51 protein-coding genes (2 of these 51 only partly in view) are annotated in these 57,145 nt (G+C 64.8%); 32 read left to right on the top strand and 19 right to left on the bottom strand.

Annotated elements, in window-relative coordinates:
• The 3 genes from mnmG to BMW75_RS04740 all read right to left on the bottom strand — a co-directional run.
• A protein-coding gene (gene mnmG / locus BMW75_RS04750; protein ID WP_092577230.1) for a tRNA uridine-5-carboxymethylaminomethyl(34) synthesis enzyme MnmG crosses the window boundary here: on the bottom strand, nucleotides 1–789 show its start. 1,131 nt of this gene lie to the left of the window's left edge; only the first 789 of its 1,920 coding nucleotides appear in the window; it begins with the start codon at nucleotides 787–789; its stop codon lies off the left edge, out of view.
• 2,420 nt (nucleotides 790–3,209) lie between these two features.
• Nucleotides 3,210–3,416: a cold-shock protein gene (locus tag BMW75_RS04745; RefSeq protein ID WP_056566091.1), complete on the bottom strand. Its 207-nt coding sequence runs from the start codon at nucleotides 3,414–3,416 to the stop codon at nucleotides 3,210–3,212.
• A gap of 222 nt (nucleotides 3,417–3,638) precedes the next feature.
• Nucleotides 3,639–4,709 carry an AbrB family transcriptional regulator gene (locus tag BMW75_RS04740; protein ID WP_076518301.1) on the bottom strand — a complete coding sequence of 357 codons (1,071 nt, stop codon included), beginning with the start codon at nucleotides 4,707–4,709 and terminating at the stop codon, nucleotides 3,639–3,641.
• 74 nt (nucleotides 4,710–4,783) lie between these two features.
• Between BMW75_RS04740 and BMW75_RS04735 the strand changes: the two genes are divergently transcribed.
• A complete protein-coding gene (locus tag BMW75_RS04735; protein ID WP_092577227.1) occupies nucleotides 4,784–5,950 on the top strand; it encodes a pyridoxal phosphate-dependent aminotransferase in 1,167 nt (388 codons plus the stop codon).
• 160 nt (nucleotides 5,951–6,110) lie between these two features.
• Here the strand turns inward: BMW75_RS04735 and BMW75_RS04730 are convergent, their stop codons facing one another.
• The 5 genes from BMW75_RS04730 to BMW75_RS04710 form a co-directional block, all read right to left on the bottom strand.
• The gene (locus tag BMW75_RS04730) at nucleotides 6,111–7,637 is read right to left on the bottom strand and encodes a tripartite tricarboxylate transporter permease (RefSeq protein ID WP_092577225.1); all 1,527 of its coding nucleotides are present in this window, start codon (nucleotides 7,635–7,637) and stop codon (nucleotides 6,111–6,113) included.
• Complete coding sequence (locus BMW75_RS04725) at nucleotides 7,634–8,071, bottom strand: tripartite tricarboxylate transporter TctB family protein (RefSeq protein WP_076518298.1); 438 nt, start codon at nucleotides 8,069–8,071, stop codon at nucleotides 7,634–7,636. The genes BMW75_RS04730 and BMW75_RS04725 overlap by 4 nt, the downstream gene beginning before the upstream one ends.
• A 122-nt stretch (nucleotides 8,072–8,193) precedes the next feature.
• Nucleotides 8,194–9,159: a Bug family tripartite tricarboxylate transporter substrate binding protein gene (locus BMW75_RS04720; RefSeq protein ID WP_254791940.1), complete on the bottom strand. Its 966-nt coding sequence runs from the start codon at nucleotides 9,157–9,159 to the stop codon at nucleotides 8,194–8,196.
• A gap of 151 nt (nucleotides 9,160–9,310) precedes the next feature.
• Nucleotides 9,311–10,795 (bottom strand): sensor histidine kinase, encoded by a 1,485-nt coding sequence (locus BMW75_RS04715; RefSeq protein ID WP_371466654.1) that lies wholly within the window; start codon nucleotides 10,793–10,795, stop codon nucleotides 9,311–9,313.
• The gene (locus tag BMW75_RS04710; protein ID WP_092577220.1) at nucleotides 10,785–11,462 is read right to left on the bottom strand and encodes a response regulator; all 678 of its coding nucleotides are present in this window, start codon (nucleotides 11,460–11,462) and stop codon (nucleotides 10,785–10,787) included. The genes BMW75_RS04715 and BMW75_RS04710 overlap by 11 nt, the downstream gene beginning before the upstream one ends.
• 489 nt (nucleotides 11,463–11,951) lie before the next feature.
• Between BMW75_RS04710 and BMW75_RS04705 the strand changes: the two genes are divergently transcribed.
• Entirely contained in the window at nucleotides 11,952–13,331 is a 1,380-nt protein-coding gene (locus tag BMW75_RS04705; protein ID WP_092577217.1) for a ClcB-like voltage-gated chloride channel protein, read from the top strand.
• A 58-nt stretch (nucleotides 13,332–13,389) separates the two neighbouring features.
• On the opposite strand, the gene BMW75_RS04700 is transcribed toward BMW75_RS04705, so the two are convergent.
• Nucleotides 13,390–13,809: a GNAT family N-acetyltransferase gene (locus BMW75_RS04700; protein WP_092577375.1), complete on the bottom strand. Its 420-nt coding sequence runs from the start codon at nucleotides 13,807–13,809 to the stop codon at nucleotides 13,390–13,392.
• Between the two features lie 298 nt (nucleotides 13,810–14,107).
• Here BMW75_RS04700 and BMW75_RS04695 point away from each other — a divergent pair, with 298 nt between their 5' ends.
• Nucleotides 14,108–15,070 (top strand): Fic family protein, encoded by a 963-nt coding sequence (locus BMW75_RS04695; protein WP_254791938.1) that lies wholly within the window; start codon nucleotides 14,108–14,110, stop codon nucleotides 15,068–15,070.
• A gap of 37 nt (nucleotides 15,071–15,107) precedes the next feature.
• Here the strand turns inward: BMW75_RS04695 and mnmE are convergent, their stop codons facing one another.
• Complete coding sequence (gene mnmE, locus BMW75_RS04690; protein ID WP_092577214.1) at nucleotides 15,108–16,460, bottom strand: tRNA uridine-5-carboxymethylaminomethyl(34) synthesis GTPase MnmE; 1,353 nt, start codon at nucleotides 16,458–16,460, stop codon at nucleotides 15,108–15,110.
• Between the two features lie 116 nt (nucleotides 16,461–16,576).
• Between mnmE and BMW75_RS04685 the strand changes: the two genes are divergently transcribed.
• The 7 genes from BMW75_RS04685 (at nucleotide 16,577) to BMW75_RS29675 (ending at nucleotide 24,003) form a co-directional block, all read left to right on the top strand.
• Nucleotides 16,577–18,163: an ABC transporter substrate-binding protein gene (locus tag BMW75_RS04685; protein ID WP_076518272.1), complete on the top strand. Its 1,587-nt coding sequence runs from the start codon at nucleotides 16,577–16,579 to the stop codon at nucleotides 18,161–18,163.
• Nucleotides 18,164–18,184: 21 nt separating this feature from the next.
• Entirely contained in the window at nucleotides 18,185–19,159 is a 975-nt protein-coding gene (locus BMW75_RS04680) for an ABC transporter permease (protein ID WP_076518271.1), read from the top strand.
• Entirely contained in the window at nucleotides 19,156–20,082 is a 927-nt protein-coding gene (locus BMW75_RS04675; protein ID WP_076518269.1) for an ABC transporter permease, read from the top strand. Before BMW75_RS04680 ends, BMW75_RS04675 begins: the two co-directional genes overlap by 4 nt.
• 22 nt (nucleotides 20,083–20,104) lie before the next feature.
• Entirely contained in the window at nucleotides 20,105–21,100 is a 996-nt protein-coding gene (locus BMW75_RS04670) for an ABC transporter ATP-binding protein (protein ID WP_371466651.1), read from the top strand.
• Entirely contained in the window at nucleotides 21,097–22,113 is a 1,017-nt protein-coding gene (locus BMW75_RS04665; RefSeq protein WP_092577210.1) for an ABC transporter ATP-binding protein, read from the top strand. Before BMW75_RS04670 ends, BMW75_RS04665 begins: the two co-directional genes overlap by 4 nt.
• A 111-nt stretch (nucleotides 22,114–22,224) precedes the next feature.
• Nucleotides 22,225–23,424 (top strand): M20 aminoacylase family protein, encoded by a 1,200-nt coding sequence (locus tag BMW75_RS04660; RefSeq protein WP_092577208.1) that lies wholly within the window; start codon nucleotides 22,225–22,227, stop codon nucleotides 23,422–23,424.
• A 327-nt stretch (nucleotides 23,425–23,751) separates the two neighbouring features.
• Entirely contained in the window at nucleotides 23,752–24,003 is a 252-nt protein-coding gene (locus BMW75_RS29675; protein WP_092577206.1) for a hypothetical protein, read from the top strand.
• A gap of 172 nt (nucleotides 24,004–24,175) precedes the next feature.
• Here BMW75_RS29675 and BMW75_RS04650 read toward each other — a convergent pair whose 3' ends face one another.
• The 5 genes from BMW75_RS04650 to rpmH all read right to left on the bottom strand — a co-directional run bounded on the left by BMW75_RS04650 (nucleotide 24,176) and on the right by rpmH (nucleotide 28,518).
• Nucleotides 24,176–25,621, bottom strand: coding sequence for a catalase (locus BMW75_RS04650; protein ID WP_092577204.1), 1,446 nt, complete (start codon nucleotides 25,619–25,621; stop codon nucleotides 24,176–24,178).
• Nucleotides 25,622–25,903: 282 nt separating this feature from the next.
• Nucleotides 25,904–27,586 carry a membrane protein insertase YidC gene (gene yidC, locus BMW75_RS04645; protein WP_092577202.1) on the bottom strand — a complete coding sequence of 561 codons (1,683 nt, stop codon included), beginning with the start codon at nucleotides 27,584–27,586 and terminating at the stop codon, nucleotides 25,904–25,906.
• A 48-nt stretch (nucleotides 27,587–27,634) separates the two neighbouring features.
• The gene (yidD, locus tag BMW75_RS04640) at nucleotides 27,635–27,907 is read right to left on the bottom strand and encodes a membrane protein insertion efficiency factor YidD (RefSeq protein ID WP_076518257.1); all 273 of its coding nucleotides are present in this window, start codon (nucleotides 27,905–27,907) and stop codon (nucleotides 27,635–27,637) included.
• Complete coding sequence (locus BMW75_RS04635; RefSeq protein WP_076518254.1) at nucleotides 27,904–28,275, bottom strand: ribonuclease P protein component; 372 nt, start codon at nucleotides 28,273–28,275, stop codon at nucleotides 27,904–27,906. Before BMW75_RS04635 ends, yidD begins: the two co-directional genes overlap by 4 nt.
• Before the next feature lie 108 nt (nucleotides 28,276–28,383).
• The gene (gene rpmH, locus BMW75_RS04630; protein WP_006228069.1) at nucleotides 28,384–28,518 is read right to left on the bottom strand and encodes a 50S ribosomal protein L34; all 135 of its coding nucleotides are present in this window, start codon (nucleotides 28,516–28,518) and stop codon (nucleotides 28,384–28,386) included.
• A gap of 393 nt (nucleotides 28,519–28,911) precedes the next feature.
• On the opposite strand from rpmH, the gene dnaA reads away from it, so the two are divergent.
• From dnaA to gyrB, 3 genes are all read left to right on the top strand, one after another.
• Entirely contained in the window at nucleotides 28,912–30,369 is a 1,458-nt protein-coding gene (dnaA, locus tag BMW75_RS04625; protein WP_076518251.1) for a chromosomal replication initiator protein DnaA, read from the top strand.
• Between the two features lie 2 nt (nucleotides 30,370–30,371).
• Nucleotides 30,372–31,481, top strand: coding sequence for a DNA polymerase III subunit beta (gene dnaN / locus BMW75_RS04620; RefSeq protein WP_056327779.1), 1,110 nt, complete (start codon nucleotides 30,372–30,374; stop codon nucleotides 31,479–31,481).
• Between the two features lie 97 nt (nucleotides 31,482–31,578).
• A complete protein-coding gene (gene gyrB / locus BMW75_RS04615) occupies nucleotides 31,579–34,026 on the top strand; it encodes a DNA topoisomerase (ATP-hydrolyzing) subunit B (RefSeq protein WP_092577198.1) in 2,448 nt (815 codons plus the stop codon).
• Between the two features lie 73 nt (nucleotides 34,027–34,099).
• Here the strand turns inward: gyrB and BMW75_RS04610 are convergent, their stop codons facing one another.
• Nucleotides 34,100–35,032 carry a LysR substrate-binding domain-containing protein gene (locus tag BMW75_RS04610; RefSeq protein WP_092577197.1) on the bottom strand — a complete coding sequence of 311 codons (933 nt, stop codon included), beginning with the start codon at nucleotides 35,030–35,032 and terminating at the stop codon, nucleotides 34,100–34,102.
• A 171-nt stretch (nucleotides 35,033–35,203) separates the two neighbouring features.
• Between BMW75_RS04610 and BMW75_RS04605 the strand changes: the two genes are divergently transcribed.
• The 6 genes from BMW75_RS04605 (at nucleotide 35,204) to BMW75_RS04580 (ending at nucleotide 40,476) form a co-directional block, all read left to right on the top strand.
• Complete coding sequence (locus BMW75_RS04605) at nucleotides 35,204–36,115, top strand: amino acid ABC transporter substrate-binding protein (RefSeq protein WP_076518243.1); 912 nt, start codon at nucleotides 35,204–35,206, stop codon at nucleotides 36,113–36,115.
• Between the two features lie 90 nt (nucleotides 36,116–36,205).
• Nucleotides 36,206–36,973, top strand: coding sequence for an amino acid ABC transporter permease (locus BMW75_RS04600; RefSeq protein ID WP_092577195.1), 768 nt, complete (start codon nucleotides 36,206–36,208; stop codon nucleotides 36,971–36,973).
• A gap of 1 nt (nucleotide 36,974) precedes the next feature.
• Nucleotides 36,975–37,664, top strand: coding sequence for an amino acid ABC transporter permease (locus tag BMW75_RS04595; protein WP_076518237.1), 690 nt, complete (start codon nucleotides 36,975–36,977; stop codon nucleotides 37,662–37,664).
• A 64-nt stretch (nucleotides 37,665–37,728) separates the two neighbouring features.
• On the top strand, nucleotides 37,729–38,463 hold the full coding sequence (locus BMW75_RS04590) for an amino acid ABC transporter ATP-binding protein (protein WP_076518234.1): 735 nt from the start codon (nucleotides 37,729–37,731) through the stop codon (nucleotides 38,461–38,463).
• A gap of 5 nt (nucleotides 38,464–38,468) precedes the next feature.
• Nucleotides 38,469–39,530: a threonine aldolase family protein gene (locus BMW75_RS04585; protein WP_092577193.1), complete on the top strand. Its 1,062-nt coding sequence runs from the start codon at nucleotides 38,469–38,471 to the stop codon at nucleotides 39,528–39,530.
• A 40-nt stretch (nucleotides 39,531–39,570) separates the two neighbouring features.
• Complete coding sequence (locus tag BMW75_RS04580) at nucleotides 39,571–40,476, top strand: EamA family transporter (protein ID WP_092577191.1); 906 nt, start codon at nucleotides 39,571–39,573, stop codon at nucleotides 40,474–40,476.
• Between the two features lie 71 nt (nucleotides 40,477–40,547).
• Here the strand turns inward: BMW75_RS04580 and BMW75_RS04575 are convergent, their stop codons facing one another.
• Complete coding sequence (locus BMW75_RS04575) at nucleotides 40,548–40,844, bottom strand: acylphosphatase (protein ID WP_076518226.1); 297 nt, start codon at nucleotides 40,842–40,844, stop codon at nucleotides 40,548–40,550.
• A 165-nt stretch (nucleotides 40,845–41,009) separates the two neighbouring features.
• Here BMW75_RS04575 and BMW75_RS04570 point away from each other — a divergent pair, with 165 nt between their 5' ends.
• Entirely contained in the window at nucleotides 41,010–41,906 is an 897-nt protein-coding gene (locus tag BMW75_RS04570; protein WP_076518224.1) for a phytanoyl-CoA dioxygenase family protein, read from the top strand.
• 204 nt (nucleotides 41,907–42,110) lie between these two features.
• A complete protein-coding gene (locus tag BMW75_RS04565) occupies nucleotides 42,111–43,274 on the top strand; it encodes an alpha-hydroxy acid oxidase (RefSeq protein WP_076521877.1) in 1,164 nt (387 codons plus the stop codon).
• Between the two features lie 74 nt (nucleotides 43,275–43,348).
• On the opposite strand, the gene BMW75_RS04560 is transcribed toward BMW75_RS04565, so the two are convergent.
• On the bottom strand, nucleotides 43,349–44,191 hold the full coding sequence (locus tag BMW75_RS04560) for an IclR family transcriptional regulator (protein ID WP_092577190.1): 843 nt from the start codon (nucleotides 44,189–44,191) through the stop codon (nucleotides 43,349–43,351).
• Nucleotides 44,192–44,402: 211 nt separating this feature from the next.
• On the opposite strand from BMW75_RS04560, the gene BMW75_RS04555 reads away from it, so the two are divergent.
• From BMW75_RS04555 to BMW75_RS04515, 9 genes are all read left to right on the top strand, one after another.
• On the top strand, nucleotides 44,403–45,473 hold the full coding sequence (locus tag BMW75_RS04555; protein ID WP_092577188.1) for an ABC transporter ATP-binding protein: 1,071 nt from the start codon (nucleotides 44,403–44,405) through the stop codon (nucleotides 45,471–45,473).
• Nucleotide 45,474: 1 nt separating this feature from the next.
• Entirely contained in the window at nucleotides 45,475–46,365 is an 891-nt protein-coding gene (locus BMW75_RS04550; protein ID WP_076518219.1) for an ABC transporter permease, read from the top strand.
• 18 nt (nucleotides 46,366–46,383) lie between these two features.
• A complete protein-coding gene (locus BMW75_RS04545; protein ID WP_092577186.1) occupies nucleotides 46,384–47,178 on the top strand; it encodes an ABC transporter permease in 795 nt (264 codons plus the stop codon).
• A 37-nt stretch (nucleotides 47,179–47,215) separates the two neighbouring features.
• Complete coding sequence (locus BMW75_RS04540; RefSeq protein WP_092577184.1) at nucleotides 47,216–47,557, top strand: (2Fe-2S)-binding protein; 342 nt, start codon at nucleotides 47,216–47,218, stop codon at nucleotides 47,555–47,557.
• Complete coding sequence (locus tag BMW75_RS04535) at nucleotides 47,554–48,939, top strand: FAD/NAD(P)-dependent oxidoreductase (protein WP_092577182.1); 1,386 nt, start codon at nucleotides 47,554–47,556, stop codon at nucleotides 48,937–48,939. The genes BMW75_RS04540 and BMW75_RS04535 overlap by 4 nt, the downstream gene beginning before the upstream one ends.
• Nucleotides 48,936–50,108 (top strand): NAD(P)/FAD-dependent oxidoreductase, encoded by a 1,173-nt coding sequence (locus tag BMW75_RS04530; RefSeq protein WP_092577180.1) that lies wholly within the window; start codon nucleotides 48,936–48,938, stop codon nucleotides 50,106–50,108. The genes BMW75_RS04535 and BMW75_RS04530 overlap by 4 nt, the downstream gene beginning before the upstream one ends.
• A complete protein-coding gene (locus BMW75_RS04525; RefSeq protein ID WP_175493095.1) occupies nucleotides 50,105–51,175 on the top strand; it encodes an ABC transporter substrate-binding protein in 1,071 nt (356 codons plus the stop codon). The genes BMW75_RS04530 and BMW75_RS04525 overlap by 4 nt, the downstream gene beginning before the upstream one ends.
• Before the next feature lie 94 nt (nucleotides 51,176–51,269).
• Nucleotides 51,270–52,205 (top strand): 2-hydroxyacid dehydrogenase, encoded by a 936-nt coding sequence (locus tag BMW75_RS04520; RefSeq protein ID WP_092577178.1) that lies wholly within the window; start codon nucleotides 51,270–51,272, stop codon nucleotides 52,203–52,205.
• 444 nt (nucleotides 52,206–52,649) lie between these two features.
• The gene (locus BMW75_RS04515; RefSeq protein ID WP_092577176.1) at nucleotides 52,650–53,483 is read left to right on the top strand and encodes an AraC family transcriptional regulator; all 834 of its coding nucleotides are present in this window, start codon (nucleotides 52,650–52,652) and stop codon (nucleotides 53,481–53,483) included.
• Nucleotides 53,484–53,523: 40 nt separating this feature from the next.
• Here BMW75_RS04515 and BMW75_RS04510 read toward each other — a convergent pair whose 3' ends face one another.
• Complete coding sequence (locus BMW75_RS04510) at nucleotides 53,524–54,420, bottom strand: LysR family transcriptional regulator (RefSeq protein ID WP_175493094.1); 897 nt, start codon at nucleotides 54,418–54,420, stop codon at nucleotides 53,524–53,526.
• A 159-nt stretch (nucleotides 54,421–54,579) separates the two neighbouring features.
• Between BMW75_RS04510 and BMW75_RS04505 the strand changes: the two genes are divergently transcribed.
• Nucleotides 54,580–55,560, top strand: a complete 981-nt coding sequence (locus BMW75_RS04505; protein ID WP_092577174.1) for a Bug family tripartite tricarboxylate transporter substrate binding protein — start codon at nucleotides 54,580–54,582, stop codon at nucleotides 55,558–55,560.
• 138 nt (nucleotides 55,561–55,698) lie between these two features.
• On the top strand, nucleotides 55,699–57,145 hold the 5' portion of the coding sequence (locus tag BMW75_RS04500) for a hydantoinase/oxoprolinase family protein (protein WP_092577173.1). Its footprint extends 617 nt past the window's final position; only the first 1,447 of its 2,064 coding nucleotides appear in the window; its start codon is at nucleotides 55,699–55,701; its stop codon lies beyond the right edge, outside the window.

The raw sequence follows: 57,145 nt of genomic DNA, 5'->3' as shown, positions 1-57,145 counted from the left end.
CGAGCGGTCAAGACCGCCGCGGATGATGTCGTGCGTGCGGGCGTTGGTGTGGGTGATCCAGCAGGGAAGCTGCTTCGGGTGCATGGACACATTGCCCATGTACGAGAACACGGGAATCGGATCCAGGTCGCCGGGCTGCTCCTCGAGCACTGAGTAGTTGATCGTGCGACCGTCGATGCGCGGCGGCGTGCCGGTCTTCAGGCGCCCTTGGGGAAGCTGCAGTTCCTTCAGGCGTTGACCCAGCGAGATGGCTGGCGGATCGCCGGCGCGGCCGCCCGAGTAGTTCTGCAGCCCGACGTGGATCAGGCCATTGAGGAAAGTACCTGCCGTCAGCACTACGGTCTTGGCGCGAAACTTCAGGCCGACTTGCGTCACCGCGCCCACGACACGATCGCCCTCCACCATCAGGTCCTCGACGGCCTGCTGGAACAGCCAGAGATTCGGCTGGTTCTCCAGGCGTCCGCGGATCGCCTTCCGGTACAGGACGCGGTCCGCCTGGGCGCGCGTGGCGCGCACGGCCGGGCCCTTCGATCCATTCAGGATGCGGAACTGAATGCCGGATTCATCTGTGGCCAAAGCCATGGCCCCACCCAAGGCATCCACCTCTTTGACAAGATGGCCCTTGCCAATTCCGCCGATGGACGGATTGCACGACATTTGGCCAAGGGTTTCGATGTTGTGCGTAAGCAGCAGCGTCTGCGCGCCCGACCGAGCAGCGGCCAAGGCCGCCTCAGTACCGGCGTGGCCGCCACCGACGACGATGACATCGAATTCGCGGGGATAGTCCATGATGGGGGAGATGTAGGAGAGAGCGTTCGGCGCTCATTATAGAGGCAGGGGTGGCATGTTTCACGTGAAACATGTTGCGCACAGTCTGCACGCGGCGAAATTGAAATCGGTGTCGGAGCGAAAGCCTGTTCGTGGGGAGAAAGTGTTGGCACCTGCCGGCGTATAGCTGTGATGTTCCACGTGAAACAGGACTGTGCATTGTCGCGCGCGCGGCGGGCGCTCGTTGGTGGTCGATGTTTCACGTGGAACATCCCTGGCCTGTATTCCTGCCTTGGCCCCTGGGAAACATCGCGGCGGCCTGCGGTGATGCGTGATCTTAGTCGCTTAGTTTGATCCCACTTCTCGGTTAGACCATTGGACGGTGGCGGGTTCAGGTGCGAACCACACCACCCCTATGCCCCAGTCAGTCCGATTGGGGAGAGACGGCGTCTCGCGCCTGGGCCGGTCCGGGTTCGATGGAACAGCGAAACAAGAGGATCCGGTGCGTGAATGTTCCACGTGGAACATGGACGAGATGCGGGTCGGGTACCTTCGCGCACTGCTCTTCCCTATGTTTCACGTGGAACATTCTGCGTAAACACCGGCACGGGTCGAGGCGACGTTGCCCTGGCTGGACTACAAGAGCAGTGACTGTGACTCAACAGAAGCCTAGGCTGCCAAAGAAGCAGCGAGCCGAGACAGACATCAAGATCATCACGCATGGTCATGTTTCACGTGGAACAACAGGGTCCTTTCGCGGAAGCAGGCGCGCCACCCGCCTCGACTGTTTCACGTGAAACACACGCGGTCGCGTAGATTCGACGTCAGATGGCGAAAACACTAAAGAGACCCAGACGGAAAGCACGCACACCAAACTACGGCTAGCCGCAGCCGACAAAGGTAAGAAATATGAAAAAAAACGATTTATTCCACCCTACCCTACCCCTTAGCCGAAAAAAGGGAATTTTTGGCATTTACCAAACTCAGAAGATCCCGAAAATCGCACGGGGAGATTTTCGACGACAGCACCAACAATGAGTAAGGGAAGCATGCGATGCGGAAACTTACCGACGGTCCGGGCTGGAACAGCGCCGAATACCAGCACAAAGAAGAGGTGCATTTTTCGAAGCTGTGGCTAGCCGTACCTGATTCATTAGCCTCCCACTTCGAGGCGGAATCCACGACTCAATCGACCCAGCTCATTTATCCACAGATCTAATAAAGTCGCGACCCTCTATGGAAAACACGTTGCCGCGCAAAGCAACAGCAGGGTTACGCACATTCTTATCAACAGGCAAACAGCGGGCAGTACTTATAAAGTCAGCTATCCACGTGAAATCGAAACGACCCGCAAGGTCCGACTTAACACCCGTCGCCGAATCACTGGCAAGGCGGCGCGTGGACCCACTCCGTCAGCACGGATTACTCACCCGCCCTGTACTTATCCACATCTCGCCACCCCGGTCTCTTTGTGTATGCCGATGAGACGTCGTCCACGGGAAACCCATCCGTACACGGTCCCGCTCCCATTACCGCAGCGGGCACCAGCACAGAATGAACTCCAACTCCGAACCGCTGTCAAAACGCGCTGCGCAAATCGGGGTGATTTATTCACAAAATTATCCCCACCCCTGATTCGCATGTGTGCTTCCCACACAGAAAGCCGCCGGCTTCATTGACCCGACAATTATCTTGCTCGTACTCAATGAACCGCGCCATCATCCATATGGCCGATGTGTGGAAGGTTCACGCGAAACGCTGTGGAAAAGTCGCTGGCGCGATCTTGCGGAGGATTTGTCCGTCACGCTGACCGCCAAATTGGAAGCATCCACCGAAGCACCCGCGCCGCGAAAACGCCCGCACACGCGGCGCCCTCCTCTCACTCTTTCGGCAATATCCCCATTTCTATCCACAGGCTGACACCCCCAATTTGGCGTATCAGGGAAGTAATTCTGTGCATAACCGGGATGGGGATATCTTTGTGAACAACCGCCCATAAAGCACCACAAATGCGTGCCGCAGCACGCGTTAATTGCCGTGGAGCTCGGCTTCAAGCCAGACCGGCCAGCCAATGGAAAGGGACTGTTTCCCTATGAAAACCGAGTGTTAGGCGCCGGATTCCAGGGAGATTGAACGGCTGGAGGGCGTATCGGAGAAGCCCGGTAATCCCGTTGCGATTAATACGGATAACTGTGCAAAACCGGGCGGCTGTGCGCGCGTTGCTTCATTACTGAGCATCAAAATGCTCATATACGGAAATAATTATCCACAGAGTTATCCAGTGCTCGAGGATATGTTAGTGAATACTAACTTATGCGTGCCGGCACCGCGCAAGCGCCCCTTCACGCCGACGCCCAAATGAAACAACGCCCCAGACCATGAGGTCTTGGGGCGTTGTAGCCAGGCCGAGCCTGGCGGACGGGAAATTGGGATTTCCCGATTTAGAGCGGGCGAATTTCGGCCGCTTGAGGTCCTTTCGGACCATCCTTGACTTCGTATTCGACTTCCTGGCCTTCGTTCAGGCTGCGATAGCCGCGACCCTGGATGGCGGAAAAGTGTGCGAACACATCGGTGCCGCCCACGTCCGGCGTGATGAAACCGAAACCCTTGTCAGCGTTGAACCACTTGACTTTGCCCTTCTGAGCCATTTTTTCTAGCGTCCTGTAATTAAATCGAAATGCAATGAATCAAGGACGCCGTGCGAACTGAACGATCGGTGCAAAACCTGAGTTCCCGCTTGTCGCCTGTGCCACAGAACGAGTCTGCGCGCTGCTTGAATCAACTGCGGAATCAGCATACTCATCCCGCATTACAGAGTCATATAGTTGTTTACCCGAATGTCGTATTTTTTGCACTGGGAGGCCATACCGCTACGCGGAATTATCCCGGCGCCGCGCCAGAAATGCGTAAACCGGACCCGTCACGATCACGACGAAAACCATGCGTGTGACGTGAAACGCCGTCACGACCGGCACACCCAGCTGCAGCACCTTCGCAGTGATGGCCATCTCCGCGATGCCGCCCGGCGTCGTGCCCAAGATCAATGTCGGAATGGGCGCCGCGGACCACAATGAAAGCAATGCGCCGACGCCGAACGCAAGCGCCAAGGCCAATACCGTAAAGCCCGCCACCGCGGCAATGAAGCGCGGCGCGGCACGAAAAAAATCCGGCCGGTAACGGTCGCCAAGCGACCAGCCGATAAGCAGCTGTCCGGCCTTGGGCACATAATCCGGCAGCGCGGACAATTCAATGCTGCAAGCCGTCAGCACCATCGCGGCAAGCATGGGCCCCAGGACCCAGGGATTGGGCAGCCGCAGCTTGATAAACGCCGCGCCGCCCACCATGGTCAGCGCGACCAGCGCAATCAAGCCCACACCGTGCACCTCGGTGGGTCCGGGCACCGTCGGATCCAGGCCCGCCACGCCCCACCATTGAAAAATGAACGGCACCGCGACCACCACGAGCAACACGCGGACGCTGTGCGCGGTGGCCACGCGATCGATCCGGGCGCCATGGCGTTCAGCCAGATTGGCCATTTCGCTCGCGCCACCGATCGCCGATGAAAACCATGCCGTCTTGAAATCCACATCGGTGTAGCGACGAAGGATGGCCGTGCCCAGAAACGCAAGCGCCAGCGCAAACAGCATCCCAACCAGAATGGGCCCGGCATTGTTCCCGATATGGCCGATCACCTGCGGCGTGAAGTACAGCCCCAGCGACGTTCCGATGACCCATTGGCCCGCATTGCGCGCCGGGCGTGGACACGCCGTTCCCAATCCGGCGATCCTGGTCGCCGCGGTCAACAGCAACGCGCCCAGCATCCAGGGCAGCGGCATGTGCGCCCATACCGCCAGCAGCGCGCCGACCAGCGCGACGCAAAATCCCCCCAGCACCCGCACCCACTTGTTGTGAACCACAATCCCGTCCGCGTAAATGCCCATGAAAAATGAATTATGAGTTAGTGGGATACTTACGAAAACTTTCCTTGGCTACCCGTGTTCACTTCGCGTCCAACATGATCCGATCCAAACTCCCCGACGTCGGCACTACCATCTTTACCGTGATGAGCCGCCTTGCCATCGAGCACAAGGCCATCAACCTGGGCCAGGGCTTCCCTGACTTCGACCCGGACCCCGCGCTGTGCGCGCTGGTCACCAAGGCCATGGCTGACGGCCACAACCAGTATCCCTACATGCCCGGCGTCGCGCCATTGCGCGACGCCATCGCCTCCAAGACGCGCGAGCTCTACGGACACGCCTACGACCCCGAGACCGAGATCACGGTGACCAGCGGCGCCACCGAGGCCCTCATGGCGACGGTGCTGGCCGCCGTGGGCAGCGGCGACGAAGTGGTCGTGATCGAACCCTGCTACGACTCGTACCTGCCCGCGATACGCCTGGCGGGCGGCACCGCGGTGCCTGTGCCGCTGCGCGCGCCCACCGAAGCCGACCCGTACTACCGCATCGACTGGCAGCGCGTGCGCGACGCCATTACGTCCAAGACGCGCTTGCTGATGCTGAACTTTCCGCACAACCCGACAGGCGCCGTGCTCGACGACAGCGACCTGGATGCGCTTGAAGCCATTGTCCGCGACACGGGCGTGCTGCTGGTGTCGGACGAGGTCTACGAACATATCGTCTTCGATGGCAAGCCGCACGCCAGCGTGGCCCGCCGTCCCCTGCTGGCCGAGCATGCCTTTGTGATTTCGTCGTTTGGCAAGACGTATCACACCACCGGCTGGAAGATCGGCTACTGCTGCGCCCCGCGTCACCTGAGCGCAGAGCTGCGCAAGGTGCATCAATTCATGGTGTTCACGGTCCCGTCTCCGATGCAGTTCGCGCTGGCCGAATTCATGCGTGATCCCGCACCCTACCTGAATCTGCCGGCCTTCTACCAGGCCAAGCGCGACCGCCTGTCGCAAGGCCTGGCGCAGACACGCTTTCGGCCCTTGCCCAGTCCCGGCACCTTCTTCCTGCTGGCCGACTACAGCCAGATTTCGAAGCAGAACGAAGCCGACTTCGCGCGTGACCTGACCGTCAAGCATGGTGTGACGGTGATACCGGTGTCCGCGTTCTATTGTCAGCCCGATGCGCCCGAATCCAATCACCGCATCGTGCGCTTCTGCTTTGCCAAGAAGGATGCGACGCTGGACGCCGCGCTGGAAAGGCTGAAGCAAGTTTGATCGCTTCGTATGTGAGTAAAAGCTCATATACGGAAACAGAAGCTTCCACGGCAAACGCCGCATGAAAAACGGGGCGCCCAAAAGGCGCCCCGCGTGCGTTATCGGGACTGCGGCCAACGCCGGATTCAGCACCGACCAGCCCCAGCCCTGGCTCCAGCAATCAGACCTGACCGGTGGCCGCCCGTCTCGCCTTGCGCAGACGACGCAGGGCCTGAGGCACGATGACAACCGCCAATGCCGCCACCCACAGCGAAATCGACACGGGGCTGGAAAACAGCACTCGCACGTCGCCGTCCGTGATCGACAGCGCGCGGCGCAGGTTCTGTTCCATCATGTTGCCCAGCACCACGCCCAGCACCAGCGGCGCCATTGGCACGCCGAATTTGCGCAGGAAATAACCCAGCGTTCCGATGCCCGCCACCAGCAGCAGATCGAACGTTCCCGCATTGATCGCATAGACGCCGATATAGCTGATGCACAGAATGCCCGGCACCATCAACCAACCCGGCACCGACAGCACCTTCGAGAACAGCCGGACCAGAGGCACGTTCATCACGAAGAGCAGCACGTTCGCCACGAACAGCGACGCGATCAAGCCCCAGACAAGCTCCGGCTTCGTGTCGAACAGGACCGGCCCCGGGGTGATGTTGTAGAGCGTCAGCGCCCCCATCATCACCGCGGTAGTGCCCGATCCGGGCACGCCCAGGGTCAACATCGGGACGAACGAACCGATCGCGGAGGATGTCGCGGCGGCTTCCGGGGCGACCAGCCCGCGCAAGTCGCCCTTTCCGAACTTGGCCTCGGGATCCTTGGCTTCGATGATGCGCTTTTCCTGCGAGTAGGCCACGGCCGCCGCCACGCTGGCGCCCGCTCCCGGCAGCACGCCGACACCAAAGCCCACCAGCGCGCTGCGAACCACGCTCCACCACGTGAGCGCCAGCTCCTTCAGATTGAAAAGCTTGCGGCCGCTGGGCGTGACCTCGACGCTGTGGCCGGCGGCCACCTTCTCGAGCATTTCCAGCATCTCGCTGACTGCAAAAAGCGCAATCACCACCACCACGAAGTCGATGCCGTCGGCCAGGTGCACGGATTCGAAGGTGTAGCGATAGACGCCCGAGTTCGCGTCCACGCCCACCACCGAGATGGACAACCCGATCATCGCGGCCAGCACGCCTTTGACGGGCTGCTTGCCCAGCAGGCTGGTCAGGCAGCAGAACGCGAAGATCATCAGGACAAAATACTCCGCAGGACCGAAGGCCAGCGCCCATTTGGCCAGCAGCGGCGCGAGCAGGATGATGCCCACCACCGACACGATGGCGCCAAAGAACGCGGACCACGCCGACAGCGACAGAGCCACGTTCGCCAGGCCCTGGCGCGCCAGCGGATAGCCGTCCAGCGTCGTCATGATGGCGCTGGCCTCGCCCGGCACGTTCAGCAGAATCGCGGTGATGCGCCCGCCGTATTCCGCCCCCACGTAGACCGCCGCAAGCAGGATCAGCGCGGTTTCGGGAGGCAGGTTCATCGCGAATGCGATGGGGATCAGCATTGCGACGCCGTTGACCGGCCCCAGGCCGGGCAGCACGCCCACCATGGTTCCGATGAACGAACCAATCGCCGCGACCAGAAGATTCGTCAGCGAAAAGGCGACCCCAAAGCCGATCGACAGATGATCGAGAATGCCGCTCATATCAGGTTCTCCAGCAGTCCGCCGGGCAGGACGACGTCCAGCACCTTGTCGAACAACACGAAAAAGAAAAGGCTCATGACGACGCCGCCGATGGCGCACTTGATCCAGCTGCCGCCGAACAGCCGGCCCACGAAAACCGACATGAGCGAAGTCGCGATGACGAAGCCCAGCCACTGGAACAGAAATGCATACGCGGTCGCGCACACCACCATCAGAGCGATGCGCGCATTGGCGCCCGCCGGGTTGGATTCGACGGCGCGTCCGCCCTTGTAGACGAGCCACAGTCCGCAAAGGCCGATGATCAAGGCCAGCAGCAGGGGAAAGGCGCGCGGGCCGACAGGCTCGTAGGCGAACGGCGCCTCGATGCTCCAGCCGGCTGCCGTCATGAAGACGGCCAGCGCCAGGGCGGCAATGCCCAGGATTCGATCATTCATGATCCAAGTTTCCGTGTTGGTCGGATCGCGCGGCGCAGGGGTCCCCGCAGGAGTCCCCTTGCACCGGCAGAGCCGGCGGGAGACCCCCTGCGCGCGATCGGAAAATCAGCCGGACGGCTGGATTACTTTTTGATCAGGCCGAACGTATCGGCCAGTTCGCCGTACTGCTTGACCTGGTTCTTCACGTAAGCGTCCAGCTCGGGTCCCGTCTTGTTGAACGGAAACAGGCCTTGTTGCTGGCGCAGCTTTTCGAACTCGGGCGTGGCCATGGTTTTGTTGAACGCGTCCACCCAGAACTGGTAATCGCTGTCCGACACCTTGGGACCGACGTAGAACCCGCGGATGATCGGCCAGACGATGTCATAGCCCTGTTCCTTGGCGGTGGGCACCGAGCCCAGCTTGCCCGGCAGCCGCTGGTCGTTGAAGACGGCCAGCACGCGGATGGGCGCGCCGCCTTCCAGCATCGTGAACGCTTCGGCCGCGTCGCCCATGTAGGCCTGGATGTGGCCGCCACGCAGCGCCGTCACGGCCTCGCCGCCCCCTTCAAAGGCGACGAAGCGCATTTTCTTGAAGTCGACGCCAGCCGCCTTGGCGGTCAGGGCTGCCTTCATCCAGTCCTGGCTGCCCACCGTGCCGCCCGCGCCCAGCACGATCTTGGTCGGATCCTGCTTGAAAGCATCCATCAGGCTCTTCAGGTCCGTGTACGGCGAGTCGTTGCGCACGACGGCCACGCCATAGTCGGTGCCGATGCCCGCCAGCCAGCGCACGTCATCGACGTTGTACTTGCCGAACTTGCCCTGGGCCAGGTTGAGCAGCGATCCGCCCGAGAACGCGACGATGGTGCCGGGTTCGTTGGGATGCTGGGCCACGATGTTGTTGTACGCCACCGCGCCAATGCCGCCGGGCATGTAGACGATACGCATGGCGCTCTTGAGGGCGCCGCTCTGCTTCAGGCCTTCGGTCGCCAGGCGGCAGGTCAGGTCGAAGCCGCCTCCCGGCTGGGCCGGTGCGATGCACTCCGGACGGCGGGGTTCATCGGCGGCATGCGCCGCGCCCAGGGACAGGGTGATGGCGCCAAGCGCCGCCATGGCTGCGATGCGCAGCTTCAGACTCGTCTGCATTGTTGCGTCTCCAGAATTTATAGGTCTAGGTATCGCTGGTAGCGGCGCTGCGGTGCGTAATTGCGTCGAGCGGCTCCAGTGGACGCAACCGTACAAAACCGAAGCTTTCCGCAAGCTTTCAATTCCGGCCGTTTTCGTGCCGCGACGCAGCATCCGCACCCGGTTCCAGGGAAAACACCAATGCCGCGCGCAACCCCGGGTGCCCGGTCCGGTTCTCGAGCACCAGGCGCGCGCCCAGGATTTCAGCAATCGTACCCACGATGGCCAGCCCCAAGCCGGCGCCCGATGTGTTTTTGCCCGCCGCTCCCCGCCGGAACCGGACGCAGGCCCGGGCGATATCCTCGTCCGACATGCCCGGGCCATCGTCTTCGACCGCCAGCCGGGCTTCGCCGGGGACCGATTCGATCCGGACGGTGACCACGCCCCCGGCGGCTGCGTAGCGGATGGCGTTGTCCACCAGGTTGCTGACCGCCTCCCGCAACAGCCATTCCGCGCCATGGACCACTATCGGCCCGCCGGCCGCTTCCAGGCCGATGTCCAGTTGCCGGGCGCGGGCATTGGGTAATTGGGTACGGATAACCCCGTCAGCCAGCTCGACGAGGTCGACCGGTTCTGGGCTGGATCCGCCTTCGGCCAGGGAGGCGTCCTTGGCGCGCGCCAGGGCGAGCATCTGGTTGGTGGTGCGTACGGCCCTGTCCAACCCCTCCTGCATCGCCAGAAGGGCTGTACGGACCTCCTGGGGGTCTTCTTCCCGCAAGGCGTACGCCATCTGGGTCCGCAACACCGACAAAGGCGTGCGCAACTGGTGCGACGCGTCGTCCAGGAACTGGGCCTGGACCCTCCCCAACGCCGCAAAACGGGCCATGTGGAGGTTTATTGCCGCGACTAGGGGTAGGACCTCACCTGGCATGTCGGACGCGCTGACGGGGCTTAAATCGTCTGCAGAACGGCCTTTGACTTCCTGGCGCAGCCGCTCCAGGGGGCGCAGGGCCATGAAAACCCCCAGGATGATCACCAGGACGCTGATCAGGACCACGGCCAGGTCTCGCTCTACCGACCTCACCAGCACCTTGTGGAGGAACGCCTGACGGCTTTCCAGGCCTTCGGCCACCTGGACTACGACCCGGCCCCCTTTGTTTGCGTACAAGGGGGGATCCATGGGCCGCGCCAGCGCCGCCACCCGTACAGGCTGCCCCTGGTAAGTCGCATAAAAAAACCTGGGCTCCCCGGAAACCAGGGGCTGCGCCGGCAGGGGCAGGTCGGGATGGCCGATTTCGGCCAGCCCGTCCTCGGTCGCTACCCGGTAGAAGACGTTGCCATTGGCCGTCAGCTCGAAAAATTCGAGCATCAGGTAGGGCTGCTCCATGGCTAATCCACCGCTGGCTGTGGATATGTTGTGGTCGATCGCGCGCAGCGCGCCGGCGAGGGATCGGTCATAGGCCATGTCGACCTGGTTGCGCAACTGGTGGTTGGACAGCCACAAGGCGCCCATCATCACGAAGACCAGCGTCGGAATGAGCCACCAGAGCAACTGGGTCTTCAGCGTTCGCGGACGCTTTTTCGCTGCGAAATCAACGGTTTTTTGCGGACTTCTAGTTGTCAACAAGGTTCTCCAGGCTGTACCCCATGCCTCGCATGGTCACGATCTGGACGCCAGTGTCTGCCAATTTTTTGCGCAGCCGGTGAACCAGGACCTCGATCGCCTCCAGGTTGATGTCGGCATCGTCGGTCAGGATGCGGTCCAGGATCTGCTGCTTGTTGATGGGTTCGCCGCTTTTCTGGATCAGTACCCGAAGTACCGCGTGTTCACGTGGGGATAACTGCAAAGGTTGTCCATTGACCGTGAATTTTTGCGCCGATGTATCAAAAACCAGGTTTCCCAGGGCCAACCGTGGATGGTCACGGCCGCGGCTGCGGCGAATGAGCGCAATCAGGCGCGCTTCCAACTCTTCCACAACAAAGGGTTTCGGCAGGAAATCGTCCGCTCCCTCGTGAAGGGTTCCGATTCTCTCGGCCAGGGAATCGCGCGCGGTCAAGACCAGCACCGGCGTACGGTCGTCACGCGCGCGAATCTTCGCCAGCAACGTGTGCCCATCCATGCCGGGAAGTCCGAGATCCAGGATGACCGCGTCGAATTCTTCAATCGCGAGCCGCCGTTCGGCGACCAATCCGTCATCAGCCCACTCCACGACAAAGCCGGCATGTCTGGCCAGGCTTCTGGAAAGCCAACGGGCAAGTTCAGCTTCATCTTCGATCAAGAGGATACGCATGGACGCAGTCCGGGGGGCGGTGGATGGGCGGAATGGGAAAGCATGTTTGGCTTTTCCTTTATTTCTCTTTATATAAAGACTAATGATTAATAAGGGCTGTGGATAACTACCTTAACCTTGAAAACCTCTTTTTTTTCATCGCCTTGCGGCCGTTTTTGCCTGTGCAAGAACTCTGTGTGGGAAAAAAGCTGAAGTTGGACAAGATTTTGGACCCGGCCAGAAACCCCTGCTTGTTCAACTTGCCTCCACAACATGTGCACAAGCAGCCGCCTTAGGAGTTATCCACAGGGCCATTCTGCCAAACCGGAGACCAAAACGGCCCTTTTACCTTGGAAAACAGCCTGTAGCCCACCTCGATTTTTGCCTCGGCAAGGGGTCAAAACGGGCCGCTGGGGCGCTCTGGAAACTGGGGATTCGAGGGGAGACGTGCGCGGTTCCATGACAGGCGGCTGAACAAAAAGTGAGCAGAATCCGCCGTAGAATTCGGCCATGGAAAGAGCGTTGAAAATCCGCAAGCCGGCCTGGGCGCGGCGATTGAGAAGCGGCCTGTTGGCCGAGAATTTGACGGTCACGCTGTGCGCGGCCGGGTTGATGGGCCTGCTGGGCGCCCTGGCGACCGTAGTGTTTCGCGAGGTATTGGGCTGGGCCCAATTGCTGCTCGGCGGGGGGGAGATTCCACACGGGATGGTGTCGTTGGCCCGCGGACTGGATCCCTGGCAGCGGTTTCTGATGCCGGCAGTCGGGGGCGCAATCGCGGGCATCGTCCTGCAGTCGGCCGCCCGATGGTTGCCCAGGCGCGGCGCGGCCGACTACATGGAAGCGATTTCGATCGGCCGGGGCGTGATCGGCTTTCGCCAGACCGTTGCGCGCAGCCTGTCGTCGATTTTTTCGATTGGTTCCGGCGCGTCTATCGGCCGCGAGGGCCCGATGGTGCAGTTGGCCGCCATGTGTTCGTCGCTGACGGGACGCTACCTGGTGCTGCCGCCCCGCCACCTGCGCCTGCTGGTCGCCTGCGGCGCGACCGCCGGCATCACCGCCGCCTATAACGCACCGATCGCAGGCGCGATCTTCATTTCGGAGATCGTCTATGGCGTCATTTCATCGGCCACCCTGGTTCCACTGGCCGTGGCGTCGGTGGTCGCCAACATCGTGACCCGCCAGGTGCTGCACTATGACGCCGTCTTCCACATGCCCCATTTTGAATTCGTGTCGGGCTGGGAAGTATTCAACTATCTGGGGCTCGGCGTGATTGCGGGTCTGGCGGCCCCGCAGTTTCTGCGTTTCCTGGACGTGTCGCGGGCAGCGTTCCGCCGCCTGCCGTTTCCGCTCTGGGGGCGGATGGCCGCGGGCGGACTGGTCGTCGGGGCCCTATCCGTGCTGAACCCGGCGGTCTGGGGCAATGGCTACAGCGTCGTGAACAGCATGCTGCATACGCAATGGGCCTGGCAGGCGGTGGCCGCCATCCTGTTGCTCAAGACGCTCGCCACCGCGGCGAGTGTGGGCTCGGGGGCGCTGGGCGGGGTTTTCACGCCGACGCTGTTTGTGGGCGCCGCGCTGGGCGCCTTGTACGGGACGGCGCTGCATGGCGTGTTTCCGGCAGGCAGCCTGTCGGCGGAGTCCAGTTATGCCATCGTCGGGATGGGGGCGCTGCTGGCTGCCACCACGCATGCGCCGTTGATGTCGGTCCTGATGATTTTCGAGATGACGCTGAGCTACGAGGTCATGCTGCCCCTGATGCTTGCGTGCATGACCGGCTTTGTCATCGCGCAGCGGATACGGCCGGAGTCGGTCTATGCGAAGTCTTTGGCGCGCAATCGGATTGCGTCGTACGCCATTGCAAAACATCGTGGCAGGGAAAAACACGAGTAAAAGCTCGTATTTTTATCTGCGCTTGATGTCTGGTTTGAATTGATGAAAAAGCCATTTCTTATAGGGGTTTTTGCATGAAAATTCGATTCAATCCGATCTGCGTGGCACGGTGGGTTTCTACATAACCGCGCCGGGTGTAGATAGCGATGTTTTCTGTCATCACTTCCTGCGTATACAAACGGATGCGCGAAAAGCCACCATCCCGCGCGGCCGCTTCAGCCCATTCCAGCAGCGCGCGGCCATAGCCCATGCCTTGCGCACAGGGTGACACGGCGATGTTGTCCAGCAGCAGGCTGCCGGCATCCGGTTCCGGTATCAGCACGATCAGGCCTTGTACGCGGCCGGCCGCTACCAGCACATGGACCACGCCCTGCGCCACGCGCGCCGGATAATCGTCCAGCATGGGGCCAGGCGTGGCGCCATTGCGGGCGATGTAATGGGTGTATGCCGCCTGGACGATGCGTTCGATGGCGGGCACGTCGTCGGACGTCGCCGGGCGGATGCGACAGGGATTGGAATTTGTGGGCACGGCGATGCGCCTGGGTTGATTTCCGATGCAGCAGGGTTGAGTGAATTCACCGGCTCGTTCCTGTCATTGGCTTAGCGGAAATGGGTGTAAATGGGTCTGCAAATGGAAGAAGGACTAGAAGAACGCCTTATTGGGTGTAAATGGGCGTATTGTTGGTTGCATGATTCGCTCTGACGCTCTCCAGATTACCCCCGAAATCCTCTGACTGGTCGCAGGGATCGACGAGTTCAAAGGCGCTTGGCGCGCCTTGGGAACACTCGCGCCTGACCGGCTGTCGGCATTGCGGCGGGTTGCCACCATCGAGAGCATCGGGTCTTCGACACGGATCGAGGGCAGCAAATTGTCGGACCGTGAAGTCGAACGACTACTTTCCAACTTGCAGATTGGGTCGTTCGAGACCCGCGACGAACAGGAAGTGGCTGGCTATGCCGACGTCATGGAATTGGTGTTCTCGTCTTGGCAAGACATCACACTGACCGAGAACCACATCCGGCAACTCCATCGCGATCTGCTGACCCACAGCGACAAGGACGCCTGGCATCGCGGCAATTACAAAACCACGACTAACAGCGTCGCGGCATTCGATCAGGATGGCAAGCCATTGGGCGTGGTGTTTGAGACTGCGACGCCTTTTGATACACCGCGGCTGATGGCTGAGCTCGTGGCTTGGTTCGACGAGGAGCGCAGCGCTGGGCGTCTGCATCCCCTGCTGTTGATCGGCATCTGGGTGGTGGTCTTCCTGGAAATCCATCCCCTTCAGGACGGTAACGGCCGCCTGCGTCGGGTGTTGACCACGTTGTTGCTGCTGCAGGCCGGTTATGCCTACGTGCCCTATAGCTCACTGGAAAGTGTGATCGAGCAGAACAAGGAGGCTTACTATCTGGCGCTGCGCCAGACACAAGGCAGCATCCGCACCGAAGCGCCGAACTCGCAGCCTTGGCTGGTGTTCTTCCTGCGTGCCCTATCCCAGCAAGTCCGTCGGCTGGAACGCAAAGTCGAGCGCGAGAAACTCGTGCTGGGCAAGCTTCCCGATTTGGCATTGCAGATCGTGGATTTCACGCGCGAGCATGGCAGGATCACGATGGCGCAAGCCATGCGCCTGACGGGCAGCAATCGCAACACGCTCAAACAGCACTTCCGTGCGCTGGTGGAACGGGGACACCTGGCGCAGCAGGGCGGCGGGCGTGGTACCTGGTACGAATTGAGCTAGTGGTGGGAAACAGGGGGGAGTGGCGTCGGCACCGCCTTCACTTCCCAATACAAAAACTAGAAAAAATCTCCCCCAGCAAATCATCGCTGGTGAACTTGCCCGTGATGCTGGACAGGCTGTCATGCGCCAGCCGCAGTTCTTCCGCGAACAGGTCCAGCACCCGGTCGTCCTGGCTGGCGTGCGCCGCGGCCAGTTCCAGGTGTTCGGCGGCATCCTGCAGCGCATGAAGATGACGCTCGCGCGCGAGCCACGGGGATTCGGCCCCGGGATTCCAGCCCGCGATCTGCAGGAGTTCGGCGCGCAGCAGGTCCAGACCGGCGCCGCGCTTGGCGGAGATGCCCAGTTCGCCGGGGCCGGCGGCAAAGGGCTCGGGCAGCAGGTCCACCTTGTTGAATACCTTCAATACCGGCGTGCGTGCCGGCAGGCGCGCCGTGATCTGGGCGTCGAGCTCGTCGCCCGGCTGGGTGGCATCCTGCAAATGGAGGATGACGTCGGCGCGTTCGATCTCCTGCCAGGTGCGGGCGATGCCGATGCTCTCGACGGTGTCTTCGGTTTCGCGCAGGCCGGCCGTGTCGACAATATGCAGGGGAACGCCGTCGATATGGATTTCCTGCACCACTTTGTCGCGCGTCGTGCCGGCGATGGGCGTGACGATGGCGATGTCGTCGCCCGCCAGGGCGTTGAGCAGGCTGGACTTGCCGACGTTGGGCTGGCCGGCCAGCACGACGTGCAGTCCCTCGCGCAGGATGACGCCCTGGCGTGCCTGGGCGATGAGCGCGGACAGGTCTGCCGCGAGCGCATCGAGGGTGGGACGAGCCTGATACTTTTCCAGGAAGTCGATTTCTTCTTCGGGAAAATCCAGCGTCGCCTCGACCAGCATGCGCAGATGGATGATGCGATCCGACAGGTCGTTCACGCGCGCCGAGAATTCGCCTGACAGCGAGGCCATGGCGCCGCGCGCGGCCGCCACGGACGAGGCTTCGATCAGGTCGGCCACCGCTTCGGCCTGCGCCAGGTCCATGCGGTCGTTCAGGAAGGCGCGGCGCGTGAATTCGCCGGGCTCGGCCAATCGCAGGCCCTGATCGCGACCGGCGGCAAGGCAACTGTCCAGCACGCGGCGCAGCACGGCGGGACCGCCGTGGCCCTGCAGTTCCAGCACGTCTTCGCCGGTGTAGGAATGCGGCGCGCGAAAGTAGATGGCGATGCCTTCGTCGAGCAGTTCGCCTTCCATGGTTTTGAAGGGCAGATAGTGCGCGTGGCGCGGCGTGAGGTCGCGCTGGAATAGCCGACGCACCAATCCGGACAGGTCCGCACCAGAAATGCGCACGACGCCGATGCCGCCTCTTCCGGGAGCGGTGGCGATGGCGGCGATGGGGGCGTAGGCGGACATATCTGAAGGGATGGCGGTGCTAGGACAATAGGGGAATATAACTGTTGCGCGGCGCGTTGTTTGCTGGTTACTGTGGCCCCGAGGTTCAAAACCCGAAACAACTCTGGGAGATCACGATGGCATCTCGGTTTTCGCGTGTATTGGCCTGCGGCGCAGCCGCGGTAGCGTTGGCCTTTGGCACTTTCAGTTCGGCCATGGCGCGCGATCTGGTGATCGGTTTGAAGACCGAGCCCTCATCGATGGATCCGCAGTATCACGCCCTGACGCCCAACACGCAGATTTCCCAGACCATCTTCGACACGCTGGTCGCCACGGATGCGCAGCTCAAGCCGCAGCCGTCGCTGGCGGAGTCCTGGACCGTGGACGGCAACGTATGGACCTTCAAGCTGCGGCCGAACGTCAAGTTCTCGGATGGCACGCCGTTCACCGCCGAAGACGTGGTGTTCACCTATGACCGCGTGCCGAAGGTGCCCAATAGCCCATCGCCATTCACGCTCTACCTGGGCGCCGTCGCCAAGACCGAGGCGGTCGATCCGATGACCGTGCGCATCACGACCAAGAGCGTCGCGCCCAATCTGCTCGTCAACCTGGCGCAGTTGCCCATCATGTCCAAGAAAGCGGCGTCCGGACCCGCCGCCGAGGGCAAGACGACGACCGAACTCAACAGCGGCGACGGTCTCATCGGCACCGGTCCCTACAAGTTCGTGTCCTGGAAGCGCGGCGCCGAATTCGTGCTGGCGCGCAACGACAACTATTGGGGCAAGAAGCCCGTATGGGACCGCGTGGTCTACCGCCCCATCAGCAATGCGGCCGCGCGCGTGGCCGCGCTGCTCGCGGGCGACGTGGACATGATCGAGGATCCCCCCACCGACGACCTGCCCAAGCTCAAGTCCGACAAGAAGCTCTTTGTCGAGGAAACGCCGTCCGTCCGCGTGGTCTACGTGGCGCTGGACCAGTACGCGGAGCCTTCGCCCGGCGTGCAGGGCACCGACAAGAATCCGATGAAGGACAAGCGCGTGCGCGAGGCCCTGTCGCTGGCGATCAATCGCGATGCGCTGGTCGAGCGCGTGATGGGCGGCGTCGCGCTGCCCGCGGGCAACCTGCTGCCCTACCCCATGTTCGGGTCCAGCAAGGAACATTCGAAGGCGCCCAAGGCTGACGTCGAAAAGGCCAAGGCGCTGCTCAAGGAAGCCGGTTATCCCAACGGGTTCTCGATCACACTGGGCTCGCCTTCCGGCCGTTATGTGAATGATTCGAAGGTGGCGCAGGCCATCGCTTCGATGTGGACGCGCATCGGCGTGAAGACCAGCGTGGACGCGATGGCGCCCCCGGTGTTCTTCAAGAACCGCGACAGTTACGCGTTCTCGGCGTATCTGGCGGGCTGGTCGGTGACCAGCGGCGAAATGTCCAATGCGCTGACGTCGTTGCTGATGACCCGCAATCCCGAAGCCGGCCAGGGCACCACCAACCGCAGCCGCTATTCCAATCCCAAGATGGACGAACTGGTGAAGCAGGCCTCGTCCACGATGGACGACGCCAAGCGCGCCGAGCTGCTGGCGACGGCCAGCAATATCGCCATGGACGACTTTGCGATGCTGCCGGTGCATTTCGAACTGTCGGTGTGGGCCATGAAGAACGACATCCGTTACCAGGGCCGTCCGGACCAGGTCACGCTGGCGCAGAACGCAACGCTGAAAAAGTAAGCGCGCAGCGGGCGATATCTCGTGCTTGCAACTATCGTCAGAAGGCTGCTGCAGACCATCGTCGTCATGCTCGTCATGTCGGCGCTGGTCTTTGCCGGCATCTACATGGTGGGCGATCCGGTCTCGATGCTGGCCAGCCCGGAAGCCACCGAGGCGCAGCGCGCCGCGATCAGCGCGTCGCTGGGGCTGGACCAGCCCTTGTGGCGGCAATACCTGATCTTCATGAGCCAGGCGGTGCGCGGCGATTTCGGCAACAGCTTTCTCACCGGCGAGCCGGCCATGCACCTCATCCTGGAGCGCATGCCGGCCACGGTGGAGCTGGCCTGCGTGGCGATGCTGCTGTCGGTGCTGATCGGCGTGCCGCTGGGCATCCTGGCGGGCCTCAAGCCCGCGGCGGTGGGGTCGCGCGCGATCATGACCGGTTCCGTACTGGGGTTCTCGCTGCCCAATTTCTGGGTCGGCCTGATGCTCATCATGGTGTTTGCGGTCATGCTGGGCTGGGTGCCGGCGGGGGGGCGCGGCGACACCGTCAGCATCGGCTCGCTGCAGCTGAGCGTGCTGACGTTCGACGGCTGGCTGAGCCTGGCCCTGCCTGCCGCCACCATCGCCTTCGCCAAGTGCGCGATGATCATCCGGGTGACGCGCGCGGCCACGCGCGAAGCCCTGCCCATGGACTACATCAAGTTCGCGCGGGCCAAGGGCCTGTCCGAAAAGCGGGTGCTGGGCGTGCACCTGCTCAAGAACATCCTGATTCCGGTGGTGACGGTGGCGGGCCTGGAATTCGGCCAGGTGATGGCGTTCGCCGTCGTGACGGAAACCGTGTTTTCGTGGCCGGGCATGGGCAAGCTGCTGATCGATTCCATCATCAACCTGGATCGCCCGGTGGTGGTGGCGTACCTGCTGCTGATTGTTTTCTTCCTGGTCATGTTGAATCTGGTGGTGGACATCATCTACACGGTGCTGGACCCCCGCGTACGCCTGGATAGCCGCCGATGAATACGCCCGCCGCCGTCGCCCCGACGCCCTCCCCGACCCCCACCAAGGAGCAATCGCCCTGGCGGCGGTTTGTCGCGGATTTCTTTGCCAGCAAACTGGCCACGCTGGGCCTGGTGATGCTGGTCGTGATCGTGGGGGCGGCGGTGCTGGCGCCCTGGATCGCGCCGCAGAATCCCTATGACCTGGCCAGCCTGGACATCATGGATTCGAAGCTCAAGCCGGGCAGCGAAAGCGGCGACGGTTCGATGCGCTACTTGCTGGGGACCGACGGGCAGGCGCGCGACCTCTTTTCCGCGATTCTCTACGGCATGCGCACCAGCCTCATGGTGGCGACCGTGTCGGTGCTGGCGGCCTTCGGCATCGGCGCCACCGTCGGGCTGATCGCCGCGTATTTCGGCGGGCGGATCGACGCCCTGCTGATGCGGGTTGTGGATATCCAGTTGTCGTTCCCGGCGATCCTGGTGGCGCTGATGCTGCTGGCCATCCTGGGCAAGGGTGTGGATAAGGTGATCATCGCGCTCATCGTCGTGCAGTGGGCCTATTTCGCGCGCGCGGCGCGGGGCGCCGCGCTGGTCGAGCGCGGCAAGGAATATGTCGAGGCGGCACGCTGCATGTCGCTGTCGTGGTCGCGCGTGCTGTTTCGCCATGTGCTGCCCAACTGCATGCCGCCGCTCATCGTGATCGCCACCATCGACCTGGCGCACGCGATCGCGCTGGAAGCGACCCTGTCGTTTCTGGGCGTCGGCGTGCCGGTGACCGAGCCGTCCTTGGGCATGCTGATCTATAACGGCTTCGAGTATCTGTTGTCCGGCCAGTACTGGATTTCGTTCTTTCCCGGCATCGCGCTGGCGCTGGCGATCGTGGCCATCAACCTGGTGGGCGATCACCTGCGCGATGTGCTCAATCCGCGGCACGCGAACTGAGGACGGGGCGATGCAGGCACAGATGGCACAACAACCCCAGACGGCTGCCCGGCCCATCCTCGAGGTGCATGGGCTGAAGACGCATTTCTTCACGCGCAACGGCGTGGTGAAGGCCGTCGATGGCGTGGACCTGACGCTGGCCGAAGGCGAAATCCTGGGCTTGGTGGGCGAGTCCGGGTCGGGCAAAAGCATCACGGGCTTTTCGTTGATGGGCTTGCTGGACGAGCCGGGGCGCATTGTCGAGGGCCAGTTGCTGCTCAATGGCGAGGACCTGCGCGCGGCGTCGCCCGCGCGCTGGCGCCAGTTGCGCGGGCAGGAGATCGCGATGATCTTCCAGGACCCGATGATGACGCTCAATCCCGTGCTGCGCGTGGATACCCAGATGATCGAAGCGGTGCAGGCGCATGGCAAGGCAACGCGCGAACAGGCGCGCCAGCGCGCGCTGCAGACCCTGGCCATGGTGGGGATTCCATCGCCCGAGGAGCGCCTGCGGACCTATCCGCATCAGTTGTCGGGCGGCATGCGCCAGCGTGTGGCCATCGCCATTGCGCTGCTGAATTCGCCACGTCTCATCGTGGCCGATGAGCCCACGACCGCGCTGGACGTCACGATACAGGGCCAGATCCTGTTCGAGGTGCAAAAGCTCTGCCGCGAGACCGGCACCGGCCTGATCTGGATCACGCACGACCTGGCGGTCGTCGCGGGACTGGCTGACCGCGTGTCGGTAATGTATGCGGGACGCATCGTGGAGACGGGCAGCACCGAGGCCGTCATCAGCCATCCGATGCATCCCTACACGCACGGGCTGATCGCTTCCATTCCCACGCCGCAGTCCCGCGGCAAGCCGCTTGTGCCGATTCCGGGCATGACGCCGTCGCTGCTGAACCTGCCGCAAGGCTGTGCATTTCGCGGACGCTGTCCGCGCGCGACGGACGCCTGTCTGGTCGAGCCGCAGCCGGTGGAAGTCCGCCCGGCGCAATGGGTGCGCTGCTGGCATGCAGGACCGGACACGATATGAACGTCGCACAGCGCAACGCCACCCCCATCCTCGACTTGCGCGAGGTCGAACTTCGCTTCGTACAGCCGGTGGATCTGGCGGGCCGCATCGCGAACCTGCTGGGCGCGGGCCTGAAGACGCAGGTCGTGCATGCCGTGGCCGGCGTGGACCTGGCGGTCAGGCCCGGCGAAGTGATCGGCATCGTCGGCGAGTCGGGCTGTGGAAAATCCACGCTGGGTCGCGTCGTGTCGGGCATCCTGCCGCCCACCTCAGGGGAAGTGCACTACCAGGGCACGCCCGTGCACGCCATGAAAGGTCCCGCGCGGCGCGCCTACGAACTGGGCGTGCAGATGATTTTTCAGGATCCGTATGCGTCGCTGAACCCGCGCATGCGCGTGCGCGACATCATCGGTGAAGCGCCCGCGGCCCACGGTCTGATCCGTTCACGCGACAAGACCGAGTACGTGGCCGGCCTGATGCGCCAGGTCGGGCTGGACCCGAGTTTTGCACAGCGTTATCCGCATCAATTCTCGGGCGGTCAACGCCAGCGCATCGGCATTGCGCGGGCCCTGGCGCTCAGGCCCTCGGTGATCGTCTGCGACGAGGCCGTGGCGGCGCTGGACGTGTCGATCCAGGCGCAGGTGCTGAACCTGTTTGAGCGCCTGCGCGCGGACCTGGACCTGACCTATCTGTTCATCAGCCATAACCTGAGCGTGGTGAGCCACATTTCGGATCGCGTGGCGATCATGTATCTGGGGCGCATCGTGGAGCTGGCCGACACCGACACGGTCTTCACGCGCGCCAATCATCCGTATACCCAGGCGCTGCTCAAGGAACTGCCCACGCTGGTCCCGGGACGCCGCACGTATCAGCCCATCAAGGGCGAGCTGCCCTCGCCGCTGGATCCGCCCACGGGGTGCGCATTTCATCCGAGGTGTCCCCACGCGATGCCGCGCTGCAAGGTGGAGCGACCACTGCTGCGGGAGGTCGCGCCGGACCAGTACAGCGCCTGCCATCTGAACGATGCCGCTTGACCTGCGCCGAAAAAGGGCTGGACGGGGCACGCCGGGCGGCGCGAGAATTCCCGCAGCAGCAGGCCTTTTGCGCGTGCGCCATCCCTTAACCCAAACCGCTTATCCACAGCCATGAAAACCATTGCCGAAATCGAACGCGTGCACGGGGACCTGACCGCCCTGCGACGCGATATCCATGCGCATCCGGAACTGGCGTTCCAGGAGACGCGCACGTCCAACCTGGTGGCCGAGCGCCTGCGCAGTTGGGGGCTGGAAGTCCACACGGGGCTGGGGAAAACCGGTGTGGTGGGGATTTTGCGCGCCGGCAGCGGCAACAAGACCATCGGCCTGCGTGCCGACATGGATGCGCTGCCCATGCCGGAGCACAATCGGTTTGCCCACAAGTCCACCATCAGTGGCCGCATGCACGGCTGCGGCCACGATGGGCATACGACGATGTTGCTGGGCGCGGCGCAGTACCTGTCCACGCATCGCAACTTCGACGGCACGATCGTGTTCATCTTCCAACCGGCCGAAGAAGGCGGCAACGCCGGCGCGCGCGCCATGATGCAGGACGGACTGTTCGATAAATTTCCGTGCGATGCGGTGTTCGGCATCCACAACATGCCGGGCATGCCGGTCAACCAGTTCGGGTTCCGGTCCGGTCCCACGATGGCCTCGAGCAATCGCTGGGACATCGTGATCAAGGGCGTCGGTGGCCACGCGGCGCAGCCGCATGCGTCGGTGGACCCGATCATCGTCGCCGCGGACATGGTGCACGCGCTGCAGACGGTGATTTCGCGCAGCAAGAATCCGCTGGAGCAGGCAGTGCTGTCCATCACGCAGATCCACGCGGGCGACGCCTACAACGTGATACCCGGCGAAGCCGTGTTGCGCGGCACGGTGCGCACCTATTCGGTCGAGACGCTGGACAAGATCGAGGCCGACATGCGGCGCATCGCCACCACCTTGCCACAGGTGTATGGCGGTACGGGCGAGCTGGATTTCGTGCGCGCCTATCCGCCGCTGGTGAACTGGGAAAAAGAAACGGCCTTCGCGGCCAAGGTGGCCGAAGACACGTTCGGCGCCGAGAACGTGCTGCGCGACATGCCGCCCTTCATGGGCGCCGAGGACTTTTCGTTCTTTCTGGAAGCCATCCCGGGCGCGTACCTGTTCTTGGGCAACGGCGACGGGGACCATCGCATGGAGACCTATCACGGCATGGGTCCGTGCCAGCTCCACAATCCCAACTACGACTTCAACGATGCGCTGCTGCCGGTGGGGGCGACGTACTGGGTGAAGCTGGTGGAAGCGTTCATGCCGGCCCGGTAAGGACCGATACGCTATTTGCTTATATGCGGTTCACCCTGACGCCGCGGGCGTGTCCCGCGGCTTTTTGCTATATGACGTGAGGCTTTGATCAAACACCCATAACTTCGTTTGAGATACCGGACGCGCTTTCCATAATCGACTATCCCTGCGATGCCGCACGGCGAATTGGAGCGATCTATGTCCCAGAGCAATGCCTCGCGGCGCGCAACGTACGCCGCCCCACGAATCCAGGCGGTGGCGCACCCGCAGCGCGAGACCGCCCCCGGCGCATTGATCGAATTGCCTGCTAGCCCATCGCGCCCCGTTCACTTATCCACAAGGAACGCCATGCGTTTGTCCTCCACGCGACGGGATCGGCTGGTCCAGACCGCGACGGGCGCCGGCCTGGCGCTGATACTTGCCGTGCTTGCACTGGCCTCACCTACCCCTGCCGTGGCGGACGGGCACATTCCCATCGCGCAGCAGCCCCGCATCGTCGATGGCTTTGACGGCGCCGCCAGCCCTGTGGATAACGCTGACAGCGCCCCGTTTTGGCTGGCTGTGGATAAGGTGCTGATCGCATCCAAGGCCGGTGAATGACGGGAATTGGCGGCCCATCAGGGCTGTGTTGACGTTCGCAATGCCGAGCGCGGCGGCCCGCCTGTGGAAAACCGGGGATTCGATACGCGGGAACGGCTGAGGGGCCGGCGCTGTGGATAAAAAAAATGGGAGGCATCCATGCCTCCCATTTTTCATGCCTGCCTGCCGACGATTACAGCTTCAGGCCCAGCGCCTTGGCGACGCCTTCGGCATAGGCCGGATCGGCTTTGCGGAAGTGTTCCAGCTGACGGCGCTGGATCGCTTCGGGCACGCCCGCCATGTGGCGGCCGATGTTGCCGAACAGCTGCTCCTGCTGGGCCGGCGTCATCAGTCGGAACAGGTCGCCCGGTTGCGAGTAGTAGTCATCGTCGACGCGATGGTTCCAGCGCGCGGCGGCCTGGCCGTCCAGCGCGAGCGGCGGTTCGGCGGCTGAGGGCGTTTCCTTCCACTCGCCCGCGCTGTTGGGCTCGTAGTTGATCGTGGCGCCGGCATTGCCGTCCACCCGGCCCGCCCCATCGCGATGGAAACTGTGGAACGGGCATTTGGGCGCGTTCACGGGAATCTGGTGGTGGTTGATGCCCAGGCGATAGCGATGCGTGTCGCCGTAGGAAAAGAGGCGGCCCTGCAGCATCTTGTCGGGAGAAAAGCCGATGCCGGGCACCACGTTCGCCGGCGTGAAGGCTGCCTGCTCGACCTCCGCGAAGTAGTTCTCGGGATTGCGGTTCAACTCCAGCACGCCGACCTCGATCAGCGGATAGTCGCCATGGGGCCATACCTTGGTCAGGTCGAACGGGTTGATGTGGTAGGTGGCGGCTTCGGCCTCGGGCATGATCTGCACCTTCAGCGTCCACTTCGGGAAGTTGCCCTGCTCGATGTTGTCGAACAGGTCGCGCTGCGAGCTTTCGCGGTCGTGCGCCACTACCTGCGCCGCTTCCTCGTCCGTCAGACAGGCGATGCCCTGCTGCGACTTGAAGTGGAATTTCACGTAGAAGCGCTCGTTGCTGGCGTTGATAAAGCTGAACGTGTGCGAGCCGAAGCCGTGCTGCTGGCGCAGGTTGGCGGGGATGCCGCGATCGCTCATCAGCGTGGTGACCTGATGCAGCGATTCCGGGTTGAGGGACCAGAAATCCCACGCCGCGGTGGCGTTGCGCAGATTGGTCTTGGGATCGCGCTTCTGGGTGTGGATAAAGTCGGGGAACTTCAGCGGGTCGCGGATGAAGAAGACGGGCGTGTTGTTGCCCACGAGATCCCAGTTCCCTTCGTCGGTGTAGAACTTGATGGCAAAGCCGCGCACGTCGCGTTCGGCATCGGCCGCGCCGCGCTCGCCGGCCACGGTCGAAAAGCGCAGGAAGAGCGGTGTCTGCTTGCCGACCTGGGAAAAGATCTTGGCGCGGGTGTAGCGGGTGATGTCGTGCGTGACGGTGAAGGTGCCGTAGGCGCCGGAGCCCTTGGCATGGACGACGCGTTCGGGGATGCGTTCGCGGTCGAAATGGGCAAGCTTTTCAATCAGCCAGAAGTCTTCCAGCAAGGCGGGACCGCGGGGGCCTGCGGTCAGCGTGTTGTTGTTGTCCGGCACCGGCGCGCCCGAGGCGGTGGTCAGAGGCTTCTTGTCAGTCATGGCACACTCCGTAAGTCATTCTGGATGGCGCGGGCCGCTGGTGGGGCCGCGCGGCGTTGCAGCGAAAGCCGGGCGACAGGGCCGCCAGACGGCAAACTCGAACCCATCATAGGAGGGCTGGGCGACTGTGGGAAGTTGATTGATCTTGGTTTAGCGATTGATAATTTCTATTGACGGCCGTCCCGGGTATGAAAAATGCTGATCGCGCCCTTCGTTGTGTGATTCGCGCAGGCAAAAAAAACCGGCCCTGAGGCCGGTTTTTTGGTGCGAGGCGCGGCGCGATCAGCGGTTGGCTGCGGCTTGCGTCTTGCGTTCGATGGCGCGGGTGATGGACCACTGCTGCGCGATCGACAGGATGTTGTTGACGCACCAGTACAGCACCAGGCCGGCCGGGAAGAAGAACATCATCCCGCCGAACACCAGCGGCATGATCATCATGACCTTGGCCTGGATGGGATCCGGGGGCGTCGGGTTCAGTTTGATCTGCAGGAACATGGTCGCCATCATGATGGCGGGCAGGATGAAGAACGGATCGCGGACCGACAGGTCATGGACCCACAGGATCCACGGCGCGCCGCGCATTTCGACGCTGGCCAGCAGCACCCAGTACAGCGAGATGAACACCGGGATCTGCACCACCATGGGCAGGCAGCCGCCCAGCGGGTTGATCTTCTCGGTGCGGTACATCTCCATCATGGCCGCATTGAGCTTCTGCTTGTCGTCGCCGTACTTTTCCTTCAGGGCCTGCAGGCGCGGAGCGACCTGCTTCATGCGGGCCATGGAGCGGTAGCTGGCGGCGGCCAGGGGGTAGAACACGGCCTTGATCAGCACGGTCAGCGCCACGATCGTCCAACCCCAGTTGCCCAGGATGGAATGCAGCCAGGTCATCAGCGTGAACAGCGGCTTGGCGATGATGGTCAGCCAGCCGTAGTCGACCACCAGCTCCAGGCCGGGGGCGAGTGCCGCCATGGCCTTCTGGTCCTGCGGGCCGACCCACAGGTGCGAATCGACGCGCGCGGCGGAACCGGGGGCGATCTCACCGACGGCTTCGATGCTGCGGCCGGCGTACAGATTCTTCTGCACTTCGAGCAGTTCGTTGGTGCGCGGCTTGCCTTGCGGGGGCACCCAGGCCGTGGCGAAGTAGTGCTGGACCACGGCGATCCAGCCGTTGTCCGCCTGCTTGACGTAGGTGGCCTTGTGCTTCTGGATGTCGCTGAACGTGCTCTTCTGGAACTTGTCCTGTTCCGAGTAGACGGCAAAGCCGGTGAACGTGTGATAGAAGCTCGACGTGTCGGCCGGGTCGTTGCCGTCGCGCTCGATCTGCAGGTACAGCGACGGGGACACCGGAGCGGCGCCGACGTTGGTCAGGTCATGGCGAACGTCGATGTCATAGCGGCCGCGGTGCAGGGTGAAGGTCTTGGTGACCTTGACGCCGCCCGATTCGCCTTCGAACGTGACGACCAGGTTGTCGCCGGTCAGTTCGCGTTCCTGCGAGACCAGGCGGAACGGCGTCTGGTGCGTCGGGAAGCTCTGGCCGCTGGGCGCGCCGACCACGCCGGTCTGCACCACGTAGTTCAGGCCGGCCGAGCGGTCCAGCAGGACCGTGGGTTTGTCGGGCTGGCCGGTGGCCGGATACTTCAGCAGCTCGGCGCGCACGAGCTGCGCGCCCATTGTGTCGAAGGTCAGGCGCAGCACGTCGGTCGTGATGACGACTTCCTCGGAGCGCGCGGGCACGGGCGTCGCGGCGCCGGGCACCGTGGAGGCCGGGGCAGCGGCGGCAGACGGGGCGCTGGGCACCGAGGGCGTCGCATTGTTGTTTGCGCCAGCCGGCGTTTCGCTCGTGCTGGCCGTGGGCGTGGGCGCCCCGAACAGCGACGGCTTGCCGTTATGGATTTGCCAGTTGTTCCAAAGGAGCAACAGCGAAAAGGAAAAAATCATCCAGAGGACGGTTCGTCGGATATCCATGGTGCCTACTGAAGTGAATACGGGCCAGCAAAGCCCGCCAGTTTAGCGTCAATCGTGCTCGATGCGGTGGCTGTGGGAGCAGCACCGGGCGTCATTGGTTCCCTTGGCCGGCGGAACCGGATCCCACCCGCCGGGCGACCACGGATGACAGCGGCCGATACGCCGGACCCCCATCCAGAAGCCGCGCCATGCACCGTGGCGCTCGATCGCTTCGATCGCGTACGCCGAGCAGGTCGGAGTAAAACGGCACTGCCGGCCGATCCAGGGACTCAGGAAAAACCTGTAGAACCGGATCGGGGCAATGAGGAGCGTCTTGATCATCGCGCGATCCGCTCAAAGTGAGCGTCCACTTCGGCTCTGGCCGCGCGTTTCAGCGCGGTGAGCGTGGCGGGAGCGACCTTGCTATGCAGGCGCACGACGTAATCTCTTGCCGGCAGCGCCAGGCGCCGATGGCGGAAAGCCTCGCGTATGACCCGCTTCAAGGCGTTGCGCGTACTGGCATGGGCGGCGAACCGCTTGGCGATCACCAGCCCGAGGCGGGCACAGGCATCCTGGCCGACAGGCAGATCATTGGGAGCCGAGCTCACAATGAAGAATGCCCCTCGGGCCAGACGCCGGCCTTTGAGGGCGGCGGCAAACTCGGAGGGGCGATGCAGCCGCGCCTCCGGCGGAAGCGTGGAGCGCGGCATGGACTGCGGGTCAGGCGGTTGCCCGGAACCGGAACAGGATTGCGAGAGGTCTTGCAATATGGCCGGTCCGTGCAGGGGTCAGATTTCCGGAAAACCGGAAAACAGGCCTTAGACGGCCAGACGCTTGCGGCCCTTGGCGCGACGGGCGCTCAGGATGGCGCGGCCAGCGCGGGTTTTCATGCGCACGCGAAAGCCATGGGTGCGCTTGCGGCGGGTAACGGAAGGTTGGTAGGTACGTTTCATGGACGATCCACAAAAAGAACAAAGTCAGAAGGGACCTGCCCGGAGGGTTCCAGGTCGCACCAAGCAGAAGCGGGTATCTGGCAAGCGTTTTTGCAACGGGTTTTGCAACCGGTGCGAAAAACAACTCGTAGACGGGGCTCTGTACCGGAGATTTCTCACCGGGCGACCTATTCAGCAAAGCTAAAAACCGGACAGATTGCTCTTGTAGAGAGCGTGTCCGGGTCAGCTTTCTGCGAAACCTTCTGACAGACAGAATTCGGAAAAGCCCACCATTTCAGCAAGTTTTCCCTGTCTTGTCAAACAGTTAAGCCCGGGCCTTGTAGACGCTCATGGCCCTCCCTGTGGATAACCCCAGCCCAGGCAAGGTAGAATCGAGGTTTGAATAAGAGCGACATGAAAGAATTCTGGCAGACCTGCGTCAGTCGTCTTGAGCAGGAACTCCCCCCCCAACAAATCAGCGCGTGGATACGACCGCTGGTCCCGCTTGCGTACGACGAAACGCAGGCGGTGCTGCGCGTTGCCGCGCCCAACCGCTTCAAGCTGGACTGGGTGCGCAAGAACTTTTCCCACCAGATCGAAGCGTTGGCCGCGGAGTGGTTCAAGCGTCCGGTCCAGGTGCTGTTCGAGCTGCCCTCCCACGGCGCCGCGCCCCGCATGCCGGTCGCGCCCGTGCGATCGCAGCAGCCCCAGCCCACGCACCTGTCCGCCGCACCGCCCTCGGGCGCAGCACCGCCGGTGAACGTCACGGTGACGACCGCTCCGCCCCCGCCGGCGACGACCGTCGCGGCGCAGGCCGTGAATGCGGATGCCGCCAACATCGTGTACGAGCGTTCGCGCCTGAACACCGACCTCACGTTCGAGAACTTCGTGACCGGCAAGGCCAACCAGCTCGCGCGCGCCGCGGCGCTGCAGGTGGCCGAGAACCCGGGCACCTCGTACAACCCGTTGTTCCTGTACGGGGGCGTGGGCCTGGGCAAGACCCACCTGATCCACGCCATCGGCAACGCCATGGTCGCGGCGGGCACCGGGGTGCGCGTGCGTTACGTGCATGCCGACCAATACGTGTCCGACGTGGTCAAGGCGTACCAGCGCAAGGCATTCGACGATTTCAAGCGCTACTACCATTCGCTGGACCTGCTGCTGATCGACGACATCCAGTTCTTCTCCGGCAAGAACCGCACGCAGGAAGAGTTCTTCTATGCGTTCGAGGCGATGGTCGCGCAGCGCAAGCAGATCATCATCACCAGCGATACGTACCCGAAGGAACTGTCGGGCATCGACAGCCGCCTGATCTCGCGTTTCGACTCTGGCCTGACGGTGGCCATCGAGCCGCCGGAGCTGGAGATGCGCGTGGCGATCCTGCTGCGCAAGGCGGAATCCGAAGGCGTGCCCATGCCCGAGGAAGTGGCGTTCTTCATCGCCAAGCACCTGCGCAGCAACGTGCGCGAACTGGAAGGCGCGCTCCGCAAGGTCCTGGCCTACGCGCGCTTCCATGGCCGCGACGTGCTGACGGTCGACGTCTGCAAGGAAGCGCTGAAGGATCTGCTGTCGGTGTCCAACGGCCAGATCACCGTCGAAAACATCCAGAAGACGGTCGCGGACTTCTACAAGATCAAGGTCGCGGACATGTATTCGAAACGCCGGCCGGCCAATATCGCCTTGCCGCGCCAGGTCGCGATGTACCTGGCCAAGGAGCTGACCCAGAAAAGCCTGCCGGAAATCGGCGATTTATTCGGCGGCCGTGATCACACCACGGTGCTGCACGCCGTTCGCAAGATTTCCGATGCCCGCGCCAAGCAAGCGGAGCTCAACCATACCCTGCACGTGTTGGAACAAACTCTAAAAGGATGAACATGCAACTCGTACAAACCACACGCGATGCATTGCTGAAACCGCTGTCGACTGTGGCGGGCATCGTCGAAAGACGCCATACCCTGCCCATTCTTGCGAACATCCTGATGCGCAAGGAAGGCAACAAGGTTGCCTTCATTGCGACCGACCTGGAAGTGCAGATCACCACGCACGCCGACTTTGGCGTCGGCCAGGACAACGAGTCCACCACGGTGGCCGCGCGCAAGCTGCTGGACATCCTGAAGGCCCTGCCGGACACGGGCGACGTGCGCCTGGCCCTGGCAAGCAACAAGCTGTCGGTGCAATCCGCCAAGAGCCGCTTTGCGCTGCAGACGCTGGCCGCCAGCGAGTTCCCCACCGTCGCTCAGCCCGAGCAGTGGGACGTCTCGCTGACCATGCCGCAGCGCACCCTGCGTCACCTCTTCAACATGGTGCACTTCGCCATGGCCCAGCAGGACATCCGCTACTACCTGAACGGCATGCTGCTGGTGTTCGAACCGGGCCGCGTGCGCGCCGTCGCCACCGACGGCCACCGTCTGGCGCACTGCTCCACCGAAGCCGACGGCATCGCCGAGCGCCACGAAGTCATCGTGCCGCGCAAGACCGTGCTGGAAATGCAGCGCCTGCTGGAAGACTCCGACGAGACCGTCTCCATCGACGTGGCGCCGGGCCAGATCCGTTTCCGTTTCGGCGACGTCGAGCTGGTGTCCAAGCTGGTCGAAGGCAAGTTCCCCGATTTCACGCGCGTGATTCCCACGAACTACACGCGCCACTTCCTGGTCGGCCGCGAAGCGCTCCAGGGCAGCCTGCAGCGCGCCGCCATCCTGACCACGGACAAGTTCAAGGGCGTGCGCCTGCAACTGGCGCAGAACCAGATGAAGATCTCGTCTTCCAACGCCGAGCAGGAAGAGGCGCAGGAAGAAATCGACATCGACTACAGCCATGAAGCGCTGGACGTCGGTTTCAACGTCGGCTATCTGCTGGACGTGCTGTCCAACGTGAAGGTCGACAACATCCAGTGGTCGGTGATGCCCGACGCCAATGCGTCGGCGCTCATCACGCTGCCCGAAGACGACCAGTTCAAGTACGTCGTCATGCCCATGCGGATCTGATCCGCTCCCCACTCGTGGGTTTGTGCCGCTTGCGGACCGGACGGTTCGCGGGCGGTCCGGCCGCAAGGCCGTTCTTTAAAGCGTTATCGATACAGACATGTCAGATCAGCAGAACACCACTCCCGAGACCAGCGGCTACGGCGCTGACTCGATCAAGATGCTCAAGGGGCTGGAGGCCGTGCGCAAGCGCCCCGGCATGTACATCGGCGACACGTCCGACGGCACGGGTTTGCACCACATGGTGTTCGAAGTTGTCGATAACGCCATCGACGAAGCCCTGGCCGGCTACTGCGACGACATCGTCGTCACCATCCACACCGACAATTCCATTTCGGTCACGGACAACGGCCGTGGCATCCCCACCGATATCCACAAGGACGACGAATTCCACCGCAGCGCGGCGGAAATCGTCATGACCGAACTGCATGCGGGCGGCAAGTTCGACCAGAACTCGTACAAGGTGTCCGGCGGCCTGCACGGCGTGGGCGTGTCCTGCGTGAACGCGCTGTCCGAATGGCTGCGGCTGACCATCCGCCGCAACGGCCAGGTGCACCAGATGGAATTCCGCCAGGGCGAGCGCGTCGCGCCCCTGGCCGTGACCGGCACGACCGACAAGCGCGGCACCGAAGTGCGCTTCCTGGCCGACCCGATCATCTTCAACAACATCGAATACCACTACGAGATCCTCTCCAAGCGCCTGCGTGAGCTCTCGTTCCTGAACAACGGCGTCAAGATCCGCCTGATCGACCAGCGCCAGGGCAAGGAAGAGAACTTTGCCTTCTCGGGCGGCGTGAAGGGCTTTGTCGAATACATCAACCGCGCCAAGACCGTGCTGCACCCGAACGTGTTCTCGGTGTCCACCGAGTCCTCGGCCGGCGGCGTGTCGGTGGGCGTGGAAGTGGCGATGCAGTGGAACGACAGCTACAGCGAAAGCGTGCTGTGCTTCACCAACAACATCCCGCAGCGCGACGGCGGCTCGCACCTGACCGGCCTGCGCGCCGCGATGACGCGCATCATCAACAAGTACATCACGGACAACGAACTGGCCAAGAAGGCCAAGGTCGAGACGTCCGGCGACGACATGCGCGAAGGCCTGGCCTGCGTGCTGTCGGTAAAGGTGCCCGAGCCCAAGTTCAGCAGCCAGACCAAGGACAAGCTGGTGTCCAGCGAAGTGCGTCCGGCCGTCGAAGAAGCCGTGGCCCGCACGCTGGAAACCTGGCTGCTCGAACATCCCAACGACGCCAAGGCCCTGTGCAACAAGATCGTCGAAGCCGCCCGTGCCCGCGAAGCCGCGCGCAAGGCGCGCGAAATGACGCGCCGCAAGAGCGTGCTGGAAGGCGCCGGCCTGCCCGGCAAGCTGGCGGACTGCCAGGAAAAGGATCCCGCGCTGTGCGAGCTGTACATCGTCGAGGGCGACTCGGCAGGCGGCTCGGCCAAGCAGGGCCGCGACCGCAAGTTCCAGGCCATTCTGCCGCTGCGCGGCAAGGTGCTGAACGTCGAGAAGGCGCGCTTTGACCGCCTGATCGCCAGCGAGCAGATCGCCACGCTGATCACGGCGCTGGGCACCAGCATCGGTCCGGATTTCAACGTGGAAAAGCTGCGCTACCACCGCCTCATCATCATGACCGACGCGGACGTCGACGGCGCGCACATCCGCACCCTGCTGCTGACGCTGCTGTACCGCCAGATGCCCGAGCTGGTGCAGCGCGGCTACGTGTACATCGCCCAGCCGCCGCTCTACAAGGTCAAGGTCGGCCGCGAAGAGCGCTACCTGAAGGATGACCAGGAAGAAGCGCAGTTCATGCTGACGCTCGCCCTGAAGGACGCCGAGATCATCTCGGGCGGCAACATCATCCGCGGCGAAGAGCTGAGCGAACTGGCCCGCCAGTACGTGGCGGCCGACGGGGTCATCGCCCGTCTGGCGCGCGTGTTCGACGTGGGCGCGCTGTCGGCCATGGCCGAAGGCGTGGAGATCAACCTGGAAACGGCCGAGTCCACCGCGGACTCCGCCAAGCGGTTGGCCGACGCCATGCGCGATCCCATCAACGGCAACGGCGTCGAAGTCGTGCCGCAGTTCGACGAGGCCACCGAGCGCCATCGCCTGTCCGTGCAGCGCATGCATCACGGCAACGTGCGCGTCAGCATCATCGACGCCGACTTCGTCAATGGCTCGGATTACGCCATCCTGTCCAAGGCCGCCAAGAGCTTCCTGGGCAAGGTCGGGCCGCGCTCGATGGCCGCCCGCGGCGAAGGCGACAAGCGCAAGGAGCAGCCGGTGTCCGACTTCCGCGAGGCCATGCAATGGCTGCGCAGCGAAGCCGACCGAAGCATCTCCAAGCAGCGCTACAAGGGTCTGGGTGAAATGAACCCCGAGCAGCTGTGGGAAACCACGATGGACCCGAAGGTGCGCCGCCTGCTGCGCGTGCAGATCGAGGACGCCATCGCGGCCGACGAGGTCTTCACCACGCTGATGGGCGACGACGTGGAGCCGCGCCGCAACTTCATCGAAACGCACGCGCTGTCGGCAGGCAATATCGACGCCTGATCGTCTGCCGTGTGCACCGCAAAGGCCAGCCCATCGGGCTGGCCTTTTGTTTTGCGAAGCGGGCCGCGACGGCCTACCGCGGCGGGCGCGCCTTCAAATCCCCCATCTCTTCCAGCATGAGCTGGTGCGCGTAGCGCGAGAAGACGCTGACCAGGCGCGTGCGCGTGTGGTACGGCGGATACAGCAGCGCCACCGTGACCGGCACTGCCGGGCTGAACGGCCGGACCTCGACGCCGCTGGCCTCGTATTCCTCGCGCGCGGCCAGCGGGTTGATCAGCGCCACGCCCAGGCCCGCGCCCACCAGCCCGCAGACCGACGAACCCAGTCCGGCCTCGGCCACGGTGCGGCGCTCGACCTTGGCGGATTTGAAGACGGCGTCGATGCGCTCGCGCAGCGGCGTGCCGCTCGTAAAGTCCACGAAGGGCTCGCCCGCGAAGTCGGCGGGCTTGAGCTTTTTCAGTTTGGTCAGGCGGTGTCCGCGCGGCAGCACCGCCACGCAGCTCATCGTGAGGACGGGTTCGACCTGGATGCCGGGGGCCTCCCCCGAGAGCATCGCCAGCCCGGTGTCGCAGAACCCCGAGCTGATCCAGTGGTGGACCGTGCTGGCGTTGCCGGAGTGGATTGCCACCATGACGTCCGGGTACTCCGTCTTGAAGGCCGCGACGATGCGCGCCAGCAGGCCCCCGGCCAGCCGGGGCATGGCCGCCACGCTCAGGCGGCTGGCGCTGAACGAGCGGATGCTGGCGGCGGCCGATTCCAGTCCGGCCAGCCCGATGAAGGTCTTTTCCACCTCCTGGAAGAAGCGCGATCCGTCCTGCGTTGGGCTCAGGCGGCTGCCATTGCGGTCGAACAAGGGAAACTGGGTGATGGCTTCCAATTGCGCAATTAAGCGGCTAACGTGCGGCTGCGAGGTGTGCACTCGCCGGGCCGCTGCGGTCATGGAACCGGTCATCATGACGGCGCGGAACGCCTCGATGTGCCGCAAGCCCATCCGGGGAATAGCCATATCAAATCCGTATAGAGGAATTCCTGATTGGAACTGGATAAAACCATACTGCTAGTTGATACTTTTTGCCAGCCGCGGGGCTCATCGCGGGACGCGGCGGTATTCAGCCGGGCTGGATCCGCCGATCGTGAACATAATCATGCGCCGCATGCACGGCGCCAAGGGAATCAGATGAAAGCACTTGCCGCGATCTCCGTCGCCACCGCCCTTCTGGGCGGCGCCGCGACGGCTCATGCCGAAGCCCCCAGCCGCCTGGACAAGATCCGGGAAACCGGCGTCATCACGCTTGGCCACCCCGAGACGTCGGTGCCGTTTGCGTACCTGGACGGCAACCAGAAGCCGATCGGCTACACGGTGGAGATCTGCCAGGAAGTCGCCAAGTATGTGCAGCAAGCGCTGAAGCTGCCCAAGCTCGAGGTCCGCTACAACCCGACGACGTCGGCCACGCGCATCCCGCTGCTGGCCAACGGCACCATCGACCTGGAATGCGGCAACACCACCAACAACGAAGCGCGCCACAAGCTGGTGTCTTTCGCGCCCACGACCTTCGTGGCGCAGGTGGTGCTGGTGGCGCGCAAGGACGGCGGCGTGAACCCCAACGACCTGACCTCGTTCCGCGGCAAGACCATCGCGGCGCAGGCGGGCGGCCAGACGTTCAAGCTGATCTCGCAGCTCAATGCGCAGGGCAACCTGGGCATTTCCATGGCGCCCACCAAGGACACCGCCGAGACCATCCTGATGGTGGAATCGGGCCGCGCCGCGGGCTCGGCCAACGACGACGGCATCGCCTACGGCGCCGTGGCGTCGTCCAAGAACCCGGATGCCTTCGTGATCGGCACCAAGGGCCTGGAAATGGCGCCCTACGGCATCATGCAGCCCAAGGACGACCCGAAGTTCAAGAAGGTCATCGATGACGCGGTGCTGGACCTCATCAAGACCGGCAAGGTCGCCGCGCTGTACGACAAGTACTTCAACTCGCCGATCCCGCCCAAGCAGATCAACCTGAAGTACCCCATGAGCGACGCTCTGAAGCGCGCCCTGGCCAATCCGACCGACTCGGGCGATCCCAAGGCCTACGAGTAAGCAGTCGAGCGCGGGACGCAGCGTGTCCCGCGCCGCGAAACGCGGGCAAGGACGCCGGCCCCCGCCGGCGTCGCGATCAAGGGCGAGGGCATGAATTACAACTGGAGCTGGAGCGTATTCCTGGAGATGTCGCCGGACGGCGTGCATACCTTCCTGGAGACGATCCTGATCGGCGTGGGCTGGACGCTCGCGCTGGCACTGACGGCATGGGTCTTCTCGCTGTTGCTGGGATCTTGCCTGGGCGTGATGCGCACGGCGAGTTCGCGCGTCATGAACATCGTCGGCACGAGCTATGTGGAGCTCTTTCGCAATATCCCGCTGCTGGTGCAGATGTTTCTCTGGTACTTCGTCCTGCCGGAGCTGCTGCCGCATGCCTGGGGCCTGGCGATGAAGCAGATGCCGCAGCCGTGGGGGCAGTTCCTGCCCGCCGTGCTGTGCCTGGGTTTCTATGGGTCGGCCCGCGTGGCCGAGCAATTGCGGGCGGGCATCCAGTCGCTGCCGCGCGGCCAGTTCCAGGCCGGCACCGCGCTCGGGCTGACCGAGGCGCAGGTCTACCGCTACGTCATCCTGCCCGAGGCCTACCGCATCGTACTGCCGCCGCTGACGTCGGAGTTCATGGGCACGATCAAGTACTCGTCGGTGGCGCTCACCATCGGCCTGCTCGAGTTGACGGGACAGGCGCGATCCATGGCGGAATTCAGCTTCCACATCTTCGAGGCCTTCTCCGCCGCGACGGTGATCTACCTCATCATCAACGGCATCGTCGTGCTGGGCATGCGCACGCTGGAACGCCGTGTCGCGGTGCCGGGCCTGATCGGGTCGGCGTCGCGTAGCGTTCCTGCCGGATCGGGGCGCTGACATGGGTCAATTCGATTTCGACGTCATCCGAGGCGCGCTGCCGTATCTGTTCCAGACCGGCATGACGTTCACGTTGACGCTGACCGTGCTGGCGGCGGTGATGGGGCTGGCGCTGGGCACGCTGCTGGCGATGATGCGGCTGTCGCGGTTCAAGTTGCTGTCGGTGCCGGCGGGCATCTACGTGAACGTGATGCGGTCGATCCCGCTGCTGCTGGTGATCTTCTGGTTCTACTTCCTGATGCCCTACATCGCCGCGTGGATCGTGGGGTCGCCCACGCCCTTGCGCGTGGGCGCCTTCAACTCGGCGGTGATCACCTTCACGCTGTTCGAGGCCGCGTACTTCTGCGAGATCATGCGCGCCGGCATCCAGTCGATCGCGCGCGGCCAGGTCTCGGCCAGCATGGCGCTGGGGCTGAATCATTGGCAGGGCATGCGCTACGTGGTGTTGCCGCAGGCGCTGCGCAACATGGTGCCGGCGCTGCTGACGCGCGTCATCATCCTGTTCCAGGACACCTCGCTGGTCTACGTGCTGTCGCTGACCGACTTCCTGGGTGCGGCGTCCAAGATCGGCCAGCGCGACGGACGGCTTGTGGAACTTTATCTCTTCGTGGCGGTGGTGTATTTCGTGATTTGCTTCACGGCATCGCGTCTGGTCAAGCAGCTCGAAAAGCGCACGCGGGTGCTGCGCTGATCCGCGCGTGGCGACTCACACGTTATCCACAGGTTCAATGATGCAACGTTCTTCCAATCCCCCGATGATCGAGATCCGGCAGGTCAGCAAGTGGTATGGCGATTTCCAGGTGCTGGACGATTGCAGCACCACGGTGGGCCGCGGCGAGGTCGTGGTGGTGTGCGGTCCGTCCGGGTCCGGCAAGTCGACGCTGATCAAGACGGTGAATGCCCTGGAGCCCTTCCAGAAAGGCGAGATCGTGGTCAATGGCGTGTCGGTGGGCGATCCGCGCACCGACCTGCCCAAGCTGCGCGCGGTGGCCGGCATGGTGTTCCAGCACTTCGAGCTGTTCCCGCACCTGTCGGTGACCGAGAACCTTTGCCTGGGCCAGGTCAAGGTGCTCAAGCGTGGCAAGGACGAAGCGCGCCAGCGCGCCCTCGCCCTGCTCGAGCGCGTGGGCCTGTCGGCGCACAAGGACAAGCACCCCGGCGAACTGTCCGGCGGCCAGCAGCAGCGCGTGGCGATCGCCCGTGCGCTGTCGATGGATCCGGTGGTGATGCTGTTCGATGAGCCCACGTCGGCCCTGGACCCCGAGATGGTCAACGAGGTGCTGGACGTGATGACGGACCTGGCCGGCGAAGGCATGACGATGATGGTGGTGACCCACGAGATGGGGTTTGCGCGCCGCGTCGCCGACCGTGTGATCTTCATGGACGGCGGCAAGATCGTCGAGGACTGCCAGAAGGAGCAGTTCTTCGGCAACGTCGAGGAGCGTGCCCCGCGCACGCGCCAGTTTCTTTCCAAAATTCTGCAGCATTGATAGCCATGACCCAGCGGAACCCCGCCGACCCTCCCCCTCCATCCGTCGTCGACCTGCGCAGCGATACGGTCACCCATCCCACCGCGGCGATGTACGAGCGCATGCGCACGGCCCCGATCGGCGACGACGGCCTGGATGGCGACCCCACGGTGCGCGAGCTGGAGGCCTGCGTGGCGGCCAGCCTGGGCAAGGAGGCGGGCCTGTTCGTGCCGAGCTGCACGATGGCCAACCTGCTGGCCGTGCTGGCGCAGACGCAGCGCAGCGAGCAGGTGGTGCTGGAATCGACCGCGCACATGTACACATCGGAACGGGGGGCGGCCACGTTCACCGGCCTGTTCTACCAGGGCGTGTCCGGCAGCGCCGGCGCGATGGACTTGAATCGTCTCGAAGAGGCGTTGCTGACTGGCGGGCACCGGCTCAAGACGTCGCTGGTTGCGATGGAAACGTCGCACAACAACGCGGGCGGCACGGTGCTGCCGCTGGATCACATGCAGGCCGTGCACGGCATGGCGCAGGCGGCCGGGGTGCCGGTGCACCTGGACGGTGCGCGCCTGTTCAACGCGGCCGTGGCGCTGGGCGTGCCGGCCGCCGACATCACCCGCCATGCGGACACCGTTGCGCTGTGCCTGTCCAAGGGCCTGAGCGCGCCGGTGGGGGCGGTGCTGGCGGGCAGCCAGCCGGTGGTGGCCAAGGCGCGCACGCTGCGCCGCATGCTGGGCGGCACGCAGCGGCAGTCGGGCATCATGGCGGCCGCCGGCCTGGAAGGCGTGCAGCATATGGCGGCGCGCCTGGCCGAAGACCATGTGCGGGCGCGGCGCCTGAGCGACGGCGTCAACGGTCTGGCGCCGGCGTTGTCGGCGACGGTGCCGCAAACCAACATCGTGCAGGTCGAAACCGCCGAGACCGGCATGACCAACGCGCAGTGGGTCGCGGCCCTGCAGGCCCGGGGCGTGCTGACGCGTCCGTGGGGCCGCACGCGGCTGCGCTGCGTGACGCATCGCCATATCGGCGACCAGGACATCGACGCCGCGATCGCGGCGTTTGCAGGGGTGCTGGACGCGCGCTGATTTCAGCCGGTTTTGAGGTGGGCGATGCGATAATCGCGCGATGTCCACCACCCAACTTTCCCGAAAAGACTATTTCTGCGCCTTGGCAGTGGTGGTCATCTGGGGCCTGAATTTCGTCGTCATGAAGGTCGGCATGCGGGGCTTGTCCCCCATGATGCTGGGTGCGCTGCGATTCGCGCTGGCGGCCTTCCCGCTCATTCTCTTCGTGCGCATGCCGCGATTGCCGTGGCAGTGGGTCGCGGCCTACGGCCTGGTCCAGGGACTGGGGCAGTTCGGCCTGCTCTTTACCGCGCTCAAGTTCGGCATGCCGGCGGGCATGGCTTCGCTGGTCATCCAGACGCAGGCCTTCTTCACGCTGTTGCTGGCGGCGCCGGTCCTGCATGAGCGTGCGCGCCGCCACCACTGGCTCGGCCTGGGCGTGGCCGCGGTGGGGCTGGCGGTCATTGCCGGGGGGCGCGGCGACGGGCCTGGGCAGATGGCGATGCTGGGCTTTGTCCTGACCCTGGGCGCCGCCCTCATGTGGGCGGTGTCGAATCTGATCGTGCGGCTGGCCAGCCGCAAGGCGCCCGGCTACGACCCGTTCGCGTTCATCGCCTGGAGCAGCGCCGCCCCGGTGCTGCCCTTCCTGGCGCTGGCCATCCTGATCGACGGCTGGGAGCCGGTGCTGGGCATGGTGACCGGCATGGGCTGGGGCGAGGCGCTGTCGGTGCTCTACCTGGCAGTGCTGGCGACGCTGCTTGCCTATACCCTGTGGACGCGGCTGCTGTCGCGCCACCCCGCGGCCAAGGTCGCGCCGTTCTCGCTGCTGGTTCCGGTGGTGGGATTGTGGGCGGCGTCGATGGCGTTCGGCGAACGGCTGCAGCCCCTGCAATGGCTGGGCGCCGCGTGCGTCCTGTCGGGGCTGGTCATCAACCAGGTCGGCGGACGCTGGCTGCGCTCGAACTAGGTCCGGCCCACCGATCGTAGGCGGCGTTCTCGTCCTGTCGGATTACGTCAAGCCGCCTAGGGCCGACGGCGTCAAAGCTGCTCGAAGCGGATGTAACGCTTATCGGTGTACTCCCGGCGCGTGATGATCTCCTGGACGGATGCGCCGGGCGGTCCGCGCCGCAACCATTCCAGCATGTGATCGACCTGGTCGGGCGTGCCCTGCACCAGCGCCTGCACCGTGCCGTCGAGCATGTTTTGCACCCAACCCGTCGCGCCCAGCATGTGCGCGCGCCGCACCGTGGCATGACGGTATCCCACGCCCTGCACCGTGCCGCTGACGGTGACGTGGACGGTTTCGATATGGGTATCGGCCTTAGGGTCTTGCATGGGTTTTTCCTTCGGATGATGCCCCGCCATGCGCGGGAAGCGTAGGCGGAACCGGCTACAGCGGATGATCTATAGGCCCCTAGGGCTTCGAAGCGATACGTTAGAGCACATGTCAAAACGTGCCAGCCAAGAAATACCCATTATCAAGAGCTTGGAGAAGCCATCATGGAAGAGACCAGTTTGTTGTCGGAAGCCGAGACAGCGCTCTACAGGGAGCAGGGTTACCTCGCCCTGAAGGACGTGTGCCCGCAGGATGAGGTCGGCTACATCCGCCGGACGCTGCTGGACTTGTTCGCGAACAAGACGGGTTACAACGAGGGCGCGCAGTATGACTTCGTCAGCCGTGACGACCCCACCAAGCCCGCCAAGTTTCCGAGCCTGCATGATCCGCGCCATTATGCCCCGGGCCTGCTCAAGACGGTTTACCACGAACGCACGCTCGAGCTCGCGCGGCAGCTTCTTGGACCGCAGGCGGCCCTGTATGGCGAACACGCGCTGCTCAAGCCCGGCCCGCACGGACCCGAAACGCCCTGGCACCAGGACGAGGCGTTCCGCTCGCCGGATTTCGTCTACAACGAGCTGAGCATCTGGCTGGCGCTGCAGCCCGCCACGGTGGAGAACGGCTGCATGCAGTTCCTGCCGGGCTCGAACAAGTGGGACGTGCTGGAGCACCGCTCGCCGGGCGGCGACAAGAGCCTGCACCCGCTGGAATGCTGCGGCGACTTTCCGCGCGAGCAGGCGGTGGCCGAGCCCCTGGATCCGGGCGGCATCACCGTGCACGACGCGCGCACGCTGCACTTCACCGGGCCCAACACCTCGCAGTCGCCGCGGCTGGCGTACATCCTCATCTACAACACGCCGCCGGTGTACAAGCCCGGACGCCGGGAATTCCCGTGGCTGGAAGGCCGCTGGACCGACAGCCAGACGCGCAAGAAGCAATGGCACAAGCGCGGCGGACTGGCGGTGGACGTGATGCGCCGACTGCCGGGCGCGCGTCTGACCAGCCCGCGCTGGGTGGCGTGGGCGACGATCCGCGCGGTCAGCAAAGTGTGGCCGCGCTAGGGCTGGGCGTGCAGGGGCCGTAGAGCCTTTGCGCAGGGGGGCGAACGGGGCCGGCAAGCGACGCTTGCCGGCCTCGGCGCGTATACTGGGCGGCGCCGCGCGGGGATGAACCTGGCGCGGCGGCCCGGCAGCCCAAGGCTGGCGGCCAGCAGCAAGAAAAACGAGTCGCAGCTGGCGCACCCCTATCACTCCACAGACCTCTCCATGACCGCTAACCTTTCTACGATCACCTGCATCGAAGATTTGCGCGTTGTTGCGCAGAAGCGCGTGCCGCGCATGTTCTATGACTACGCCGATTCCGGCGCCTGGACCGAAGGCACCTATCGCGCGAACGAAAGCGACTTCCAGAAAATCAAGCTGCGCCAGCGCGTGGCGGTGAACATGGAAGGCCGGTCGCTGCGCACCACCATGGTGGGGCAGGACGTGGTCATGCCGCTGGCGATTTCGCCCACGGGCCTGACCGGCATGCAGCACGCCGACGGCGAGATTCTCGCGGCCAAGGCCGCGGCCGACTTCGGTGTGCCGTTCACGCTGTCCACCATGAGCATCTGCTCGCTGGAAGACGTGGCCCAGGCCACGAAGAAGCCCTTCTGGTTCCAGCTCTACGTGATGCGCGACCGCGAATTCGTGGCCAACCTGATCGACCGCGCCAAGGCGGCCGGCTGCTCGGCGCTGGTCCTGACGCTGGATCTGCAAATCCTCGGCCAGCGCCACAAGGACATCAAGAACGGGCTGTCCACCCCGCCCAAGCCCACGCTGCGCAACCTGATCAACCTGGCGACCAAGCCGCGCTGGTGCATGGGCATGCTGGGCACCAAGCGCCGCACCTTCGGCAACATCGTGGGCCACGCCAAGGGCGTGAGCGACCTGTCGTCGCTGTCGTCCTGGACCGCCGAACAGTTCGATCCCCGCCTGAGCTGGGACGACGTGGAATGGATCAAGCAGCGCTGGGGCGGCAAGCTCATCATCAAGGGCATTCTTGACGTCGAAGACGCGCAGCTTGCCGCCAATAGCGGTGCGGACGCGCTCATCGTCAGCAACCACGGCGGACGCCAGCTCGACGGCGCCATGTCCTCGATCGCGGCCCTGCCCGGCATTGCGGATGCGGTGGGCTCCAAGATCGAAGTGTGGATGGACGGCGGCATCCGCTCCGGCCAGGACATCCTGAAGGCGGTGGCGCTGGGCGCGCGCGGAACCATGATCGGCCGCGCCTTCCTGTATGGCCTGGGCGCCTACGGCCAGGCCGGCGTGACCCGCGTGCTGGAGATCCTGTACAAGGAAATGGACACGACGATGGCGCTGTGCGGCCGTCGCTCGATCGAACCCGGCGACCGCAGCATCCTGCTGCCGGGCACGTATCCGACCTGAGCGCCCGCGCGCAGGCACGAAGGCCCGGGCAACCGCTGCCCGGGCCTTTTCGTTTCTACGGGCGACGTGCCGGTCTATGCCCCGTTGCCGGTGCCCAGGAACTGGCTGGGACGGCGCAGGGCCGGGTCGAAGGGGTTGATCTGCGCGCCCACCGCATCGGCCTCGCGCCGCAGCATTTCCAGGATCAGCGGCAGCCGCTCGTCGCTGATGCGTTCGATGGGCGCCGCCACGCTCAGCGCCGCCACCGTGACGCCGTTGGGGTCGTAGACCGGCACCGCCAGCCCCGCGATGTTGGGAAACACGCCCTGGCCCTGGCTGCGCGCATAGCGGCGTTCCAGGCATTCCTTGATGCGCACGCGCATCGAGATCTCGTCCACGAAGCCCAGATGGTGCAGGCGCGGGATGTTGAAGCGGATGACCTCTTCGCGCTCGGCTTCCGGCAGGCTGGCCAGCAGCACCAGGCCGCCCTGCCCCATGCCCAGCGGCACGCGGCCGCCGATGTCGCCCGTGTGCGAGCGCACCGGGAATGCGCCATCCACGCGATCGACGCAGACGGCGTCAAAGCCGCTGCGGACCAGCAGGAAGATGGTGTCGTTGAGCATGCCCGACAGGCGCAGCATGGCCGGCCGGTACAGGCTGCGCAGGCTGGACTGGTGATTGCCGGCGGCGGCGGCCAGCGAGAAAAAGGCGACGCTCAACTGGTATCCCTTGCTTTGCGCCGGCTGCTCGACCACGCCTTCCTGCATCAGGCCCTGCAACACCCGGTGCACCGTGGCCTGCGCCTGTCCCGTGCGGGCGGCGATATCGGTCAGGCGCAGTTTTTCTCCCTTGGCGTCGGCCAGCACGCGCAGCACGGCGAACGCCCGCTGCAACACCCCCTGGCCTGCGGAATCGTCCGGCGCTTCTGATTTCTTCATTTTGATATTCCGGCAAATAAAATAGTCAGACGTATTTTTATCAATAAATTCAGTCTAGCGGAAATAACAGATAAAAAATTCGATTGTTCGGAAAACCCTAATTGCCCTGTGTTTTGGCGCCTCCTAGACTGCGTCATCAGATAAGCAGCCTGGGCGGTCATCGAAGCCCGCCGGGCGGCGCAGGGCCCGAAGGGGCCACGGGGTTTGAAAAATGGCATTTCTGCGGTTGGACAACGTCTCCAAGAACTACGGCAATCTTCGGGTCGTCTCGGACCTGAGCCTGGCGGTCGAAAAGGGCGAGTTCGTCTCCCTGCTCGGCCCCTCGGGCTGCGGCAAGACCACCACGCTGCAGATGATCGCGGGCTTTGCCGAGGTGACCTGCGGGTCCATCACGCTGGACGGGCGCGACATCACGCACGCCAAGCCGAACACGCGTGGCCTGGGCATCGTGTTCCAGAGCTATGCGCTGTTTCCACACCTGACCGTGGCGGACAACGTCGCCTTCGGCCTGAAGATGCGCAAAGTCGAGCGGGCGGAACGCCAGGACCGCGTGCGCGAGGCGCTGGCGCTGGTCAAGCTGGACAAGCATGCCGACCGCTTCCCGCGGGAGCTGTCGGGCGGCCAGCGGCAGCGCGTGGCGCTGGCCCGCGCGCTGGTGATCCGCCCGCCCGTGCTGCTCCTGGACGAGCCGCTGTCCAACCTGGACGCCAAGCTGCGCGAAGAGATGCAGTTCGAGCTGCGCAGCATCCAGCGCAAGATCGGCACCACCACGGTCATGGTCACGCACGACCAGGCCGAGGCCCTGTCCATCAGTGACCGCGTCGTCGTCATGCAGGACGGCCGAGCCACGCAGGTGGACCCGCCCTATCGCATGTACGAGCATCCGCAGACCGAGTTCATCTCGCGCTTCGTGGGCAAGACCAACCTGCTGGCGGGCCGCGTCACGCGCTGCGGCGAGCGGGCCGAAGTCCAGGCCGGCGCGCTGCACTTGCTGGTCGACGGCGAAGGCCTGCGCCACGGCGACGACGTGCAGTTGTCGCTGCGGCCGGAAAAGCTGGTGCCCGTGCCGGCCGGCCAGGGCAAGCTTGCCTGTGTCGTCAACACGCGCTATTTCCTGGGCAGCCAGTGGATGTACGACCTGGATTCGCCCGTGGGGGCGCTGACCGTCCTCACGCCCAACGACGGCCGCCGCCCGCACGACGACGGCGAGCAGATCGGGCTGGACTGGGCGGACGGCGTGCTGCGCGTCCTGCGCGCGCCCGCTGCGGCCGCGGCGGCCTGACATGGCGACCCTGACGCAACGCGGCGCCGCCGCCAGCCTGCCCAAGCCGCGCAACGACGGCCTGCTCGCCATCCTGGGGTCGATCCCGCTGGCCATCGTGTTCCTCACGCTGGTGCTGACCCCGCTGGCGCTCACGTTCGTCCTGTCGTTCCGGCCGTTCGATTACGCCACGGGCATCCTGCCCGGCCACACGTTCGAGCATTACCTGGCGGTGGTCACCGACAGCTACTTCATCGAAATCTTCTGGCGCACCTTCTGGATCGCCGGCGTCACCACGCTGATCTGCGTGCTGATCGGCGCACCGGAAGCCTACATCCTGTCGCGCATGGGCAAGCCCTGGCGCTCGATTTTTCTCCTGGTCGTGCTGTCGCCGCTGCTGATTTCGCTGGTGGTGCGCGCGTTCGGGTGGAGCATGCTGCTGGGTCCGGCCGGGCCGATCGGCAAGGCGGCCGCGGCGCTGGGGCTGGGATCGCTGCTGTATACGCCCACCGCCGTCATCATCGGGCTCGTCCACGTCATGTTGCCCTTCATGGTGATTCCGGTGTGGACCTCGCTGCAGAAGCTGGACCCCACCGTCGAACATGCCGCGCTGTCGCTGAACGCCTCGCGCTTCCAGACGCTGACGCGCATCGTCCTGCCGCAGGCCATGCCGGGCATCCTGTCCGGCAGCCTCATCGTGTTCGGCCTGTCGGCCAGCTCGTTCGCCATCCCCGCGCTGCTGGGCGGGCGGCGCCTGAAGATGGTGGCCACGGTCGTGTACGACGAGTTCCTCACCGAGCTCAACTGGCCGCTGGGCGCAGCCATCGCGATCGTGCTGCTGATCGTGAACGTGATCATCATGATGGCGTACAACCGCGTCGTCGAACGTTCTTACCGCCGCAGCCTCGGCTGACCCGCGCAAGGAATCGAAATGCAGAAAAACGGTCCTTTCGCGCTGGCGTTCAACTTCCTGGTGGTGGCGTTCGTGCTGGCGCCGCTGGCCATCGTGTGCCTGGTGGCGTTTACGCCCGAATCGACGCTCACCATGCCCACCACAAGCTTTTCGCTGCGCTGGTTCTACGCGGTGTTCGAGCATCCCAACTTCATGCAGGCGTTCAAGAACAGCCTGTGGCTCGCCTTCCTGTCGGCCAGCATCGCCGTGTGCCTGGCGGTGCCCGCCGCCATCGCCATCACGCGCTATCGCTTCCCCGGCCGCGATGTGCTGAACGGCCTGTTCCTGTCGCCCCTGATGATTCCGCATCTGGTGCTGGGCGTGGCGCTGCTGCGCTTCTTCGCGCTGATGGGCATGGCCGGCAGCTTCCCCTGGCTGGTGGCCAGCCACGTGGTCGTCATCACGCCTTACGTGATGCGTCTGGTGATCGGCGCGCTCGTCGGCTTTGACCGGTCCATCGAGCACGCGGCGCTGTCGCTGGGCGCCAGCCGCGCCAAGGTGTTCTTCCTGGTCACCCTGCCGCTCATCATTCCCGGCGTGTCGGGCGGCTGGCTGCTGGCCTTCATCAACAGCTTCGACGAACTGACCATGTCGGTGTTCATCACCGCGCCATCCACGATCACCCTGCCGGTGCGTATGTACATGTACGCCACGGAATCCATCGACCCGATGATGGCCGCCGTGTCCGCGCTGGTCATCGCGCTGACGGCCGTGACCATGCTGCTGCTGGATCGCGTGTATGGACTGGACCGCGTCCTGGTGGGACAGAAATGAAGTCGCTGCCGACAGCCGCAAAGGAGACGCGGGCAACATGGCAATCCTGAAACGCCTGGCCGAAACCGGCCGCCCCGCCTTGACGTTCACCTTCGACGGACAGGCCTGCACGGCGCTGGCCGGCGACACGGTGCTGACCGCCGTGCTGACCCAGGCCGAGCGCCTGCGCGTGTCGGAATTCGGGGGCGGCCCGCGCGCGGGCTTCTGCATGATGGGCGCCTGCCAGGACTGCTGGGTGCAGCGCGAGGACGGCGAGCGCGTGCGCGCCTGCTCCACCTACATCGAACCCGGCATGCGGCTGCAAAGCGTGGCATGCGCGCCCGCCTCGGCGCCCGGCGCCCTGTCGGCCGCGGCCTGGCCCGAGGACGACGCGCCATGAGCATCGTGATGCCTGTGATCGTCGGCGCCGGCCCGGCCGGCATCCGCGCGGCCCAGACGCTGGCCGCGCAGGGCCTGCGCCCCGTGATCCTGGACGAAGGGCTGCGGCCCGGCGGCCAGATCTACCGGCAGCCGCCGCCCGGCTTCAAACGGCCCAAATCCGCGCTCTACGGTTTCGAGCACCGCAAGGCCGACGCCGTGCACCGGGTCATGGACGCGCTGCAGGCCCAGGTGGAATACCGTCCCGGGTGCCTGGTGTGGAATGCCGAAGGCAAGACGCTGGACGTGCTGCGCGATGGGGTCAGCACCTCGGTGCCCTACACCCACCTGATTCTTGCCACCGGCGCCACCGACCGCGTGCTGCCGTTTCCCGGCTGGCTGACGCCGGGCGTCTACACGCTGGGCGGATCGCAGGTTGCGCTCAAGCACCAGGGATGCGCCATCGGCGAGCGCGTCGCGTTCATGGGCACCGGACCGCTGCTTTATCTGGTGGCCTACCAGTACGCCAAGGCAGGCGCGAAGGTCGCGGCGGTGCTGGACACGTCGCGCCTTGCCGACCGCGCGGCCGCGCTGCCGGGCATGCTGCGCGCGCCCGCGCTGCTGGCCAAGGGCCTCTACTACATGGCATGGCTGCGCGCGCACGGCGTGCCGCTGCGCAGCGGCGTGCGTCCCGTCGCGGTGACAGGCAAGGACCGCGTCTCGGGCCTTGCGTATCGCCAGGGCGGTCGCACGCATACGGTGGAATGCGACGCGGTCGGCTTCGGCCTGTCGCTGCGATCCGAAACGCAACTCGCCAGCCTGGTCGGCTGCGAATTCGCCTACGACGAGCGCGACCGCAACTGGGTGCCGCGCCGCGACGCCGCCGGCCGCAGCAGCGTGGCCGGCGTCTATGTGGCCGGAGACGGCGCGGCCATCGGCGGCGCCGACGCGGCCGAACTCGCGGGCGAACGCGCGGCCCTTGCGCTGCTGGAAGACACGGGGCATCCGCACGACACGCGGCGCGCGCGGGCGCTGGAAGCCCGCCTTGCGGCGAACGGCCGCGTGCGCGACGCGCTGGAACGCGCCTTCCCGTTTCCGCAGGACTGGGCCGCGGCCATCGCCGACGACACGGTCGTATGCCGTTGCGAGGAAGTCACCGCCGGCACCATCCGCCAGGCCGTGCGGGAGAACGGCGTGCGCGAAGTGAACCGCCTGAAGGCGCTGACGCGCGTGGGCATGGGCCGTTGCCAGGGCCGCATGTGCGGCGTCGCGGGGGCCGAGGTCCTGGCGCATGCCGCGGGCTGCGCGCCGCAGGCGGTCGGCCGCCTGCGCAACCAGCCGCCGGTCAAGCCCATCCCCGTCAGCGTGGTGTGCCTCGAACGACCCGGGAAGAAGGCGGCATGATGCAGCGCATCGACACCGAAGTGACCATCATCGGCGGCGGCATCGTCGGCGGCAGCGCCGCGCTCTTCCTGCGGCGCCAGGGCGTGCCCGTGGTGCTGCTGGAGGCCGCGCTGTGCGGCGCCAAGGCCAGCGGCGTGAACTACGGCGGCGTGCGCCGCCAGGGCCGCGGACTGGAACAGATGCCGCTGGCGCGGCGCGCCCACGAACTGTGGGGCAAGCTGCCCGAACTGATCGGCAGCGACGGCGAGTACGTGCGCTCCGGCCACCTCAAGCTGGCCTGCTCTGAATCGGACCTGGCGCTGCTGCACGCGTATCGCGACAGCACGCGCGGCTTCGGAATGGACCTTGAACTCCTGGACCGCCGCGCGCTGGCGCGGCGCTTCGGCTGGCTGGGGCAGGACGTGGTGGGCGGGTCTTTCTGTCCCGAAGACGGTCACGCCAATCCGCGCCTCGTATCGCCGGCCTTCGCGCGCGCGGCCCGCGCGCTGGGCGCCGACGTGCGCGAAGGCGTGCGCGTCACCTCGGCCGTGCACGACGGTTCGCGCTTCATCGTGCGGGCCGGCGACGCGCTCGAAGTGCGCTCGCGCTTCCTGCTCAATTGCGCGGGGGCCTGGGCCGGGCGCTTCGCCGAAAGCTTTGGCGAAGCCGTCCCGGAGACCGCCATCCATCCCTTGATGATGGTGACCGAGCCCCTGCCGGTATTCATGGACGTGAGCCTGGGCATGCAGGGCGGCGGCATCTACGCGCGCCAGGTCGCGCGCGGCAACTGCGTCATCGGCGGCGGCCGCGGGGTCTCGGTGGACCCCGACTACGCCCGCCCGGGGCGCGCCAATCTGGGCGCGCTGATGGCCAACGCCGCCAAGCTGCTGCCGGCGCTGCGCGGCGCCCAGGTCATCCGCTTCTGGACCGGCGTCGAAGGCAACATGCCCGACCACAATCCCGTACTGGGCCCGAGCGCCACCGTGCCGGGCCTCTTCCATGCCTTCGGCCTGTCCGGCGCGGGCTTTCAGATCGGCCCCGCCGTGGGCGAAGTGCTGTCCGAGCTGGTCGTGCACGGCCGATCCTCCATTCCTATCGATGCCTTCCGCATTGAACGGTACGCGTCCGCCGCTCACGGCGCCGCAGACCGGCCTGAGAGTGTTCGTGAGCAAACGCTGGAGTCACCATGATGCATAAGAAACAGGGCGCGCTGCGCCTGACCAAGGGGAAGCGGCTGTTGGGCGCGGCGGTGCTGGCATTGCTGTCTGCCGGGGCCATGGCGCAACAGAAGACGCTGTACGTCGGCATGAACGGCGGCGACATGGAACGCGCCTTCACGCAGCACGTGTTCCCGGACTTCGAAAAAGCCAACAACGTGAAGATCGTCGTGGTGCCCGGCACCTCGACCGACGTGCTGGCCAAGGCGCAGGCCTACAAAGACAATCCGCAGATGCACGTCATGTTCCTGGACGACGGCATCATGGCCCGCGCGATCTCCATGGGCCTGTGCGCGCAGCTCAATGACGACCCCGTCCTCAAAGAGCTGTACCCCACCGCCCTGATGAAAGACCGCATGGCCGCGGGCATCGACATCGGCATGACCGGCCTGGGCTACAACACGCGCCTCTTCCAGAAGAACGGCTGGGCGCCGCCCACCTCATGGCTGGACCTGGCGGACCCCAAATACAAGGGCAAGGTCGTGTTCCAGTCCGCGTCGGGCAGCACCTTCGGCCTGCACGGCTTCCTGATGTTCAACCGCATCGAAGGCGGCAACGACCAGAACTACGATCCCGGCTTCAAGAAGTGGCCCTCCACCATCGGCCCCAACGTGCTGGAATACATTCCCAACTCCGCCAAGCTGGCGGAAATGATCCAGTCCGACGAAGCCGCGATCTTCCCGCTCACCCCCACCGCCATCGCGCGCCTCAAAAAGCGCGACATCCCGGTGGAATACGCCCAGCCCAAGGAAGGCTCCGTCATCCTGATGGTCGGCGAATGCGTCATCGCCAAGAACAGCGAGCCGGAGCTGGCGCAGAAACTCGCGCTGTACCTGCTGTCCGCCAAGGCCCAGGCCAAGGCCCTGGAAATGGGCGGACACTTCCCGTCCAACAAGAACGTCCAGGCGCCCGCCAACAACGCCGACACCCTCAAGCGTTTCCAAGGCTACATGGCGAACGCCAAGATCCTGGACTGGGACCAGATCAACGCGGCCCGGCCGGCCTTCAACGCCCGCTGGAACCGCACGGTCGAACGTTGACGACCGCGCGGACGGTGCGCCTGTGGACAACCCGCAGGCGCGCCGTCCGCGTCACCGCCAGGGCGAACGCGCCCGCACCCTTGCAAGGACCCGCATGCGGCTCATCATCAACTCCGGCGGCCCCCACGCGATCGACGAATGGCGCGCGCAGTTCCGCGCCTTTGCGCCGGAACTGGAGGTCGTGGGCTGGCACGAAGACGCCGACCCCGCCAGCATCGACTACGCTCTCGTCTGGGCCCCCGACGCAGGCCGACTCGCCACCTTCCAGAACCTCAAGCTCATCATCAGCGCCGGCGCCGGCGTCGACCACATCCTCGCCGACCCCGCGCTGCCCCGGCACCTGCCCATCGCGCGCATGGTCACCGCCCGCACGCAGACGGAAATGGCGGAGTTCGTGCTGACCAGCGCCCTCATGATCACGCGCAACGTCAAGACCATCGTCGACAACCAGTCGCGCAGCCACTGGGAAATCTTCGACTCCCTGCGCGTTGCCGCCGACGTGCGCGTCGGCATCATGGGCCTGGGCCACCTGGGCGTCGCATCAGCCCAACTCCTGTCGCGCGTCGGCTTTCCCGTCAGCGGCTGGTCCCGCGGCGCCAGCACGCTGCCGGGCATGCCCTCGTACGCGGGCCAGGAACAGCTCGGCGACTTCCTCGCCAGCACCGATCTCCTCGTGTGCCTGCTCCCCGCCACCGACGCCACCCGCGGCATCCTCAACCGCGCCACGCTGTCCCAACTGCCCAAGGGCGCCAGCCTCATCAACGCCGGCCGCGGTTCGCACATGGTCACGCAGGACATCCTGGACGCGCTGGACAGCGGCCACCTGGACCAAGCCGTCCTGGACGTCTTCGAGCAGGAACCGCTGCACAAAGACTCCCCACTGTGGACGCACCCCCGCATCACCATCACCCCCCACTGCGCCGCGATCCCCGACCGCAAGGAACGCGCGCGTCACACGGCCCTGCTGATCGCAGCCAATGAGCGCGGAGAACCCCTCCCCAACATCTACGACGCGCAACGCGGCTACTGACACCCCCGCAAGCGCGAAGCGTCATCGCCAGACGCAAGACACCGCGTAAGCTTCACCAGGCCGCCCGCGCGGCCGCAGTGAAGCGGGCCCCGCAAGACCTCCCCCTTCCGCCACCGCCTGCAAAAACGCCAAGCACCCCACCCGCCCCAGCAATGCGCAGACCCGATCCACCAGAGCACGGTGCGGCGGCGGCCTCGGGGTGCGGGGCGTGTAGATGCGCCCGAGGGAAACCGAAGGGAGCCGAAGGCGTACGAGGTTGACGACGGGGCAGTCCGGAGCGAAGGCTCCGGACCGCAATCGTAGCCCCGCGCCCCGAGGCCGCCGCCGCGCCGTGCGCCTAAAGAACCCAACCCCCCAAGCCAAGAAAAACCCCACCCAAACACCCAACAAAAACCGCAAAATCTGCAAACAGACAAAAGCTACATTGCCCTCCAAGGAGCAAGCATGAAGCCCGCAACGCGATCCCTCTACGCCCAACGCCTGGACCCGGTCCTGCGCTGGCTCGCCGCCAACCCCGACGCCGATCCCGACCTGCACCGGCTCGCCGACCTGGCCTGCCTGTCGCCGTACCACTTCCACCGCGTCTACCGCGCCATGATGGGAGAAACGGTCAACGCCACCGTCCAGCGCATCCGCATGCATCGCGCGGCCGTGGCCCTGGCCGGCACGCAGACGGCACTACGGGACGTTGCGCAACGCGCCGGCTATGAATCCGACGCCGCGTTCAACCGGGCTTTCGGCGCAGTGTTCGGCATCTCGCCAGGCCGGTATCGCGCCGCCCGCTCCCAACCTTCCACCACCAAGGAGTCAGCCATGTACCCTGTCGTCATCGAAAACTTCCCCGGCGCCACCCTCGCCGTCCTGACCCATCGCGGCAGCTACCAGGACATCGGCCCCGTCTTCTCAAGAGCCTTCATGCTCGCCATCGGCCAAGGCATCGCCACACCCGACACCACCGGTTTCGGCATCTATTTCGACGATCCCGAGCAGGTCCCGGAAAGCCAGCTGCGGTCCCTGGCCGGCATGCCCGTCGCGCCCGACGCCGACCTCGGCCAGGAGCTCGAACGCTTCGAAATCCCCGCCGGCCGCTGCGCCATCCTCACCTACACCGGCCCCTACAACGAAATGAAAAAGCCCTACGACTGGTTGTTCTCGGAATGGCTGCCCGCCAGCGGCCAGGCCCCGGCCGACTTCCCCATGTTCGAGCAATACTTGAACGACCCGCGCACCACCCCGCCGGCCCAGCTGCAGACCCGCATCTGCCTGCCGCTCAAGTAGCGAGCGACCACCCGGCAGCGCAAATCAGCCAACCCGCCCGCTATCCCAGCACGCCGGCCAGATACTGCCGCAGCCAGGCGTGCGCGGGATCGTCCTGGTAGCGTTCATGCCAGTACAGCGACACCGCGATCGGCGGCAGCGTCAACGGCACCTTCTGTGTCACGATGCGCGCGCTGCCCGACATCGCTTTCGCAATGCTCACCGGCATCGTCGCGATCAGGTCCGAGCCCTCCACGATGAACGGACACACCAGATAGCTCGACAGCGTCGCCACGATCTTGCGGCTGCGGTTCTGCCCCATCAGAATGCGGTCGATCGCGGTGCTGAAGTAGCGCGTGTGCGCGGCCAGGTCCAGGTGCCCGTAACGCAGATAGGCATCCAGATTCCAGCGCTTGCGCAGGCACGGATGCCCTTCGCGCACGATGCAAACCGCCGGCTCCTGGTACAGAAAGCGCGTGCGCAGGTCCGGCGCCGGATCGGGAAAATAGCCCGCGATCAGCTCCACGTGATTCGTGTCCAGCATGCTCAACCCGTGCTGCGGCCGCGCCGGCACGATCTGCAACTGGAAATGCGGTGCGTCCACCGCCAGTCGCGGAATCAGCTTGGGCAGCAGCGTGTACTGCACATAATCGGTGGCATAGAGCGACAGCGTGCGCGACGAATGCGCCGGATCGAACGCCTCGCGTGTGCGGGTCGCGCGATGCCAGCCTTCAAGCAGCGGCTTGAACTGCTGGTGCAGCTCCAGCGCGCGCAGCGTGGGCTGCCACGCCCCGCCTTCGCGCACCAGCAGCGGATCGCCGAACAACCCGCGCAGCCGGTTCATCGCCGCGCTCATCGCGGGTTGGCTGATGTTCAGCGCCTCCGCCGCGCGCGAGACATTGCGGCACGCCATCAGCGCATCGAAATGCAGGAGCAGATTCAGGTCCGGATTCTTCATCGCCGCACGCCCATAAATGGCATCTATACCAATATAAACCTGTAGGACTGCTGTCATCGCCGAGGCAGGCCTAGCATGACCTCGTTGTTGCAGCGAACCAAGGTTGGACACGCATGATCCGGCCACAAGGAAGTTCTATCAACAAGGGGAAACCAAGCCATGAAAACAGGGCTACTACGCAGTTGCCGTCGCATCGCCGCCGGCGTCGCGCTCTTTGCGGCAGCCGGATCGGCCAGCGCCGCCTGGCCGGACAAAGTGATCCGCATCGTCGTGCCGTTCGCGGCCGGCGGCTCCACCGACCTGGTGGCGCGCAAGATCGCCGAAGGACTGGGCCAGCGCCTGGGCGCCAACGTCATCGTTGAAAACCGGCCCGGCGCGGGCGGCACCGTCGGCACCGAATTCGTGGCGCGCCAGCCCGCCGACGGCTACACCATCCTGATGGGATCGGTCAGCACGCACGGCAGCGCGCCATGCGTCTATTCCAAACTGCCCTACGACGCCGTCAAGGACTTCACGCCGTTGACGGTGGTGGCCACCATCCCCAACGTCATGTCGGTCAACCCGTCCGTGCCGGCGAGCAACCTGCAGGAATTCGTGGCCCTGCTGAAAAAACAGCCCGAAAAATACTCCTTCGCATCCAACGGCCAGGGCACTTCCAACCACCTCGCGGCCGAACTCTTCAAGTCCACCGCCGGCGTGTCCATGGTGCACGTGCCCTACCGGGGCTCGGGTCCCGCGCTCATCGACCTGGTCGGTGGACAGGTCAACATGATGATGGACGTGGTGATGACATCGAACCCGTACATCAAGGACGGCAAGATCAAGGCGCTGGCCGTGACCTCGCCGCAGCGCTCGCCCATGCTGCCGGACGTGCCCACCGTCGCTGAATCGGGCTATCCGGGCTACGAGGCCATGGTGTGGTTCGGCATGCTGGCCCCCGCCAACATGCCCGAGGCGGTCCGCGCCAAGCTGACCGACAGCCTGGTGCAGACCCTGCACGCGCCCGCCATGAAGACCTATCTGGAACAGCAGGGCGCCCAGGTCTCGGACGTGTCCGGGCCGGCGTTCGGCACGATGATCAAAGACGAAATCAGCAAGTGGTGCCAGGTCGTGAAAAAGGCCGGCATCCATCTGGACTGACCCCTCCCAGCACCGCGCGCGGCCGTGGGCAGGCGCCACGGCATCGGGCCCGCCCGCGCGCGCGGCGGCCGGGAGTCCTGTTGCCGCGCGGCGGGCGTGCGCGGCAATGCAAGACCCTTCTTTCCGGGAACAAACGATATGTATCGCATAGGGATAGACGTCGGAGGCACGTTTACCGATTTCACGATGATCGACGAGGACGCCGGCGAGGTGCACTTTCACAAAGTGCCTTCCACGCCGCACGATCCCTCCGAGGCCATCGCCACCGGCATCGGGCAGATGCTGGCGGACCACGGCGTCGCGCCCTCGCAGGTGTCGCACGTCGGCCACGGCACCACCGTGGCGACCAACCTCATCATCGAACGCAAGGGCGCGCGCGTCGGCCTGATCACCACGCGCGGCTTTCGCGACGTGCTGGAGATCGGCCGCCAGACGCGGCCGCACCTCTACGACTACAGCGTCGGCAAGCCTCCCGTGGCCGTGCCGCGCGAATTCCGCGCCGAAGTCGACGAACGCGTGAACGCCGCGGGCGAGGTGCTGACCGCGCTCGATGAAGCGCAGGTGCGCGACGCCGCGCGCCGCTTTGCGCAGGCCGGCATCGAGGCCGTCACGATCTGCTTCCTGCATGCCTACCGCAACCCCGCGCACGAACGCATCGCGGCGCGGATCGTGGCCGAGGAAATGCCGGGCGCCTACATCAGCCAGTCCTCCGAAGTCCTGCCCGAATTCCGCGAATACGAACGCCTGTCCACCACCGTGCTCAACGCCGCGGTGGGGCCGAAGATGGCGCGCTACCTGGAGCGCTTCCTGCAGCGCGTGCGCGAGCTGGACATCGGCCACGAGCCGCACACCATCCATTCGAATGGCGGACTGATGTCGATTGCCACCGTGCGCCAGTATCCTGTCCGCACCTGCCTGTCCGGCCCCGCCGCCGGCGTGGTCGGCGCGGCCGCGGTGGGACGCGCCATCGGCAGCCTGAACCTGGTGACGTTCGACGTCGGCGGCACCAGCACCGACGTATCGCTGGTGTGCGAAGGCCGCCCGCTCTTCACCTCGCACCGCCACGTCGCCGGCTACCCGGTCAAGACGCCGATGGTCGACATCCATGTCATCGGCGCCGGCGGCGGCAGCATCGCCTGGCTGGATGACGCCGGCGCGCTCAAGGTGGGGCCGCACAGCGCGGGCGCGGTGCCCGGGCCCGTGGGATACGGCCGTGGCGGGCAAGAGCCCACCATCACCGATGCCGAGATCGCGCTGCAGCGGCTCAATCCCGTGGCGCTTCTGAACGGCCGCATGCCGGTGTACGCGGACGCGGCGCGCGAGGTCATCCGCAGCCGCGTCGCCGAACCGCTGGGCCTGGACATGGAAGCGGCCGCCGAAGGCATCCTGCGCATCGCGGCGGCCAATATGAGCCGCGCGATCCGCGCGGTATCCACCGAGCGCGGCTACGACCTGTCGCGCTTTGCGCTTTACGCCTACGGCGGTGCGGGTCCGCTGCACGCCGTGGAAGTGGCCGAGGAATGCGGCATTCCCGTTGTCATCGTGCCGCAGGAGCCCGGCACGATGTGCGCGCGCGGCATCCTGC

The sequence above is a fragment of the Achromobacter sp. NFACC18-2 genome, from assembly GCF_900108985.1.
Lineage (GTDB): Bacteria > Pseudomonadota > Gammaproteobacteria > Burkholderiales > Burkholderiaceae_B > Achromobacter.
Note: the sequence above shows the minus strand (reverse complement) of the source record. Positions and strands in the feature narration are given on the sequence as shown.

Bases quoted from the DNA above. Each gene is read 5' to 3' on its own strand.
- BMW75_RS04660 (WP_092577208.1), top strand. From the start codon at position 22,225: ATGAAAACCATTGCCGAAATCGAACGCGTGCACGGGGACCTGACCGCC.
- BMW75_RS04710 (WP_092577220.1), bottom strand. From the start codon at position 11,462: ATGCGTATCCTCTTGATCGAAGATGAAGCTGAACTTGCCCGTTGGCTT.
- yidC (WP_092577202.1), bottom strand. From the start codon at position 27,586: ATGGATATCCGACGAACCGTCCTCTGGATGATTTTTTCCTTTTCGCTG.
- BMW75_RS04570 (WP_076518224.1), top strand. From the start codon at position 41,010: ATGGAAGAGACCAGTTTGTTGTCGGAAGCCGAGACAGCGCTCTACAGG.
- BMW75_RS04565 (WP_076521877.1), top strand. From the start codon at position 42,111: ATGACCGCTAACCTTTCTACGATCACCTGCATCGAAGATTTGCGCGTT.
- BMW75_RS04685 (WP_076518272.1), top strand. From the start codon at position 16,577: ATGGCATCTCGGTTTTCGCGTGTATTGGCCTGCGGCGCAGCCGCGGTA.
- BMW75_RS04540 (WP_092577184.1), top strand. From the start codon at position 47,216: ATGGCAATCCTGAAACGCCTGGCCGAAACCGGCCGCCCCGCCTTGACG.
- BMW75_RS04635 (WP_076518254.1), bottom strand. From the start codon at position 28,275: ATGCCGCGCTCCACGCTTCCGCCGGAGGCGCGGCTGCATCGCCCCTCC.
- BMW75_RS04735 (WP_092577227.1), top strand. From the start codon at position 4,784: ATGATCCGATCCAAACTCCCCGACGTCGGCACTACCATCTTTACCGTG.
- BMW75_RS04560 (WP_092577190.1), bottom strand. From the start codon at position 44,191: ATGAAGAAATCAGAAGCGCCGGACGATTCCGCAGGCCAGGGGGTGTTG.
- BMW75_RS04515 (WP_092577176.1), top strand. From the start codon at position 52,650: ATGAAGCCCGCAACGCGATCCCTCTACGCCCAACGCCTGGACCCGGTC.
- BMW75_RS04745 (WP_056566091.1), bottom strand. From the start codon at position 3,416: ATGGCTCAGAAGGGCAAAGTCAAGTGGTTCAACGCTGACAAGGGTTTC.
- dnaN (WP_056327779.1), top strand. From the start codon at position 30,372: ATGCAACTCGTACAAACCACACGCGATGCATTGCTGAAACCGCTGTCG.
- BMW75_RS04505 (WP_092577174.1), top strand. From the start codon at position 54,580: ATGAAAACAGGGCTACTACGCAGTTGCCGTCGCATCGCCGCCGGCGTC.
- rpmH (WP_006228069.1), bottom strand. From the start codon at position 28,518: ATGAAACGTACCTACCAACCTTCCGTTACCCGCCGCAAGCGCACCCAT.
- gyrB (WP_092577198.1), top strand. From the start codon at position 31,579: ATGTCAGATCAGCAGAACACCACTCCCGAGACCAGCGGCTACGGCGCT.
- BMW75_RS04520 (WP_092577178.1), top strand. From the start codon at position 51,270: ATGCGGCTCATCATCAACTCCGGCGGCCCCCACGCGATCGACGAATGG.
- yidD (WP_076518257.1), bottom strand. From the start codon at position 27,907: ATGATCAAGACGCTCCTCATTGCCCCGATCCGGTTCTACAGGTTTTTC.
- BMW75_RS04610 (WP_092577197.1), bottom strand. From the start codon at position 35,032: ATGGCTATTCCCCGGATGGGCTTGCGGCACATCGAGGCGTTCCGCGCC.
- BMW75_RS04600 (WP_092577195.1), top strand. From the start codon at position 36,206: ATGAATTACAACTGGAGCTGGAGCGTATTCCTGGAGATGTCGCCGGAC.
- BMW75_RS04535 (WP_092577182.1), top strand. From the start codon at position 47,554: ATGAGCATCGTGATGCCTGTGATCGTCGGCGCCGGCCCGGCCGGCATC.
- BMW75_RS04550 (WP_076518219.1), top strand. From the start codon at position 45,475: ATGGCGACCCTGACGCAACGCGGCGCCGCCGCCAGCCTGCCCAAGCCG.
- BMW75_RS04670 (WP_371466651.1), top strand. From the start codon at position 20,105: ATGGCACAACAACCCCAGACGGCTGCCCGGCCCATCCTCGAGGTGCAT.
- BMW75_RS04590 (WP_076518234.1), top strand. From the start codon at position 37,729: ATGATCGAGATCCGGCAGGTCAGCAAGTGGTATGGCGATTTCCAGGTG.
- BMW75_RS04705 (WP_092577217.1), top strand. From the start codon at position 11,952: ATGGAAAGAGCGTTGAAAATCCGCAAGCCGGCCTGGGCGCGGCGATTG.
- BMW75_RS04585 (WP_092577193.1), top strand. From the start codon at position 38,469: ATGACCCAGCGGAACCCCGCCGACCCTCCCCCTCCATCCGTCGTCGAC.
- BMW75_RS04525 (WP_175493095.1), top strand. From the start codon at position 50,105: ATGATGCATAAGAAACAGGGCGCGCTGCGCCTGACCAAGGGGAAGCGG.
- BMW75_RS04650 (WP_092577204.1), bottom strand. From the start codon at position 25,621: ATGACTGACAAGAAGCCTCTGACCACCGCCTCGGGCGCGCCGGTGCCG.
- BMW75_RS29675 (WP_092577206.1), top strand. From the start codon at position 23,752: ATGCGTTTGTCCTCCACGCGACGGGATCGGCTGGTCCAGACCGCGACG.
- BMW75_RS04675 (WP_076518269.1), top strand. From the start codon at position 19,156: ATGAATACGCCCGCCGCCGTCGCCCCGACGCCCTCCCCGACCCCCACC.
- BMW75_RS04545 (WP_092577186.1), top strand. From the start codon at position 46,384: ATGCAGAAAAACGGTCCTTTCGCGCTGGCGTTCAACTTCCTGGTGGTG.
- BMW75_RS04530 (WP_092577180.1), top strand. From the start codon at position 48,936: ATGATGCAGCGCATCGACACCGAAGTGACCATCATCGGCGGCGGCATC.
- BMW75_RS04605 (WP_076518243.1), top strand. From the start codon at position 35,204: ATGAAAGCACTTGCCGCGATCTCCGTCGCCACCGCCCTTCTGGGCGGC.
- BMW75_RS04740 (WP_076518301.1), bottom strand. From the start codon at position 4,709: ATGGGCATTTACGCGGACGGGATTGTGGTTCACAACAAGTGGGTGCGG.
- BMW75_RS04595 (WP_076518237.1), top strand. From the start codon at position 36,975: ATGGGTCAATTCGATTTCGACGTCATCCGAGGCGCGCTGCCGTATCTG.
- BMW75_RS04555 (WP_092577188.1), top strand. From the start codon at position 44,403: ATGGCATTTCTGCGGTTGGACAACGTCTCCAAGAACTACGGCAATCTT.
- mnmE (WP_092577214.1), bottom strand. From the start codon at position 16,460: ATGTCCGCCTACGCCCCCATCGCCGCCATCGCCACCGCTCCCGGAAGA.
- BMW75_RS04665 (WP_092577210.1), top strand. From the start codon at position 21,097: ATGAACGTCGCACAGCGCAACGCCACCCCCATCCTCGACTTGCGCGAG.
- BMW75_RS04725 (WP_076518298.1), bottom strand. From the start codon at position 8,071: ATGAATGATCGAATCCTGGGCATTGCCGCCCTGGCGCTGGCCGTCTTC.
- BMW75_RS04720 (WP_254791940.1), bottom strand. From the start codon at position 9,159: ATGGCGGCGCTTGGCGCCATCACCCTGTCCCTGGGCGCGGCGCATGCC.
- BMW75_RS04580 (WP_092577191.1), top strand. From the start codon at position 39,571: ATGTCCACCACCCAACTTTCCCGAAAAGACTATTTCTGCGCCTTGGCA.
- BMW75_RS04730 (WP_092577225.1), bottom strand. From the start codon at position 7,637: ATGAGCGGCATTCTCGATCATCTGTCGATCGGCTTTGGGGTCGCCTTT.
- BMW75_RS04575 (WP_076518226.1), bottom strand. From the start codon at position 40,844: ATGCAAGACCCTAAGGCCGATACCCATATCGAAACCGTCCACGTCACC.
- dnaA (WP_076518251.1), top strand. From the start codon at position 28,912: ATGAAAGAATTCTGGCAGACCTGCGTCAGTCGTCTTGAGCAGGAACTC.
- BMW75_RS04510 (WP_175493094.1), bottom strand. From the start codon at position 54,420: ATGAAGAATCCGGACCTGAATCTGCTCCTGCATTTCGATGCGCTGATG.